Below are 57,671 nucleotides of genomic sequence, written 5' to 3'. Positions count from 1 at the left end.
AAAACCTTCGAAGAGCGAAGGAAACACGAATACGTCGTGCTCCCGCATGATGGCCAGCACCTGGTCGTGGGGCAAGCTCGGAATCCAGCGGTGCTTGGCTAGCGCATCATCCAGGGGCTTGCAGTTGTCGCTGCCTTTTCGGCCAACCACGGTTAGCTCCACATGACGACCAAGAATATCGACAGCGGCAAAAAGATTAGCAATGCCTTTGCGCTGCGAGAGTCCGCCCACAAAAAGCACCTTCAAGGGCCGGCCACTGCCTAGGCCGCTGTAGTCGCGAGGGCTGCCTACGGGCGGATAGCCATACGGAATAACCTCGATGGGCGCGAGCGAACCGGGGTAATCCTGCAGCGTTTTGGCCGTGAACTGGCTGGCTACGAAAATCCGGTCGGCCAACTGCAGTTCTTCGTCCTTACGGGCTAGTTTAGCTGGCGAATCTTCGAAACCCGTCAGGGTAGGCGCCCAGGCCGGCCACTTCTGGCGCTCGGGCTCTAGCAGCCGCAACGAGGCGCGCCAATAGCCAATCGGCAGATCATATAAGCACTGTAGCCCAAGCTTTTTGGCGGCCCTAAACGATTCTACTGCGCCGTCCTCGTAGGCATACACGCCTTTCACGCCGCGCTTCATGCCCGCCTGCAACCGGTTCGCAATGCGTCGGTCGAGGCTTTGATAAATGGCATCGACGCTGAAATACCCGGTTTCGTGCCGGTTCAAGCCCGATAGTCCTGCTTTGCCGGCGAGTATCCGGCCGGCTTGCCGCCAAGGCCACATGTGCGCAAACGGCTTAAGCGCCGGGTCATAGCGGCGGCGCCTGATTTCGGCAAGCGGACCGATTCCTCCTAGCCCATCGAGCATAGTGCCCGGAAACGACGCTATAGTGGTGTGAAATTCCGCCAGCAGATCTGCCTCTGCTAGTCCACTAGCCGCAGCACGCACGTTGGCATTACCGGTGGGGTGAGAGTAGATCAATTTCATGAACAAACAGAATTAGAGGCCACTAGGCTTGGGATTAGCAGTCGGGCGCAAGTAAGGCATAAGAAGGAGCATAACTCGTGTGGTGGCGGCTCGACGTAGATTGGAAGTACCTCGACCGACGTACCAGCGCAAGCTATTTCAAAAATCAACTATATCGAGCCAAGAACAGCCAAAAGACGCGCAACAAGGAATTCTGCGCAGTTCTACCATTATTTAGTGGCAGTAGCAAGAGCCTGTGCCATCACCCGCGCTATTTCCGGAACCGTGCTGGTGAACTGGGGGGTCTCAATGTTCGACAAGTACGTATCCAGAGTACCGGGGTGATACTCGGCTATTCCGACTGGCTGCTCTAGGCTTGGCACGCCCCGGGGCCACCAAGCCCTGGCAATGCACAGCACCGGCAAACCGTGTTCAACCATGGCGGCTACCGTCCCACTTTTCTCAGTTACCACCAACGACGTGGTGGATAGCCCGATGGTGCCGTTGCGCAGTACTTCTGATATTTTCTCGGCTGGTTGCTCTCCCAGTATGTTGACGGTTAGTCCTTCATCTTGCCAAGTCTTAACAAATGGCTCCAGATTAGCTCCGCATCGGCCAATAGTGGTCAGGGAGAACTGCGTGCCTTTGGTTTTGGCTATTTGGGAGGCTTCTTGGGCGAATTGCGCAATGGCAGTACCTGGGTGAATGGTGCCGAATATGATAACGGATACGGTGTTGTCTGATCCATCAGCACCCAACTGCGCTGGTTTTTTTTGCGTGCTGGTTACAGGGATATTGGCAAATAAGGGCAGATAGTCGGCTTTGAATCCGAGGCGCCCCAGCAGAAGCTGGTAAAGGCGAGTCTGGGTGTGCATAACGGCGGGGCGCAGCGTTTTCACCATAGACTTAATTAGCTGCTTCTGGACCCATCCCCACACGATGTGCTTTAGTGGAGCATCAATAAATACCCCAACCCACAACTCGTGGAACATGATGTGCCAACGTCGTCCTCGGCCCAAGCGCGCTAATGACTCACCGAGCCCCCATGGCAGCCCTTTAGGCTGAAACGCAAATGCAACGTACTGTAAGCTTAGCCAATCAGGATTTATTGCGTCCACCCACTGCTGAGCAGCTGCAAAACGGGCGGTTTCTTTATAGGAAGCTGGAATCCGCAAAACCGATAACTGCACTTGCTCGGCCTGTTGCGTCCCTGATAGCTCCGCCTCAACATAGGTGTCGTGCAACGCGAGAGCCGCAACTTGATGGCCCTGACGGATAAGTTCTGCGGCCAAACGCCTAGCATAATCTCCAACCCCATCACGACCAGGCTCCAACGAACCACAAACGAAGACTATTTTCATATTTTCTTTACGCCTTACGCAAGGGACTTCTAGAGAATTACGTGAGAAACAACTTTATAAAACTACTATAAAATCGAAATTCTTGACCGGATACGAAGGCAATAGCTAAACAGTTGTTTATTTAAAATTATAGTTAAGTGAAACTTATAAATAGTAGAGCGCAATTTCGAGTTTAGAGAACTATTAGATACAAAAGCGCATCAAGGAATAAAAATTACCACGTGAAAAAGATATGCCAGACTCTACATGTATTTCAGAACTACCCCGTATACCCAAGCAGCAGTCCAAAATCAACTATAAAGTATTTTGCGATTTACAGCACTGCCAAAACAGAGCCTAGTTAGCTACTTCCACTTCTTCAGACTTTGTTATTTTAAGCGTACCGTAAATAATATACAGCAACGCCTGCATTATAGAAACAAAGATGTTAAGAATAAGAGCGCCCTTCAACGTTGACACATCAATCAACATAATACCAATAATTACAGCCGCAATTTCTAGCGAAATAGTTATGGCAGGGTTGGTTGCCCATCCTCTACTAGAAACCAGAGAAAAAGATATGCCGGTAATTAAGTTAAGGCAACTACCTATTATGCTTAAAACCAATTCAATATTCAGACCGGAATAATTTTTACCTAATATCCACAACACTTGGTTTGGAAACATCCACACCGTTCCTACAATGCAAATACTTAAAATCAATAGTCCTCCTTGAATTTGAAAATAGCGCGTGAGGAGTACCGCTTTACCAGCCGATAACCGGGCGAAACGAGGTATCACCAAGGTCATTAAGAGCATGGTGAACAGACTAAGCATGGTGGACAGCCGAGACAATGCCCCTATTTGCGCAATAGCTGCAGTGGTGCCAAAAATAGACATCAGCCACACGGTAATCTGACCGGAGGCACTATAGTAGACTGCTCCTGGCAGAACCCGCTTTACCACCTTCAAAATGGCCGCCCTGATTTCGGGGTCTGGTTGCTGCGTCAGGTCGGCGTATCCCGCTGATATTTTCTTAAGTCTGAAGTTACCCCAGATCTGAGGCAAACCTGCCGCCAATATGGCCACAAAGGCCCAGGGAAAAATGAAGATGGTAAGTACCAGCAGCGCCAAACGACCAATGTTTACCCCCACCTGATTTTTTTGCAGGGGAGCAATGTCCTGCCGCAGTTTAGGAGCAGTTTCAAGCAGCGTATTTGACAAGCCCGTGAGAAACGTCGGGATTGTAGCCAGCAACAGCAAGACCGACATCAGCCAGCTGGCGCCGTGATGCCGCAACAGCCACAGCAAGATTGGTGAGGCTATAAGCAAACTGCCAATCGCAAATTTCTTCCGAAGGTCGAGGCCGGTGACAAGCACAGTGCCGAGTTTTTCTCGGTCTTGCCACACTTTTCCGCCTTGGGCTAGTACCCCGGTTGATATACCTCCATCGGCTAGCAGCACCATGGTGCCGAGCATTGTGTTGGCCAGGGTGTAGAGAGCGTACTCTTGCGTAGGGAGCAAACGAATAACTAAAATTCCGCAAAGGAAACTTATAGCCTGTACTACTATTTGCGCCGATCCAGTGATTGTAATCAGCTTACCCCACTCCAATGCTCGCGCATAGTTGGGATGTTTCACTATGCGTTGAACCGATGCCCTCATAAAAACTACTTGTGACTGAAAGACTTGCTAGTACGTGATGAATTACAGAGCGAAGGCTCGTTTACTAGATGCTTTCATGTGTTTGCTCGCGTTACTTTTTTGCACTTAAAAACGTTACTATATAACTATTCATAAACATATATACCAATTTCTTCCGATCATCTAAGTTGTCTACAGATTTATCATATTTTATTGCTACAAATATCCCCCATTATTTCGGATTGTTCTTTGTTAAGGGCGTTATAAATATTTATATACGATAGTAAGCCACCCAGCTGATACCTAGAAAAACAGCCTTTCAGGCCGCCTAACGCTGAAATGAAGCTCCTTTTACTTTGCCCGTTAGCTTGTAGCTAATCAGTTCTTGGCTAGGTAAGTAGCACGCGCTACTACTGAACTACTGATTCGCATATCCTATAGCAATCAAAAACCAGAAGGGCACCTTGCTGACTTGCTGCCTTAACGGGATGTCCCTGTCTGCCCATGCGCTGAAGACCACGCCAGTATTAGGAGGCATTTTCTCTCTTTGCCTTCATTCTTGCTTTGCAACATATTGCCTCACATGGGGCTACCCAAGGTGTTGATAGCAACCCTATGACGAATGTGCAAAACAGCTACACGCTGTAATTTATTTGCTTAGTCTTTATAAGCGGCAAAAGATAAAATCACCTTTTATAATTTAATAAACACTTAATAATTAATTAAATAATCTGTCATATGAAGCATTATAATCTAAATCATGAATTCGCTGGCTTTTGAGCACAGCAGGCATACCAAGATAAATCCCAAAAGGCTCTGTTGATTTCGTTAAAAGTGATTTTGCGCCCAAAACAGAGCCTTTTCTCATTCGGACGCCACCAAGCAACATAGCATCGGCTCCGATGAATACGTAGTCTTCAAGCGCTATTTCACTTTGCCTCCCTACGCATTGCGGATGGTTCATGTCATGATCTGCTGTCATCAGCTTCACATAGGGGGATATCGAAACGTTGTTGCCGATAATAATACCGCCTCTGTTATCAATTCGGCAAAATTGGTTGATCGTGCTGTTTTCGCCCATCCAGAAGGTATCTGGCGTATTGAACTTACAGCCCATATGAACACTACTGCCTTTGCCAATAGTGAAGCCCATAATCTTTCTATAATAGAACAGTCTTATAGAATGACTTGGTACATACGAAATAATAAAATTACACAGGTATATTTTAAACTCGAACCTAAATCCTTTTAACCTCATGATTACAATACGCTTTGAGCAATCCGTTTTACATATAAATAGAATACGTCTTTCTCAAAGCTTTTTCTATTGTTACAAAAGGTTAAAAATCTTCTAGCTAATACTCTAGTGTAATTGAGCCCGCTTTTCTTCTTAAAGCTATTTTGATGATAATTAAGAAAATCTTTCAGAAAGCTTCTTAGCTCACCGTTTGGCTTTGAAGAAGAATTGGACTCATGCTTTCTGTAGTGGCCCCAAATTTTGGTATCATCGAAGTATACTTTAGCACCAGCTAAGTAGCATCTGTACCATAATTCGTAATCACAAACCTGAGTATTCAAAAACAAGTCGCCATTTTCAAACTCCACCTTCTTCAGCAATGACTTCTTCACTAAACTGAAGTTCCAATGGAAAGCAGACTTGAAAAATAATTGCGAATACAAATCACCAACCAAGCCGCCGAGCATATCAACGTGGTCTGGATACGTGAATGTTTTATTTGTCTCGGTTACAAGAATTTCAAATTTCCCTGTAACTATATCAAGCGTAGGGTCTGAATTAAACCTGGCTAGAAACCCCGCAACCAAAGTAGGATGCATGAGGTCGTCGGCATTGAAAATTACGAAATACTCTCCACTCGCTTTTGTATAGGCTGCGTTCCAATTATCACCAATACCTAAGTTTTTGATATTTCTGAACAGCTTTACTTTCGGCTCTTGCGCATAGAGTTTGGTTAGCAATTCCCATGTTCCGTCGCTAGAACAATCATCCTGAATAATTATTTCAATTAAATCATGGGTTTGAGCTAAGCAACTCTCAACGGTTTGCTCGACATACTTAACGGCGTTGTATGTAGGAATGATTATTGAAACCAGGGGAGAGGCTGACATTTACAAACGCTGTTTGAAAGGCGAATAATTGAAAATATTTAAAGGATACGTTGCGTTAAAATAATTATTTAGTCACCATTATATTATGTATTGAATTACCACTTTGCTTTATTATTAAGCTTAAGGTTGCAAATATACTAATAAAGCATAAACCCTAGAAAGCTTATAGCAAGACCCTGAATTCTCGCTTTAGCAGCAAGGCCAGGGTATCCAAACTCTGCCTATAGCGTAAGTACGGGGTGCTTAGTTCAATTCATAAAGTTCTTTCCAACAGAAATACTAGGCCAAATCAGGCTCTAAAAGGAAAGCGCTTTCTCATCGAGAAGCACAAATTTATCTTTGATAAAACCATCATTACCAGCTAAGTAAGCCTTAAGCAACTACCCGTAGCTGTTGAACTTATCAAGTCCATTAGTTGGCCGATCCAACAAGTTAGACCTATGCTATTAGCCGTACTTCTTTTTCAGGCGTACAACCTTTTGCAAGAATCACTGTTAACCAGCCTTGCACCTACTTCGATACTACGTCTGCGCGCCTCTGCCAATCCCACCTGCTTCTCGCCCTGAGCAGACGTTGCTACTCGAAAGTTTAATCACGTATGCAGCCTGACCAATGTAGGCAGTGTCCATCACCCCCGGCCTTTCGTTTGCCTGCGGCTTGCTAGTCGCTTACCGTTCAGTTACGTAAAGCAGTAGCTGCTTTCACTAGTATATGAAACAAATGACACGGATGCACCGGCTTTTGCTTGGTCTCCTCCTGTTTGCCCCAATGTGGCTACAGGCCCAGTCCCCCACTTCTCCTTCTCCCAACGGCCAACTTACGCTCGAGCAATGCTTGCAGTACGCGCTGCAGAACCAGCCCGTACTGCGCCAAGCCCGCATCGACGAAGAAACCAACGAGGCCACTATTCGCATCGGCCTCTCGAGCTGGCTGCCGCAGATAGGGCTCAACGCCACCGGCCAGCATTACTTTCAGCTGCCTTATACGGTTTTCCCCAACGCCGACGGTATTAGCGTTCCTCGCCAGATTGGGTTGAAGAACACCTCAACCGTAGCCCTGTCGGCTACTCAGGCGCTTTACAACAACGACGTGCGGCTAGCCCTACGTACGGCTCGACCGTCCCGCCAGTTTTACCAGCAGAATACGGTGGGCGTCCGCATTGATGTGGTGACGGATGTAAGCAAGGCCTTCTATGATGTGCTGCTTTCCCAACGCCAACTCGATGTACTTAAGGAAGACATCGTTCGGTTGCAACGCAGCTTGCAGGATGCTCGGGCCCGTTACGAGGCCGGCATCGTCGACAAGACTGACTTCAAGCAGGCCGAGATTCTGCTCAACAATTCCATTGTGGATCGGAAACGGGCCGTGGAGGCCATCAATGCCAAGTCGGCTTACCTGAAGGAACTGATGGGCTTGACGGGTACGCAACCCCTCGTGCTCCAGTACGACACGATACGCCTAATGCGCGATGCCGCCGTCGATACGACTGTGAGGCTGGAGCCGGGAAACCGCATTGAAGTGCAGCGCCTGCAAACGCAGAAGGCCTTGCAGGAAGCGCAGATCAGCTACTACCGTTTGGGCTTCCTGCCCTCGCTCTCGGCGTTTGGCAACTACAACGCGGTGTTTCAGAACAACAATTTCAGCGACTTATACAGTCGGCGTTTTCCTAACTCCTACGCCGGCTTGCAGTTGTCGCTGCCGATTTTCCAGGGCACGCGGCGCTTGCAAAACCTGCGCCGTGAGCGGCTCGTGGACCAGCGCCTCGACCAGGATATTATTGCTACTCGTAACCGCATCAACACCGAATTCGAGCAGGCTATGTCGGCGTACAAGAGCAACTACGCCGACTACCTCGTGGGCCAGCGCAACCTCGAACTCTCGCGGGAGGTGTACTCGGTGGTGAACTTGCAGTACCGGGAAGGCATCAAAACCTACCTCGACGTGATTATCGCCCAAACTACGCTGCGCACTTCGCAGCTCAACTACTACAGCGCCTTGTTTCAGGTGCTAAGCAGCAAAGTTGATTTGCTGCGTGCTCAGGGCAGTCTGCCCACTTCCTACTAAGCTCCTGCTGCTCCTAGTTTTTATATGAAGAAGACCATCCTTGCCCTGTCTTACGCCACAGGCCTGTTTGTGTGGACAAGCTGCGGCAACAAAGAAGCCGATAAGCCCGCTGGCCCGCCGCCTGCCACCCCCGTAACGTTGGTTGACGCCCGCACCACCGACGCCGTGTATTACGACGAGTACCCGGCCACCGTCGTGGCCATCAACAATGTGGAGCTGCGCAGCCAAGTGGCCGGCTTCATTACCAACATTTCCTTTAAAGAGGGTGAAGTAGTGCCGAAGGGCAAAACCCTCTACGAAATCGACCGTCGCCGCTATCAAGCGGCTTACCAGCAGGCGCAGGCCGCTTTGCGCAGCACGCAAGCCACCGTGCAGAATGCTCAAGTGAACCTGGAGCGCTACGAGCGACTGGCTAAGCAAGACGCTATTGCCCGCCAGATTGTGGACAACGCCCAAACAGCATATGCTACCGCTCAAAGCCAAGTGGCCGAAGCGCAAGCCGGCGTGGCCCTGGCCCGCACCGACCTCGACTATTCGCTGGTAAAAGCTCCTTTCACGGGCCGCATTGGTATTTCGCAGGTGCGCTTGGGTTCTCAGGTTAGTCCGGGTACTACCTTGCTCAACACCATGAGTGCCGAAGACCCTATGGGGGTAGACTTTGTGGTGACCGAAGCGGATCTGAGCCGTTTCGCCGAATTACAGCGCCAGGCTTCGGGCCGCAACGATTCCACGTTTCGCCTGATCCTGCCCGATGGTACGGCTTATCAGCAGCCCGGCAAAATCTTGGCCATCGACCGGGGGGTAAACCAGGAAACGGGTACTGTGCAGATTCGGGTGCAGTTCACGAACCCCAAGCGCCAGCTCAAAGACGGCATGAGCACCGTGTTGCGCGTGCTCAACCGCCAGTCGGGCCGCCGCATTGTTATTCCCTATAAAGCCATTGTCGAGCAGATGGGTGAGAATTTCGTGTTCATAGCCGGCGACAGCAGCAAGGCTTATCAGCGCAAGGTGCAGCTCGGCCCACGCCTACGCGACCAGATAGTGGTGATGGAAGGCATTAAGGAAGGCGACAAAGTAGTGACCGAGGGCTTGCAGCGTCTGCGCGACGGTGGCCAGATTCAGGTGGGTACGCCTCCGCAAGCAGGAACCCAGGGCCAAGCTGGTACCGGTGCACCAGCCGCCGGCGGTGGTGCCAAATAGCGAAGAACGCCATGCTTGCTCCAGCACCCACTGGTCTAGCATGGCAGTGTAAATTTTTCAAATACGCAGTAAGTACACTTTGGCAGTGCGCCAACAGAGATACTCCTCATGATTGCAGAAACCTTTATTAGGCGCCCCGTCACGGCCATTGTCAGTTCGCTGGTAATCGTGCTGGTAGGGGCGCTGGCTATTCTGAATTTGCCTATTGGGCAATATCCAGAAATCACGCCCCCTACCGTTTCGGTAAGCGGTACCTATACCGGTGCCGATGCCCAGACCGTAGAGCAAACCGTAGCTACGCCCGTGGAAGTGCAAGTCAACGGCACACCCGGCATGACCTACTTGCAAAGCAACAGCACCAGCAACGGTCAGATGAGCATGACCGTCAACTTCGAGGTGGGCACCGACATCAACATTGCCGCCCTCGACGTGCAGAACCGCGTAGGCATTGCCCAGCCCACGCTGCCGCAGGAAGTACAGCGCTTGGGCCTAGTAGTGCGCAAGCGTAACCCCAGTATTCTGATGCTGGTGGCCATGTACGCCCCCAAAGGCACTCACAATACCACCTTCCTCGACAACTACGCTAACGTGTTCGTGAAGGACGCTCTGCTGCGTACCAAAGGCGTGGGGGATATTGTGTCGCGCGCCGACGACTTCTCGATGCGCGTGTGGCTGAACCCCGATAAACTCTCGCAGCTCGGCGTTACGGCCCAAGAAGTAACAGCCGCCATTCAGGAGCAGAACGCGCAGATTGCTGCTGGTTCCATTGGTGCCCCGCCCCAGCAAACCGGCCAGACCTTCGAATACATTGTGTTTGTGAAAGGCCGCTTGACCACCACCGAGGAATTCGGCAACATCGTGGTGAAAACGCAGCCCGAGGACAACTCGGTGGTGTATCTGAAAGATGTGGCCCGCCTGGAACTTGGCAAGTTCAACTACGGCAACAACTCGTTTGTGGACGGTAAGCGCGCGGCCTACCTGCTGGTATACCAGGCCCCCGGTGCCAACGCCCTCGAAACGTTCGAGAACGTGAATGCCACCATGGCGGACCTGAAAAAGCAATTCCCCGCCGACCTTGACTATGTGGTGCCCTTCGAGGCCGCTTCGGTGGTGCAGGTATCCATCGAGGAAGTGCTGCACACGCTGGTAGAAGCCCTGCTGCTGGTTGTGGTGGTGGTGTTCATCTTCCTGCAAAGCTGGCGCTCAACGCTTATTCCGGTACTGGCAATTCCGGTGTCCATCGTGGGCACATTCATCTTCTTTATCCCGCTGGGCTTCACCATCAATACGCTCACGATGTTCGGCTTTGTGCTGGCCATTGGTATTGTGGTCGACGACGCCATTGTGGTGGTGGAAGCGGTGGAACACAACATGAACGAGCGGGGCCTGAGTGCAATGGACGCTACGTTGGAGGCCATGCGCGAAATTTCGGCGCCAGTTATTGCCATTGCCTTGATCTTGGCGGCGGTATTTGTGCCGGTAGGTTTCATCCCCGGTATCACGGGCCGCCTGTACCAGCAGTTCGCCATTACCATTGCTATTTCGGTACTGATTTCGGCCTTTGTGGCCTTGTCGCTCACACCGGCTTTGTGCGTGCTGCTGCTTAAGCCCCACAAGCGTAACGAAAAATCGGGCGGTATCGACAAGCTGTTCTTCAAGTTCAACACCTGGTTCGACAAGGTGACGGGCAAATATGGCAATGGAGTACACCGGGGCATCAAGCACTCCCGCTCGGTGGTGATTATTCTGGTGCTCATTGTAGCGGCCACTGTATTCATGTTTGTCAAGAAGCCGGGCGGCTTTATTCCAACCGAGGACGAAGGCCGGATTATTGTGACGTTCAACTTGCCGGAAGCTTCCTCAACGGGCCGGACGGTAAGCACCCTGAACGAGATTATGAAGGAGCTTAGCCAAGTGAAAGGCATCCGTCACTATGCGGGCTTGGGTGGTTTGAACGCCGTAAACTTCTCCTCGAAATCGAACAGCGGCACCGTGTTTTGCCAGTTGGAGCCATGGGAAGAGCGCAAAGACAAGGAACTGCAATTGCAGGGGCTGATTGCCACCGTGCAAAAACGCCTGAGCCGCCTCAAGGAAGCCAACATCGTGGTGATTTCGCCGCCCGCTATTCCGGGTCTCGGCAACACCGGTGGTTTCTCGTTTGTGCTTCAGGAGCGCGAAGCGGGCGGCGACATCAAGAACTTCGATGCCACCTTGCAGAACTTCCTCGGCGCCTTGCGTAAGCGGCCCGAAATTGCCGGTCCGTTCTCGTTCTTCACCGCCAACACGCCCGGCTATCAGCTCACCATCGACCGGGAGAAAACCAAGAAACTGGGCGTTTCGATTTCCGATGTGGGCACGGCCCTGCGTACCTACCTCGGTAGCGCCTACGTCAACGACTTTACAGTATACGGCCGCAACTTCCGCGTCGTGACGCAGGCCGACTCCATGTACCGCGGCGACATCAGCAACCTCGGGCAGTACTACGTGCGCAACAACAGAGGGGGCATGGTGCCGCTAAGCACGCTTACATCCTACAAACGGTCGGAAAGCGCGCCGCTTATCTCGCACTACAACCTGTTTCGCTCGGCCGAAATCAACGGTAACCCCGCCCCCGGTTATAGCTCCGGCGACGCCATTAAGGCCTTGCAGGAAACGGCCGCCCAGGCGCTGCCCCAAGGGTATGGCTTCGAATTTTCAGGATTGAGCCGCGAGGAACTGTTGGCCGGTGGGCAGACGGTGTACATCTTCGCCTTGTCCATTGCCTTCGTATTCTTGTTCCTGGCAGCACTCTACGAAAGTTGGTCGGTGCCATTTTCGGTACTGCTAGCCGTGCCGGTAGGAGCGTTTGGTGCTATCCTGGCGCTTACACTTATTCCGCGGCTGACCAACAACGTGTACGCGCAAATCGGTTTGATTACGCTGATTGGTTTGTCGGCCAAGAACGCCATTCTGATTATCGAATTTGCCAAGGAACGGGTGGATAAGGGCATGCCGCTGGTAGACGCTACCCTGGAAGCGGTGCGGCTGCGTTTACGCCCTATCGTCATGACCTCGCTGGCCTTCATCTTGGGGGTACTGCCGCTGGTGTTTGCATCCGGAGCTGGTGCCCAAAGCCGCCAGACTATCGGTTGGACTGTGCTTGGCGGTATGCTCTCGGCTACCCTGCTGGCTATTTTCATCGTGCCGGTGCTGTATGTTATCATTACGCGCTTCGCCTACGGCAAAGAGAAATTGGCTGAGTTGGAAGCTAATTACAAGCCTGATGAGGAGCACGGTGGTCCGGCACCTGATAAGCCAGCCGGCGAAGGGCAATACCCAACTCCAGCGTAGCTATTCTATTCTCTCTGCGCCTTTAAAAGAACGTCAGACCTTATCCGGGTCTGACGTTCTTTTTTTGCCCCTGGCTCGAACTAACACACTCCTGCCTTTGCACACTGGTGAAGCGCACTTAGGTACTACAAGAGTTAGCCTACTCATGCAGCAAAGCCTCCATTACTTCTCCTAATTTCTTTAGCCTAACAGGCTACAGTTTATGTAACCCTAATGATACTGTGCTTTCAACTTTAGCTGAACGCACTACGCCGTGGGAGTTGCAGCCTATCTATTCTACTTATCATCGCTTGAATGGCAAGTCTGAGCATTTCAATAAGAAAACTGGCTTTTGTAAGTAGTTGCAATAGAAACAAGGCAAGCAATCAGCCTAATGCATACAACTAACATTATTAGCACAAGGGCTTTATTAGAGCCAATATTTTCTACTAAATAAATTAGTATTACTAATAATATTGCCCTTACTTAGGGCCCGAAACCTAAGCTATATAGTTATGTCTGATTTCGCCTACGCGTATGCGCGGCCTTCCGCGCTAGAAGCTCGCCCTGAGGGCAACGCCCTGCTTCTTTCGGCCTTCGCCGAAGAGCAAGCCTCCACCGGTACGTCCTGCTTTTTTTGGGGCCGTTTGCGGGACTCTTGGTTGGCTGCCCGGAGCCTAAGCACCCTGGCCAAAGTGGTAGCTTCTCGGTTCGTGCCGCAAAGCGCAGCCCTCCGCGACCCTATCGTGACGGCCGGCGCGGGGCAGCTACGCTTCGAGTCATTTTCGTCGTGCAACGGTGTCTATGCCCGCCTCGACCTAAACTCGGAGGCGCTAGATGGCGAGTTTCTGAGCAGTGGCACCACCAACGTCGATTTCAACGAGCCGATGGTTAATGCCCTAGCCCGCATTGCGCGCACCGAGCCCGTACTGTTGTCGGTGGGCGAAAAGGAGGTAACGTTGGAGCGGGCTGCTGGCAAGGTGGTGGAACGCAAAGTGGCCCTGCCGGAACGCTGGATCAAGGGCCTAACGAGTGTGCAAGCTTACTTGGCCCTTATGGAAGAAAAGCTGCGCCTCACCCGCGTGCAAGCCATGCAGCTGATGCAAAGCCTGCCCGCTGGCGCCGCCAAAACCGACTATTTCTTGGTGCTGCGCGGTCCTCGCCCGAGCTTCTCGCCCGTACCTAGTGCAGGTGCCGTGCGCATAGGCGGTGGGCATCGGTTGCGGCTGCTCGAAGGGTTGCTGCCACTTTGTGAGGCAGTGCGTGTGTTCGCCACACCCGACGAGCAGTCCTCAGCCTTTGTGCTGGAGCTAGGTGGTGGGCAGCGGTTTTTGCTGGCGTTGTCGGCGGATGTATGGCGCGGATTTTCCGGCGAAGGCAACCAGCTCGACACGTTGATGGAGGAACTACCCGCGGAATGGGTGGTGGGTGCCAACCGCCTGTTTCGGGGAAACGAAGTGTTTAACCCAAGTGTGTTTGCTCTTGAAAACGACTTGGCTCCTAACACCGTGGATCGGCTCTGCGCCAGCCTCTCAGCCATGGGCCTGCTTGGCTTCGACCTCGCCGACAACCAACACTTCTACCGCCGCCTGCCTTTCAAGATGGGCCGCATTGTGAGCCTAAATCCGCGCCTGAAAAACGCCCGGGCCCTGCTCGAAGCTACTGATGATGTGCAGCTCGTGGGCATAGGTGCGGGTGGCCGCACCGAAGTACTGGTGCGCGGCACGGGCGTGTGGCACACGGTGGTAGTAGGCGGCAGCGAGAATACGCGCTGCACCTGCTCGTGGTTCAGCGGTCAGCAAGGCCAGCGTGGCCCTTGCAAGCACATCTTGGCAGCGCAAATGCGCTTTGCGCGCTAGTAGCTGGGCGCTTCGCCTACTGATTTCTCTATTCCTCGTTATTCAACCGTCAATTCCATGGCTAATACCGCCGTCGACACATTCGAGCACATTATCCGTCACAAAAGCGCTGCTGAGCTAGTTAATTTTTTACTGGAGCTACCTAAAACCGAGATAGTAGCCGTCCGAAAAAAAGCTAAAAGCTTGAAAAGAGAGTTAGACCAATTTCAACAGCTCACATCGGGCAGCTGGGGCACCGTTGGCACGCCTGAACAACAAATGATGCTGCAGCTAACGGGCTTGAAAACGTATTCTCGCAAGGAAGCCTTCAGCCCAAGTTTTCAGATAAGCCAGCTAAGCAGCAAGCACATGCCGTTCTTCTGGACGGTGCTTGAGCACGCGCGGCCCGATTGGTTAGGCGACTTTTTAGTGCAAGCGTCGGAGCGTAACCCCTGGAGCCGACCAGACTACGCGTTTCTGCGCGAATTGGAGAATCGGCAACTGCTTGCTTACAATCCCCGGCTGTTTGCTACTGCTTTGCCAGGTTTGCTGCATGTGCTAGCCACCGAGCTGAGCGATATGAACCCGGTTCCGGCAGATGCCTTGGAGGTTATAGCGCAAAAGCTACAAGCCGATACCATGTTAGCCGACCGGGACTTGCCGTTGATCTTCGACTTCGACACCACTATTGATGGGGTATATGCCCATGTGCAGCCGAGAATGACCATTGGAAAGTGGAAACTGGCAGCGCCGATGAACTGGCAAACCTGGAATAAAGCGTACCCACCGCAAGTGGTGCATTGGCTAGATCTTTTGCTGAAGTTAGTTGCTTCCAACCACCTCGACCGCGCCGACTTGCTCACGCGCAGCCTGCTGGCACTACGCCGCGACTTCCGGCGCCCACTCCTGACCTGGTTCAAGAACTTGTTTGTGACCTTGAAACCGACAAAAGCTGAACGGCTGTCGCGGCAAAGCGAGCTAGTGGAGTTACTGGCGCATCCGCTGCCGCAAGTGGTCAACTTCGCCCTCGACCAACTCAAGGACCTTTGGACAGAATCTGACTTCGAGCCGGCGCCGCTCTTGCTCTACGCCGAGGGACTCATGTTGCGCCAAGATCTGAAAACTGGCCTCCGCACGCTCCTTAGCACTTTTGAAAAACAGTTAAAACACGAGCCAACCCTTGCTCCCAACCTTGGGCAACTAGCTGCTTCTGCTCTGGCCAATGCCGATGCTGCCGTGCAAGAGCGGGCCGCTAAGTTGCTGACCAAGATTCTAGGAGCCAAAAAGCCTCTGCTAACTACCACCGAAGCAGTTGAAATCACCGACACCATTGGCCTCTACGCTGATTTGTTGGCCGCGGCACCTCGCACTTTACTTGTTCCCTTTTTGCCAACCCATGCCTCGGGAACTAGCACCGATGGTGCCGGCACCAGCTATATGCCACAAACCTATTTCGTCCCGGACATTTCCGCTGCAACAGCTATAGCACCGGTGCGTGATTGGCATGAATTGCTGTTTCTGACTGCCCAAGTGCTGCAATATGACAACCCTGCGGCCTGGGAACGGTGGCTGGATGGGCTCCTGCAACTCCGGCACCAGTTTCCGGACAACTACATGCAGCAACTTCGTCCTTACTTGCAACAGGCGCTGCCTTGGGTTCTCAAAGACAGAACCGAGGAAGAAGCTACTGCCACCCTGCTCCGCTATGACTTTCGCACCAATGGCAACGGACAGCGCGAGCTAACGCAAGCACTGCTAATTAGCTGGGCGACCGGCTTTGCGCGCCAAGCAATACCGCAAGTATCACTTACCGACCACCAATACAACAGTCCCGATCCGCTGCTACGGGTGGAGCAGCAGCGGCTATCAGCAGTGGAAAATCAGCTGCGGACCGTTGCTAAACCCTTGCTTCAACTTAGTACGCCTAGCCACGCCCCCTTTTGGGTAGCGCCTTCGGTGCTGGTGCAGAAGCTACTCAGCTACCAAGCAGCAGACCAGACGCCTGATTCCGCCGACTTAACCTTGGCGCTGGCTCGCACTGCCTTCCGCGCAGAAGCCGATGCTGCCGTGGCCCGGCAGCAGCTACCGCAGCTCCAGCACGCAGGGCTGCGCGAATTGCTGCAATGGTTTCTGGCGCCGGCCTCGGAACTTGCCCCCCTTCCAGCCTTCTCTACCAACAGATCGTTAGTGAAGGTTTTCACGGAACGGCTCAGCAGGCTTATACCTTTTCGGCCGAGCAGCGCGCCCATTCCCTTGCTTGAGGCACTGCCTTGGCTGTGGGCAGTGGCCGCGCGCACCCGCCACCCCTACGCGCCACTGGAAGAGCTACGCCCGCTGGCCGATTATCCGGGGCTGGCGGCACCTTGGCAGCCAGGTTGGGGGTTCAAGCAGAAGTCGCACACGTTTTGGCAAACTTGGAATACGGAGCAACCCAAGGTGACGCAACTGTGGCAGGAGTTATGTGTGCCCACTCTTCACGAAGGCGAGATGCCCCCTTCGCCTTTGCTCTTGTATTCTTTGCACGCACAGCTTAAGCAAAAAGAACACTACAATATCTGGGCGCTAGAGCCTGATTTGCCGTTTTTGCTTTCGATGCTGCCCAACAACCCCGATCCGCTGTACTGGCACGTACTGCGCACCGCCTGCCGCACCGATGGTCAGGAGGGGCGGGGCATTATGCAACAAGTGTTGAACTCGCTGCTCGGTGCCGGCCCGTGCTTCAACGAAATTACTTCCGCGCTGCTTGCCATTGGCCTCACGCACCAAGCGCCCCTATGCAGGGCGCTTGCGCTGGAAGTGTTGCTGTCGGCGGTGCCGACGGGCCGCTTGGTGCCTACGGTTCTGGGAGCGGCACTAGGCAAACTGCTCGCCGCCGAGTTTGTGCCCATACAGCGCCTAACCGACACGCTAGCGCAGGCCCGTGCGGTTAGTTCCGCCACCGATGATGCCCTGCGTCAGATACTGGACACTGTGCTACCGTACTTGCCCACCACGCCGCTTCGCAACACTCGCAAGCTCATCGAAGCTTACGCTGATGTGCAAGGCCGCACCCGGCGGACAGTGCCGGATGAAGTGCAAGCCCAGATGCAGGAGTGGAGTCGGTCTTCCACGCTGAAAAAAGCAGCTGGCAGCTTGGTGCACCACCAAGTACAGGAAGGTATTGTGTTAGCTGATCACTAAAATTGCCACCTTACGTAGGCAAGCACGGTATTTCACATTTTCACCGCCGCCTCTTACGGCTAGCTCTTCCTCTCTGCACCCTGGTTTCACTCTATGAAAAAGCTTCTGCTAACCCTTGCCTTTGGCGCTTGTTCGCACCTGTTACTAGCGCAGCAGGTTATTTCGGTGTACTCCGTTACTATTCCCAACTCCAAGCCGAGCGACGTGAAGGAAACAACGGTGACGGAGGCAAACGGTGGCATCCGGGTTTCCAACGTCATCCAGCCTACGCTAACCGTCTACAAGCCGGCCAAGGAGAAAGCCAATGGCACCGCCGTTATTATTTGTCCGGGGGGTGGCTACGCCCGACTAGCAATTGACCACGAAGGATTCGACGTGGCCAAACGCCTGAACGAAATGGGCGTTACGGCCTTCGTGCTCAAGTATCGTTTGCCCAACGACCAAAGCCAGCCCGACAAAAGCATTGCTCCGCTACTCGATGCGCAACAATCCATCAGGCTGGTACGGCAGCGGGCGGCGGAATTTGGGGTGAATCCGGCGCGCATTGGCATCATGGGTTTTTCTGCGGGAGGGCACTTAGCTTCTACGGCGGGCACGCACTTCGCCAAGCCCGTCGGCCAAGACCCAACCAACACCTCCGTCCGACCTGATTTTTTGATGCTGATCTACCCTGTTATCAGCTTCTCTGACAGCCTGATGCATGGTGGCTCTCGCACCAATTTGATAGGCAAAACTCCGACGCCCGACCAAATTAAACTGTATTCCAACGACCAGCAGGTAACCGCTCAAACTCCTCCTACCTTTCTCGTGCACGCCGCTGATGACAAGACGGTTAAAGTGCAGAACAGCTTACGTTTTTATGAAGCATGCCTGCACCACGGCGTACCGGTTGAGATGCACCTCTACCCCAAAGGTGGCCACGGCTTCGGGATGAACAACAAAACCACCAACGACAAATGGGTGGAGCGCTTGCAAAACTGGTTTGACGCCAACGGTTGGCTGGTAAAGTAGACTTAGCAGCAATATTTTTTTCTTGCAGACAGAGCCCCTGAGACGAACTCTCAGGGGCTCTGTTGTTTACGAATTTTACCACCTATTCATGCTATAGTTATTATATCTCGAAATCGTATAGTTTATCTCAACAATACAAGCTCGTCCGGCGTAATGGCACGGTGCTTGTAAACTTCCCTCTCAAGTGAGTGAAAGTTTCTTACCCATTCTAAATCAATTCGCCATGAAAAAGGTCAGTTTGCTTCTCGCCTTAGTTCTGATTTTCGCTTCTGTTTTCAGCTTCAATACGCAAGCTCAAAACCGCATAAGCTCGCACGCTAAAGGTGCTGTTATTGGGGGCTTGGGTGGCGCCGCTGCTGGCGCCATCATCAACAAGCGCAACCGCGTAGTGGGCGGTGTAGTAGGTGGCGCTGCTGGTGCCGGCCTCGGGTACGCCATCGGTAAAAACGCCGACAACAAGCGCAAGGCCGAAGCGGCCCGCGTGGCCGCTGCCAACCGCGCCGAAGCCAACCGAGTAGCCGCCGCTCGTCGGGCCGAAGCACAGCGCGTTGCTGCTTACAATTCCGGCCTAGAGAAAGGCGCTGCTTTGGCTGCCAATAAGCCTTCGGCAACTCCCGCTGGCGCTGCGGCCCTTGCTGCCGGTACTAGCGCTGGCGTGATGTACACGCTGAATTCTAGCGCCAACCAGGCTGCCTTTGCTCCCGCTGCTTCGGGCTCGTCTTACTTGCCCAACGCGTCGTACGGCGACCGTACGTCGGCTTATCCTAGCTCGGAAGTTCGTAGAAAGAGCTGGTAGTTTCTTATTGCACTTGCACTCGAAAACCCGAGCCTTTGGGCTTGGGTTTTTTCATCCTCCTTCCCTACCAAACCCTCAACCACATGAAACTCTATTTCGGCTGGCTGCTCGCAGCGGCTTCTCTCGCGTCTTGCTCAACTGATAAAAAGCCAGCAGAAGCGGTAAACGTCCAGACACTCAACCAACAATTTATCGGCGCCTGGAACAGCAGAAATACCGCTCAGCTAGACACCTTACTGGCCGACGACATTCAGTACTCACAAGGCGAAACACACTTCAAAGGCAAATCGGAAGTATCCGACAAGTGGGTACGTGCCACGCTCGGCACCATCACCGACCTGAAAACCTACGCCACCAGTTCCGGCGCCGACACTCAAATAGCCTACGAAGCAGGTACCTTTTCTACGGAAGTAGTGCCCGAAGGCCCCAACTCGCCCCGCGGCGAGGGCGAAGGCAACTACATCCTGCTTTGGAAGAAAAACGCCAAGAACGCCTGGAAGCTTAGCTACGTGCAGCTCGAAGGCTTGCCGGTACGCGTGAAGTAGCAGCTTATTCGGTCTGTTGCAGTAAGTAAACTAGCGTCCCAGATGGCACTGCTTCTATTCCTTCTTCCACTAGTAGCAAAGCCGGTACTTCCACAGCCGTAGCGCCGAGCTCCTCAACGGGGCGGGATATGGCTTCGACACTAGCAATGGCTTGCATTTCGGCGCCGTCTGGAAGCACTAGCTGTATAAGACAAGGCATGTATAACTCGAAGCTTTGAAGAAGCGGGGTAGTATGCTGCGCTATCAGCAATACACCCAAGCCTGTTAGGTTTACGCTCTTCTCCACTTGCATCAATAGCTCCTTACTCATACGTCCTATACGTTGAAAAGCCCCCGGCAACTAGTTGCCGGGGGCTTTTGCATTTATTAAACAGCTTTTTAGGACAGGTTCAAAGACTTTAAGAGCATAGGATGCAGGCAAAGTATACCGCTCCGAGTAGCTAGGATGCTTCAGTAGGTCGGGTCAGGTATTCTTCGCCGTCGTAGATAGTAGCTAAATTGCTGGCCTCCTCTTCCGTAAATAGCCGGGAGCGAATCAGGAACCGGATGCCGAGCGGAATTTCCAGGGAAAAGCTGGCGCCGCGGCCTTTTGTAACATCGACGGTTAGTTGGGTGTGTTTCCAGTATTCGAACTGGTTGGCACTCATGAAGAAATCGCAGCCATGAATCTGGCCGAGCCAAATGTCGTTGGTGCCCACCCGAAACTCGCCGGCGGCGAAGCACATGGGCGAAGAACCGTCGCAACAACCGCCGCTTTGGTGAAACATGAGAGGGCCGTGCTCGTCGCGCAATAGGTCGATGGTGGCTTCGGCGGCGGGGGTGACCAGCACGCGGGGAGTAGGTTCGGGGAGCATAGGGGTGGAACTAATTGGGAATTGGGAACTTGCAGAACAGTCAGCGCTGGCCAGAGCAATGACCAACGAGTTTACTTTTGATTGTATGGGGCAACTACTCCTTTGCGGACGTAGGTGTATACAGTGCCGGATTGCAAATTCTGCACGCGCACAAAACCCTGTTTGTACGCCTTCATGTTGTAGCGAACTTGATGCTTGGAATCGTAGAGAATTTGCCATTCTCCCTCTTTCGTCATCATACCACCGTAGCCGTCTCTAGGAACAGTTGGCATTGGAACAGGAACAGTCTGGTTTCCCTCTAATCTTGAAGGATTCATCTCCTCCGTTTTTTGGAGCGACCAATCTGGATTCTTTTGGCCAGGCACGGGCAGTTTCTGAGCATGGGCCGAAGTAGCAGCAAACCACACTATCCCAACAACAAGCATTACTTTACATGAACCAGGCATGATCATCAGCTAGTTAAGTACATGAGTTGATAAGGACGAGTGTTCGTCGTTGAGCGTTGCGCAAGTCTCAATAAGGGAAAAATAGCTAGCAACAAAACGCAGAAAGCCGTCATGTTGGGCTTGCCGAAGCCTCCTGCTAGCGTAGTACATCCACACTAGCAAAATGCTTCGGCAAGCTCAGCATGACGGCTTTCTGCGTTTTACTGGCTTAGAAGAAACCGAGCTTCTGCTGGCTGTAAGAAATCAGCATGTTCTTGTTCTGGCGGTAGTGGCTGAGCATCATCTTGTGGTTCTCACGCCCAAAGCCCGATGATTTGTAGCCGCCAAATGGAGCGCCGGCCGGATAATCGTGGTAGCAATTCACCCACACACGGCCGGCCTGAATGGCGCGGGGCACTTCATACAATTCGTGCGCGTCGCGGGTCCAGACGCCGGCACCGAGGCCGTAGAGGGTGTCGTTGGCTATTTCGAGGGCTTCTTCTACCGTTTTGAAGGTGGTTACGGACACTACCGGGCCGAAAATTTCTTCCTGGAAGATGCGCATCTTGTTGTGGCCGCGGAACACCGTGGGCTGGATATAGTAGCCTTCGGCCAGCGCGCCGTCTTCCTGCTGGTACGCGTCGCCACCGGTCAGCACTTCGGCTCCTTCGGCCTTGCCGATTTCCAGATAGCTCAGGATCTTCTCGAACTGGTCGTTGCTGGCTTGGGCGCCCATCATGGTTTCCATGTCGAGCGGGTTGCCCAGCTTGATGGCCTTCACGCGCTCAATCACGCGGGCAATAAACTCGTCGTAAATGTCCTCCTGGATCAGCATTCGCGACGGGCAGGTGCAGATTTCGCCTTGGTTGAGGGCAAACATCACGGCCCCTTCAATGGCTTTGTCGAGGAAGTCGTCGTCGGCATCCATCACGCTCTTGAAGAAGATGTTCGGCGACTTACCGCCCAACTCCATCGTTACGGGAATGATGTTTTCGGAGGCGTACTGCATGATAAGGCGGCCCGTAGTGGTTTCGCCCGTGAACGAGACCTTCTGAATGCGCGGCGACGAAGCCAGCGGCTTACCGGCTTCCAGCCCGAAACCGTTTACTACGTTGACCACGCCCGCGGGCAGAATGTCTTGCAACAGCTCCATGAGCACCATGATAGAGGCAGGGGTTTGCTCGGCGGGCTTCATCACCACGCAGCAGCCCGCGGCCAGCGCGGGTGCCAGCTTCCAGGTGGCCATCAGCAACGGGAAGTTCCAGGGGATAATCTGGCCCACCACGCCCAGCGGCTCGTTGATGTTCATTGAAACAGTGGCCGAATTCAATTCGGTCACGTTGCCTTCCTCGGCCCGTATTACGCTGGCGAAGTAGCGGAAGTGGTCGACTACCAGCGGCAGGTCGGCGAGGGTAGTTTCACGGATGGGCTTGCCGTTTTCTACGCACTCCACGGCGGCTAAGTGCGGCAAGTTTTCCTCGATGATATTGGCTATCTTATTGAGCATGTTGCTTCGCTCGGTGGCCGAGGTTTTGCCCCAGGTTTTGAAGGCCTCATGCGCCGCGTCGAGAGCCAGCTCAATGTCTTCTTTGGTGCTACGGGCTACCTTGCAAAACGCCTTGCCATCAATAGGCGACGGGTTTTCAAAGTACTGCCCTTTCACTGGAGCTACCCATTTGCCGCCAATGAAGTTGTCGTAGTGCGATTTGAATTGGGGCCGGGCAACGAGGGTGGTGGGTTTTTCTAAGGTTTCCATCAGCGCTAAATTGAGGTGAGATTTAGATACCCCAAGCTAGGTTTACCTCCGCTGAAACAGTTGTAGTATTCTCTCAGAAAAGAAACCTATCATCTCATAATGTAAGCACTCACTCACCCACTTGAACTTCTTTTTATTAGCAGTAACTTACTTAGTGTTGTGTAGTCTACTATGGTTTCCTATCATCGTACTTGTTGCTAGTTTTTGCTGCTAGATTACAACTTGCCCCACCCCTTTTGCCTGTTCGCTTATGCCTCACCTACCCGCTCCTATTGCCCTCCGTCAGGCTGACCAGCTTACCACGCTCGTTGAAAACCGGACGGTATACGCCCTAGACGCTTTCGAGCTGAACGTATTTGAGACGCACCGCACCGCCCACCAGATACCGCTCAGCATGGGCAACCTGGTGCTGACAACCATGCTGCGGGGCAAGAAGGTGATGCACTTGGCTGGCCGCCCGGCCTTCGAGTACCTGCCCGGCGAATCGGTTATCGTGGACCAAAACGCAACCATGCTCATCGACTTCCCGGAAGCTGACCAAGCAAACCCGACGCAGTGCCTGGCCGTGGCCATCCCCACCGATACCATCCGCCAGACCGTTGATTTGCTCAACGAGCAGCATCCCCGAGCCGAAGAACATTTGCCCTGGCAGCTCGACACCCACGACTTCGCCCATTTTCAGAACACGCCCGAGCTGACCTCTACGCTCGAGCGCCTTGTGCAGCTCTCCCGCGACACCGGCCGCATCAAGGATGTGCTGGCCACCTTTACCATTCAGGAAATGCTGGTGCGCTTGATGCAGACGCAAGCTCGCCAGCTTATTTTCAACAACTACACGCAGCACCTTACTTCCCACCGCTTCGCGCACGTGGTGCAATACATCAAGCAGCATCTCACCGAGCAGATTACGGTGGAAAAGCTGAGCGCCCTGGCGTGCATGAGCAAAGCCACATTTTTCCGGGTGTTCAAGCGGGAACTAGGCCTCACCCCTATCGAATACATCATTCAGGAGCGCCTTACCGAAGCCAAACGGCTGCTGCGCAATCCGCTTACTTCCGTAAGCGACGTGTGCTTTCGGGCCGGTTTCAACAACACGGCGTATTTCCAAAAGCTGTTCAAGCAATATGAAGGCATAACCCCCGGCCTCTACAAAAAGCAGCACGCGGTGTAGGCAGTCTTTTGCACAGCAATTAATTTTCGGGATTAATTGGTGTATTTGCAGACTTGCTAGACCTTTCGCCCCCGTCACAGTTATCAGCTCGCCATAGAACCATCATGGCGGCGCTTACCTGCGAGAAGATGCAGGTGCTATACGAGGCTTTCTGCGAGCTGGAAGAATGGGGCGACCCTGCTTTGTATCAGCAAGGTATCGATGCCTTGTACAGCTTCGGACTAGATGATTCCACTGCGGCAGCGGTCCACTACCTAGCTAACACGCAGCACCTATCCCCCGACCTCGACGATTTCACAACTCCTCTGGCCTCCTACGCCCTCGACGCGAGTAGTGCCCTGACGGAAGCGCTGCATTTTGTTGTGAAGCAAGAGGAAAAGTACTTCCACAATCATCTGGCAGCCGTTACGGACTGTATTGATATGTTCGTGCAGATGTACCTGGACTTAAATCCGAACCGGCCGGATCTAGATGAAATCATCAGGGCCGATGAGTATATGCAGCAAGAGCACGAGCGGCGCAAAAGGCTGTATACCGCCTTGCAAAACATCACCCATATAACGCCTACCGTGCTTGTCACGCTGCGGAATCTCAACGGTACCGAGCCGATTGTAGGCCTAGACCGGCTGGCCGGGCTGTAACTCTTGCGCCTAGGTTTACTAAGCTGTCGACTTAGAAATCAGTCTAAGGAGCCATCCAGAGGGTGTAGCGCGAAGCCTGAGCTTCGCGCACCGCGTAAGCAAGAACGACACCGAAACAACGACATCAACCATAGATACGCGAAGCTCAGGCTTCGCGCTACATCCTGCGTTCTTTAGGCATGAATATGAAAAGGACTGTAAGTCGTCCGCAACCTTAAGGCCGACTTTGCTGTTAGGTGAGGCCGTATACTGTCCTGCCACGATACAGGATACAAGGGCGGCAACTTACCTCATGAAAGAACAAGTAGTGGCTGATCGTCAGCCCGTAGCACAGGATGCTCGTCCTGTTTCAGCTACTCCACACGCTCCGCTGGCTCCCGCTTTGGTATGGCTTATGGCCATTACCTGCGGTTTGGTGGTAGCTAATATTTATTACAACCAACCCCTGCTGGCTGAAATCGGCCGCACCTTTCAACTTTCCGAGAGTGAGGTGAGCTTGGTAGCCACTATTACGCAGGTCGGCTACACGCTTGGGCTGCTGTTTGTGGTGCCGCTCGGAGACAAACGGGAGCGGAAAAGTTTGATTTTGGCCCTGATACTAGCAGCAGCGCTGTGCATGGCCGGAGCCGCCTCGGCTCCATCGTTCGTGGTACTGGCAGCGGCAAGTTTGTGTATCGGTATTTTCTCGGCGGTACCGCAGCTGTTGATGCCCATGGCCGCCTCGCTGGCTTCCGATGAAGAACGCGGCCGCGTAGTGGGCAAGGTTATGAGTGGCTTGCTGATTGGCGTGTTGCTTTCGCGCACCATCAGTGGCTACGTGGGGGCGCACTTCGGCTGGCGCACGATGTTTTGGGCCGGAGCCGCTGTGATGGTGCTGCTCACCGGCATTCTGGCCCGGATGCTGCCGCGCAACCAGCCGAATTTCCAGGGCAGCTATGGGGGCTTGCTGAAGTCCTTGGTCACCCTCACCCGCGACTTGCCCGTACTGCGCCGCTCGGCACTGGTGGGCGCTTGCATGTTTGCCGGCTTCAGCGCTTTCTGGACCACGCTCGTGTTCTTCCTAGAAAGCGACACCTACCGTTATGGCAGCGACGTGGCCGGCTTGTTCGGCTTGATTGGGGCCAGCGGGGCGTTTGCAGCTTCGTTTGCTGGCAAGTCAGCGGACCGTAAAGGCCCTGACTTCGGCATCAACCTCGGCATTCTCATGTTTGTAGGAGCTTATGTGCTGTTGGCATTCGGCGGGCACTACTTGGTGGGGCTAGTGCTAGCCGTAATCATCCTGGATGTGGGGCAGCAGATGACGCACATTTCCAACCAAGCTCGCATTTTCAGCCTGCTTCCCGAAGCCCGAAGCCGCTTGAATACGGTGTACATGACGGCTGCCTTCTTAGGAGCTTCCTTAGGGTCGTTGTCGGGGGCGTGGGCCTGGACCCATTTCCACTGGCCCGGCGTGTGCGGCGTAGGACTGGCTTTCGGAGGAATGGCTTACCTGCTCAACCGGTTTTATGCCAGAGCTGCTCTAACTCAGGCACCTGCACTTTAGCCCATAGAAAAGTCCTTGTTCTAGTTGGAACAAGGCCTTTTTTATGCTAGTAGAGTTGCTTAGGCACTTAGTTTATAGTCGGCTCAAGCATTCTTTCAGGCTGTCGCGCCAGTGCGGAATGGCTAGGTTAAGCGTGGTTTTCACTTTCGTTTTGTCCATCACCGAGTAAGCCGGCCGCGTGGCTTTGGTGGGATACTCTTCCGTACGGATGGGCACGGTACGCACCGGCGTATTGCTTAGCTCGAAAATGGCTTGGGCGAAATCGTACCAGGAGGTCATGCCCTCGTTGCTGTAGTGGTAGATACCGTACGCCTGGCTCTGGCTCTCGATGATGGTCAGGATGCAGCCGGCCAAGTCGATGGCGTAGGTGGGAGTGCCGGCCTGGTCCCAGATAACGCGCATTTCCTCCCGCTCCCGGCCGTACTTCAGCATCGTTTTCACGAAGTTGTTGGCATATTCCGAATACAGCCAACTGGTGCGCAAGATGAAATACTGGCTGGTGTGCGCGGGTATGGCTTGCTCCCCTTCCAGCTTGGTGAGGCCGTACACGCTGATAGGGGCCGCTTCGTCGGTTTCCACTAGCGGCTTGTTGCCCGTACCCGCAAACACGAAATCGGTGGAAATGTGCACGAGTGTGGTGCCGTGCTGACCGCACAGCTGCGCCAAGTTCGCCGCACCGTCCTTGTTGACTTTGCGGGCTATTTCTAGTTCGTCTTCGGCCTTGTCCACCGCCGTATACGCAGCACAGTTGATGCAATACGCGGGCTTGTACTCAGCAAAAACAGTTTGCAGCTTGCCGGTATCTAAGATGTCGGCCTGCTCTTCGGGCAGAAAAACTATATCCGTTATGCTTCTCTCTTTTGCCACGTGCTGCAAGCACTGCCCCAGCTGACCAGACGCACCAAAAACGATTATTTTACTCATAAAAAGAAGAATGATATAGTAGACTGAGCGAGCTTTCAACATCCCTAAGGCAGGCACCCCGGATCTTTTGCGCCGCAATTTAGTCCTTTCATTCCGTCGGCAACTACCACTTGTCGAATGCGGCTTGTTTAAGAAAATTCAGATTTCTCGCCTTACTCGGAATGACAACTATGCCTTAGATAGCTGGATTGACACAGCAATAGCCTTTCCTACTTCTACTCCCAACTACCGCCTAAGGCTTTTATCAGTTGAATGGCCGATTGAAACTGAAAGCTTTGGGTCTGCACCGCCTGTCGAGCTGCCTCCAGCGTTTGGCGGTCGGCATCTACTACTTCAAAGTAGGTGGTAAGGCCACGATTGTACCGCTCCCTAGTTAGCAGACCAGCTTGGCGGGCGGAGCGCAAGGCCCGCTGCTGGGCCTCCAGCTGAGCAGCGCTTTGCTGCACATCGGCTAAGGCCGTTTCAACTTCCTGAAAGGCCACAAGAGCGGTTTGCTGATACTGAGCCGAGACCGTATAGGTGCGCGCCTTTGCCAGTTCCTCGTTCGACCGGAGCCGGCCGCCGTTGAAAATCGGAATGGCTACGCCCGCCCCGACATAGTACGTGTAGCTTTCACTGAGCCGCGTCAGCTCCCCTAACTGCGCACTCTGCGGGCCAATGTAGCCGTTGAGCTGCACCGTCGGGAGCCGGGCGAGGCGGGCCGATTCGGCACGCGAATCAGCGGCGGCCAGGAGGCGCTCGGCTTGTTGCAGATCGGGGCGGCGGGCCAGTAAAGCCGCGGGCACCCCGGCCGGAACGCTAGGCACGGTAAGGTCGGTAGGACGAGGTGCCAGGGCGAAACTGCTGGCTGGTTGGCCACACACCGTAGCCAGGGCCGCCACGTAGCGGGCCCGTTGGCGCTGCACTTCTATCCGGCTGGCGTCCACGTTGGCTAATTCGGTTTCGGCGCGGCGCACGCCTATTTCGTTGTCCACGCCCGCTTTGTAGCGGGCTTGCACCAGTTTCAGGTTCTGCACGCGGGCTTCGCGAGTGCTATCCAGCACGCCCAGGTCGGCATCGAGGCCGCGGACACTGTAGTAATAGCTGGCGGCGTCGGTGGTAAGGGTGAGCTGCACGGTGCGCAAATCCGCTTCCGAGGCCTGCTGCTCGGCTTGGCTAGCTTGGATGTCGCGCCGGATTCTTCCCCATACGTCCACTTCGTAGCTGACGTTGATGGGGATGTAGAACTGCTTTTGACTTACGCCTACCACTTGCGCATTGGGGAACTGCACCGGCCGCAACGCCGATAAGCGGCTACGGTACACTTGCGGCGTTACGGTCACGTCGGGCTTCAGATAGGAATTGGCTATGCGCACGGTGGCGCGGGCTTCTTCCACACGCGAAGCGGCGGCACGCACGTTGAAGTTGCCGGTTAGGGCCTGCTGCTCCAACGCGTTCAGTACGGGGTCGTTGAAGAGGGTCCACCAGCTGGAAACTGCTGGGGCTACTTGCGGGGAGGCGGGAGTGGTGGGGGCTGCAGGTTGGGCCACCGGAGCGCCAACAGGGTTCTGGTTGTTTTGCCACGCTGCTGGGGCCGCTACCGAGGGCGGCTGATACTGCGGCCCGCGGACGCACCCAACCAAGACAACAGAAGTTAGCCCTAACGCCCAACTCCAGCGAACAAGAGAATACCAAGCAGTGAAAAAACTCATGCGCAATCCGTCAGCAGCAAACAATACATAGCACCCCAACTTACTTGCCCGTCCCCTCTCCTACCGGCGACGAGATATGCGGACGGTCCGGGTCGTACAGACGTTCGGGACCTTTGGGCGCAGCGGGCGTGTCCGGCTTCTTGGCGGCGGGCGCTTTCCGAACTTCTACTGTTTCGTTTTCCTGCAAGGTTTCAGCGGGGTTGATAACGAGCATTTCTCCGCCCTTCAACCCCTCCAGCACTTCCACCTGCGCCCCAAAGTCGCGGCCCGCCACAACTGGTTGATAATGCACTTTCTTGTCTTTAATCACCACCACGCGGGTGTCGGTGCCGCCCGGCACCAGCGAATTGGCTGGAATGATAACGCTAGGCGACGTGCGCGGCAACTCGAACCGAATCTGGCCGAACACGCCCGGCCGCAATTCCTGCCGCCGGTTCGGAATCTTGACCACCGTTAGCAAGGTGCGGGTGTCGGAACTGAGCGCGCCAGCTTCCCTCGACACGCGCCCTCGGAAGGTGCGGTTTGTGAATTCGGGCACAATCAACTCGGCCACTAGCCCGGCTTTGATGCCCGTAGCATAGTTCTGCGGCACATTCACGAAGGCCCGTAGCGTATCGGTCTGCTCTACTTTAAACAGTTGCGTGCCCTCGGCATTGCTGGTCGAAACTAAGGCACCCACTTCCACATTGCGTTGCGTTACGATGCCACTGAACGGGGCGCGTACCTCGCGGAAGTTGCGCAACGCCAAGAGTTGCTGCACGGCGGCCTGCTGCCCATTGTAGCGGGCCTGCGCCTCGTCGAGTTCCTGCTTGGAAATGGCGCCGGGCATATCTACGCTCCGCAAACGGTCGTAGCTGGTGCGGGTCAGGGCGAGGCTGGTGCGGGCTTCAACCACTTGCTGGTCGAGTTCCGGCGTGGCAATACGGGCCAAGAGTTGGCCACGCTTTACACGGGTGCCAATATCCACGTACCACGCCTGCACAAACCCATTGGTACGGGCAAAGAGGTAGGTTTCATGGTTGGAAACGGTGTTGGCCGGCAGTTCCACCCGCACCGTATCGGGCGCGGCTTGCGCAGCCTGCATACTTACTACAGGCGTTGCATTGGCAGCAGCGGTGGTTTCCTGTTCGCGCGCTTTGTTGGCCTTTAACCGGGGCAGCAGCCCAAGTAAAAACAACCCGCCGAATACCAGCGCAATCAGCAAAATCACCACCCAAAACCGGCGTTTCCCACTCGATTTGTTGGCGGCAGCGTCGTCCGCGGCGGGGTGGCCTGACGCCGCGGGCGGGGCCGAATGGTTGTTGGCAGGCTGAGAGGTTATAATGTCGTCCGGTTGTAAGGCCATCGAGAAGGTAATCTTAAAGTCACGGCTACATTTCAGCGCCGCTCCGCTGAAGAAGCTTGTTGTCGCTTCAGAGTAGGTATTACGCAGCTACTCGCGCTGGTTGCTTTTCCTGTTTGTGGGCGGAATCTAATTCGCGTTGCTTGAGGTAGCTGAACATAATCGGGACGAAAAACAAGGTGGTAACGGTGGCTAGTAGCAGACCGCCAATTACGGCCCGGCCCAACGGCGCATTTTGCTCGCCACCTTCCCCAAGGCCCAAGGCCATGGGCAGCAAGCCGATGGTCATAGCCAGGGCCGTCATCAATACGGGGCGCAGGCGGGTAAAGCCGGCATCGAGGGCGGCGTCGCGCGGCGAGAGGTCCGGCTCTTCCTCGCGTCGTTCGTTGGCGAAAGTGACCAGCAGAATACTGTTGGCGGTGGCAACCCCTATGCACATAATGGCCCCCATCAAAGACGGCACTGAGAAGGTAGTTTGCGTCACGAATAGCATCCACAGAATGCCCGACATAGCCCCCGGCAAGGCCATGATGATGATGAATGGGTCCAGCCACGACTGGAAGTTCACAACCATCAGCAAATACACCAGCGCAATAGCCCCCACCAGCCCGATACCCAAGCCGATAAATGAGGTGTGCATGCTGTCAACCTGCCCGCGGACGGTGATGGTAGTGCCTTTGGGCAAATCCTTGCGGGCTTCCTCCAGAATCTTGTTCATGTCGGTGGCTACGCCGCCCAGGTCACGGCCTTCCACGCTGGCATACACGTCAATCACGCGCTGAATGTTATAGTCGCTGGCGAGGGCGGACGTGGTGGTGCGGCGAGTGGTGGCAAAACTGCTGAGCAGCTGGGGCGCTAGTTGCGAAGGACCGGTGATGCCGATGGTTTTCAACTCATCTAGGTTAGAGAGCTGGCTTGGCGGCGTTTGTACTGCCACAATGTAGTTAACGCCGGTTTTCGGGTTGAGCCACTGGTTGGGCGTCGTCTGGGTGCTGGAAGACAGATTGACCAGCACGTTGTTGGCAATATCGCGCTGCGAAAGGCCGGCTTGCTGGGCGCGCACCCGGTCCACGTCGAGGCGCATTTGGGGCTGGTCGAAAGCTTGGTACACGAAAGCATCAACCACGCCCGGCACCTTGGTCATTTGCGCCTTGATTTTAGCGGCAATCTTGTAGTTGGCCTCTACATTCTTGCCGGTCACCTGAATGTCGATGGGGGCCGGTAAGCCGAAGTTCAGCGTCTGGTTGACGATATCGGCGGGTTGGAAGAACACCATCAAATCGGGGTACTGCTTGTTGATGCGCCGCCGAATTTCGGTGATGTAGCCGGCAGTGGATCCGTGCTCCTCCTTCATCGACACCAGAATTTCGCCGTCGCCGGCCCCAATCACGGGGTTGTCGCCCATTAGCAAGTTCAGCGCTATTACGGGCAGGCCGATATTATCTAGCACCAAGTCCAGCTCATCGGCCGGAATGACTTCGCGGATAATCTTTTCCACCTGCGCAAAGCGGACCTCAGTTTCTTCTAAACGAGTGCCGGTGGGGGCGCGAATGTGCATCCGCAGCTGGCCGGCATCCACTTTCGGGAAGAAGTTTTGTCCAATAAACGGGTACAAACAGCCCGATCCAATAAACAGCACTGCAAAGCACATAACCACCAACCGGCGGTGGTTCAGCACCCAATCCAGGGCCTCGCGGTAGCCTTCCCGGAACTTCTCGAACTGATGATCAAAGGCCTTGTGGATGCGCCACACCCAACTTTTCTCGATGCCTTGGGCGGCTTCGCGGTCGGCGTCGGTGATGGGGTGCTCGTCTTCTTCCTCGGCGCTTACGGTGGGGTGCTCCCGCTCTAGCTGTTCGCGGCGAAGCTGGCTGAGGCGGGCTTCCGCTTCGCTCACGGTATGGCCGTCGCGCACTTGCTCGGTGGGCAGATGCGCTGCTCCTTCGGCGTGGTAAATCGGCAGCTCTTTGCGCAGCAGAAACTGCACCATGGTGGGCACCAGCGTCCGGGAAAGCAGGTAGGAAGCCAACATGGCAAAAATCACGGCCATAGCCAGCGGCGTGAAAATGTACGACGCCACTCCCGACAAGAAAAACACCGGCACGAATACTATGCAAATGGCCAGCGTGGCCACCAAGGCGGGCGTGGCAATCTGCTGCGCCCCGTCCAGAATCGAGCGTTTCAGGCCCTTCTTCATGGCCATGTTGCGGTGGATATTCTCAATTTCCACCGTGGCATCATCCACCAGTATCCCCACCGCTAGCGACAGGCCGCTTAGCGTCATGATGTTGAGCGTCTGGCCGAGCAGCTTCATCACCACAATACTGACCAGGATGGACAGCGGAATACTCAGGGCAATGATGAGCGTGGAGCGCCACGACCCGAGGAACAGCAGTATCATCAGGCCGGTAAGGGCCGCCGCAATGCAAGCCTCGATGATAACGCCTTTGATGCTGGCTCGCACGAAAAACGACTGGTCGAACAGCAGCTTCAAGTCAAGACCTTGTGGGGCGTTGGCTAGCACGTTGGGCAAGGCTTTTTTGATGCCCTCAATTACGTCGAGCGTGCTGGCTCCGCCGCTCTTGAGGATAGGCACGAAGGCCGTGCGCCGGCCGTTTTGCCGCACAATGTTTTGCTGCACGGCCGCGCCTTCGTGCACAAAAGCTACGTCGCGCACATACACCGTGGCGCCATTCGCTTCTTTGATAGGCAAGTCGTTGAGGGTAGCAATGGCCTCGGGGCTGCTGTTGAGGCGCACATCGTATTCGCGGTTGCCGATTTTGGCAGAGCCGGCGGGCAGAATGATATTCTGGCTGGTAATGGCCGCTACCACGTCGTTGGCCGACAAGCCTTTACCAGCCAATGCACCAGGATCCAGGTCCACCATAATCTGCTTGGGCTTGCCGCCGTTGGGCAGCAGCAACGAAGCGCCTTTCACAATGGCTAATCCCGGCCGGATGAAGGCGTTGTTGGCATCGTATAGGTCGGACTCACCAAGGGTTTCCGACGAAAGGCTGGCCTGAGCAATGGGTACGTTGGAGGCCGAATACCGGATAATATTAGGCGGCGTAATACCAGGCGGCATGGTCCGCAAGATGGTTTGCGAAATGGCCGTAAGCTGGGCCACCCCCGCCGCTGGGTCGGAGCCTGGTTGGAAGAACACTTTGATGATGCCTACACCTTTTAGGGCCTGAGACTCCATGTGCTCGATGTTGCTGACGGTGGTGGTGTAGGCGCGCTGATTTACCATCAGAATGCGCTTGTTCATTTCCTCGGGGCTCATGCCCGAGTACGTCCAGACCACCCCTACCACGGGAATATTCACTTCCGGGAAAATATCCACCGCCATCGTGCGAATGGTCATGATGCCGCTCAGCAAAATCAGCAGGGCCATGACCACGAACGTGTAAGGACGCGACAGCGCCAACCGTACAATCCACATCAGTAAACGAGCTTAATAGGCTATCAAATCTTCTCGAATCAGACCAGCGAAAAACTATTTCCAACCAGAAAATAAATCCGCATTAAAGTAATTCTTCCACAAAAGCGAATTGACTGAACAGGTGCCGCAAAGCAACAGTGTCGTTCAACCGGCGCCTTGAACACCGCAGTACCTACATGCAATGACAAGGCGAGCCTAGCCACGTTGCACCTCTGCGCCCGGAATAATACGGGCTAAGTGCCGTAACCGCTGGCTATAATGGGGCAGGCGACGAAATAAAAAAGCCGTTCTGCTAGCAGAACGGCTTACCCTTGACCCGGTGGCCTTTTGTTTTTGATGGGCTGGAAACGCTGCTCCCGCGGTTGCTTTTCGCTGAGGTAGCGCCAGTAGCGCAACGGAATGTGGCGGCGGTGCAACTTCATGTTCTTGCGCTCCGGAATGTTGACGTGGTCGAAATACGATTGCCAGAGCAGCTTGAACAACGGCTCACGCTCGTCGAGCACGGTAGCCGATATATCGGTGTTGCGCTGCGGGGCAGTGGTTTCAAACTGCACGACATCGGTACGCTGAAGGTCGTAGTAGAGACCATAGCGACGACGCTTATCGAAGATCAGCCAGCGCTGGTCGGCGTAGCGCTTGGTGAAGTGCGGCGCAATAAGCGGCAACACGTCAAAATCCGGGTCGATGGTGGCGTGGAAGAGATTATCACTGGTTTTCTCGAAGCGCACGAATGCTTCCATGCGGTGCTTCTCCCGATACATTTGCTGCGCGATATGCGCCACCCGCCGAACATTGTCATCGGCGTAGTTTTCCGAAATGTCGCGAGCCGAGCGTATGGCCAGATCGGCATAGCGGAAGATGAGTAGCTCCCGGTCCGGCTGCTCACTCAGAAAGACGTGGTAGAGTCGGGTGCGCGCCTCTTTGTCGATGTGGCGCAGGAGGCCTTCCCACACCCGGGTGGCCGTGGCTTCGTCGGTATCAATCTGAACGGGTTGCGCGAACAATCCACCTTGTACCTCGCCTAGTGGCTGAATGCTATTCGGGGCCGCTTTCCGGTCATAAATAGCAAACAGCACCGTTAACAATCCCTCAAACGAACCGTCATACGCATAGTCTAGCGGCGCATTGGTCAAGGCAGGCACCGCAGGACGCGGTGCCGCTGCCTCAGCGGCAACCTTCACTTTGGGGCGGTTGTACGGCGTAAGAGAACGGCTCATTAAAGGGAAATAGGTTCGGAATACTGTACGCTTGCTAACAAGAAAAGGCCAATTGCCAAGCCCCTCTACTCTTTTTCCTTTGAGGAAAAGGGCACTATACTTTCTGTACCTGCGGCTGTCCTTTTCCTTGTAAGAATTCCAGCAGCAACTTGTTTACGGCTTTCGGCTCTTCCTGATGAAGCCAATGCGTTGCTTCCTTGAAATACGTTAGCTCGCCCTTGTCGCACATTTTCAGGCTCAAACGCGCCAATACGGGTTCCAGAAAAGCGTCCTGCTGCCCCCATAGCAACCGTACGGGCACCGTGATACGCCCCACCCTGCCTCGGCGAGACGTACGAAACGATGCCCGGTACCAGTTGATCATGGCCGTGAGGGCCCCGGGCTGAGCCCAGGCCCGCACGTACTGCTGTAGGTCGTAGGAAGAAAACGTATCGGGGCGACTAGTGCCCCGCAACGAGTCGCGCCCAAACCGGTACTCCTTGCGCCGAAACAGCTTTTCGGGCAGCAGCGGCAACTGGAAAAAGAAGATGTACCAGCTTTTCACCAATTGAAGTGGCGCTTTGCTTAAGGCGCGAAACAGCACCGCCGGATGCGGCACGTTCAGGATAGCAACCTGCGCCACCCGAGCTGGGTAACGACCCGCTAACCACCACGCCACTGCTGCCCCCCAGTCATGGCCGATGATAATGGCTTTGGCTTGCCCCGCTGCATCCAGCAAGCCAATAATATCGGCGCCGAGCTTGTCTATCTGATAGTTAGACACACCCTTGGGCTTGTCGCTGAGGTTGTAGCCGCGCTGATCGGGTGCCCATACGCGGTAGCCAGCTTCCGCCAGCACCGGAATCTGCTTGCGCCAGCTGTACCAGAATTCCGGAAAGCCATGCAGCAAAACAACCAAGGGCCCTTCGACGGGGCCGCACTGCGCTACGTGCAGCGTGATGCCGTTGGTACGGACGTAGTGATGCTCGATTTCGAAAGCCATGCTACGACGTACCTCACAACCAGACACAGGGTTATGGTCGAGCTAGACTGCTCAGGCCGCCTCCGACTGTTGTCTGGTTTGAGTGGCGTTGGCATGGGCCGCTTCGCGGTGAAGCTGCTGCACTATCGGCAACAAGTCCGAAAGCTTGCAGCAACAGGCCATACGGGCCACTTTGGTAGGTTTTGGAGCTTCGAGGGAGGCAGCCGACGCGTCGGCAGCGCGATGAGAAATGGTCATGGTAGAAGTTGGTTAATAGTGGTTTGCTTTCAAGTAGTTAGGGTAAGAACAATGTATTTTTTATTCCTGCCACCGCCCCAAAAACCAACCTCTACCACCTTAGCCTCTAAGAGGCCTGAGCGAAAAGGTCGAGTTGCTGGGTAACGAGGGCCGAGCGTACCGAGCCCGCACCAAATAGAATCTGGCGGCGAATGGTTTGTTCGTCATAATCACGCTTCTCGAGCGCTTGCCCACGGCACGTGAGGAAAAACTTAGCGCGCTTAAGTACCACCCCAAACTTGTGCAGGTGGTCGAGGGTAATGGGCGCAAACCGGCGAGCCGCCACAATGCGCTTCGCCGAGCGAGCCCCTACGCCCGGAATGCGCAGAATCATCTCGTAATCAGCGGTATTCACATCCACCGGAAACACATGGCGGTTGCGCAAGGCCCACGCCAGCTTGGGGTCCACTTCCAAGTCGAGGAAAGGATGCGCGGGGTCCAAGATTTCATCGGCCTGGAAACCGTAGAAGCGCATCAGCCAATCGGTTTGGTAGAGGCGGTGCTCCCGAATCAGGGGCGGCTGCGTCACCTGGGGCAGGCGGGCGTCGTCGGTGACGGGGATATAACCCGAGTAGTACACGCGCTTGAGGCCGTAGCCTTTGTAGAGCGAGTCGGTCAGATTGATGATTTCGAGGTCATTCTCGGCCGAGGCGCCCACGATAAGCTGGGTGCTTTGGCCGGCCGTGGCAAACTGTGGCACTTTCTTGAAAAGGGCCTTTTCCTCTTTATTCTTGGTGATGCCGTCCCGGATTTGGGCCATCGGGGTCAGAATCTCCTCGTAGTTTTTTTCCGGCGCCAAGTTCTGCAAGCTCATGTCCGAGGGCAGCTCGATGTTGACGCTCAGACGGTCGGCATACAGACCAGCTTCCTGGATCAGCTCCTCCGAAGCACCCGGAATAGCTTTCACGTGGATATAGCCGTTGAAATTGTGCTCGGTACGCAGCTTCTTGATGATGCGCACGAGGCGCTCCATCGTGTAGTCGGGCGACGAGAAAATACCGGAACTTAAGAACAGACCCTCGATGTAGTTACGACGGTAGAAGTTCATGGTCAGGTCCACCACTTCGTCTACGGTGAAGGCAGCCCGCTTCACATCATTGCTTTTCCGCGACACGCAATAAGCGCAGTCGAAGATGCAGTGGTTGGTAAGCAGAATCTTAAGCAGACTCACGCAACGCCCATCTTCGGTGTAGCTGTGGCAGATGCCCATTCCTTCCGCATTGCCGAGGCCCTTGGATTCGTTTTTGCGCTTGCCACCGCTGCTGGAGCACGATACGTCGTACTTCGCGGCGTCTGCCAAAATGCTTAGCTTTTCCTGAATGCGCTGGTCGTTCATTGGGCTGTATCTGGGCTTAAAAATAGGGGCTTGTGCTGAGATATGCACTATACCTCAAGACTAATTTCATTAGAAATGTTCCGTAGCAGCGGAGTATTTATCCACAACTATCAGTGAATAATGTTGCCTTTCCGACGCAGGGTGGATTTGAATCAGAGAGGTTTTACTGTCCTGCTCAGATTCTTCTTGTAGAAGGATAATAAGCGCGTTTTTAGCACTGTCTTAAAGGCTTTTTGCAACGATTCGCCTGTGGCAAACCTCTTAGGAACACCGTAACTTGCAAGGGCTGGGGTCTCGCTTATGAAGTATGTGGTTTTTGTGTGGGCGTTTTTGTGGCTTGGGGCGCTTTCGGCACTGGCCCAAACCGGCGTGCCCCGCGACACCACCCGCATAATCGAGCCCACCGATACCACCAGCCGCCCCGCTGTCCGTACCGACTCTCTTCGCCGCCGCTTCGACCAAGAGCGTTTGCTTAACGGCCTGAAGGCGTATACCAAGCGCAAAACCATTGCCGGCAAGGCCGCGGCGGTGCTCTTCAACTTCACGCCCCGCCGCGAAGACCAGGCGGGCCTCGACGCGGCCCTGCTCGACCGCCAGTACGACCGGCACAACTATAAAATCGTCCGGCGCATCAACATCCAAACCCTTACGGCGTTCGGCTACAGCATTTCCGATACTACTCGCGTACCGCGCAACTTTCTAGAGAAAACCGGCAACGCGTTTCACATGAAAACCTCCCGGGCCCGGGTGCGGCAGCTGCTGCTGTTCAAGGTGGGCAAGGAACTGGAACCGCAAGCCCTGTCCGAATCGGAACGTCTGCTGCGCCAAACCGACGAGCTAGTGGATGCGCGTGTATTCGTGAACGAGCGCACCAGCACCGCCGACAGCGTTGATGTGGAAATCATTACCAAGGACGTGTTCAGCTTGAGCGGCTCGCTGGAAGTGCGCGGAGTTGGCGCGGCGTCTATTGGGCTGCGCGACCAGAATTTTCTGGGGCAGGGCCACCAGTTCCGCAACGAATACGAGTTTGGGCGTAATCAGCCCCAATCGTGGCGGTACATAGGCAGCTACCGCATCCCGTTCCGCAATTTTATCTACGGCGAGGCCCGCTACCGCAACGAGTACAAGAACCATTCGAGCGGTATTACGGTCAGCCGAGACTTTTACTCTATTAATACGAAGTACGCCGGGGCATTGTCGCTGAATACCTACCGGTACCGCCTCGTGCTTGTTCCGCCACCCAACGGGCAGGAGCCAAATTATTCTCCTGTCAGCTACAGCACCCAAGACCTGTGGGTCGGCCGCTCCCTTCCGCTGCGCAGCTACGACTTGGGCTACGAAAACCCCGGCCGCATGATCTTGTCGGCTCGTTTGCTACGCACCGATTATACGGTTAGTCCTACCAAGGATTTTTTTGATGCCAGTGCCTTTCTGGGCACCGTTGGGTACAGTGTGCGGCGCTATTATAAAGACAAGTATTTGTTTGGCTTTGGGCGCACCGAGGACATTCCGACGGGTACGCTGCTCAGTGCCACGCTAGGGTATGAGCTCAACGACCAAGACCACCGCAACTACTACGGGGCCCGAATTTCTACGGCCAATTACAGTCCGCGCAAAGGGTACTTGTACTTAAGTGGCGAGTTCGGTTCCTACATGCGGCCGTCGACGGGCGCTTGGCAACAAGGGCTGGTGAGCACCGAAGTGCTGTATTTTACGCGCCTTTACCACACCGGCAACTACCAGTGGCGCCACTTTTTCTGGAACCGCTCCGCCATTGGCATCAACCGCCTTTCCAGCGACCTTCCACTTTCCATTGAAGGGGAACGAGGGCTACGGGGCTTTAAATCGGCCAGCGACCTGCGTGGCACCAGCCGGCTGGTATTCAACTACGAAACCACCGTTTACACGCCGCTTTCGTTTCTTGGCTTTCGTTTGGCCGGCGTGATATTCGCCGATGCGGCCTGGCTGAATACCCGCTCCAAGCGCACATTGCCCATCTACGAGAAGCCCTACACTGGCTTCGGGTTGGGCGTCCGTTTTCGCAACGAGTACACGCCTATTCGCGCCTTCCAGATTCTATTTGGCTACTACCCGCGCGGCCTTACCACGAACAGCGGTTACCGCATCTACGAAAGCTCCCGCCCCTACTACGACTTCAGCGACTTCAGCTTCGGCCAGCCGAGCGTAGCACGGTACGAGTAAACAGCTCAACTATACCGTCAAAACAATACCCATATAACGTCATGCTAAGCATATGGCGCATCAAGCCAGGGACCGAAGCGTCTCGCGTACTATCATAACCCACACCCCGTCATGCTGAGCGCAGTGCAACGAAGCCGAAGCATCTCGCGTGCTGACATTACCATGCTACCTGATTTTACCACACTAGCGAGATGCTTCGACTGCGCCTCCGGCTTCGCTCAGCATGACACGGGTTGTGGAAATAGAAAACGATTCTAGCGAACCTCGCGTGACACTGACGCAAGCACAAACAAAGAGGCTCCGGAAACTTGCGTTTTCGGAGCCTCTTTGTTTGTGCTTGAACGCCGAAGTTCTAGCGGCGGTTGATGGCGTTTAGATCTTCGAAGGCCTGCTTTAGGCGAGCCACGAAGGTTTCTTCGCCTTTACGGAGCCATACGCGTGGGTCGTAGTACTTCTTGTTAGGCGAATCGGCACCGGTGGGGTTGCCGATCTGGCCTTGCAGGAAGCCTTCATTTTTCACGTAGTAGTCCTTGATGCCTTGCCACAGCGCCCACTGCAAGTCGGTATCGAGGTTCATTTTGATGGCGCCATAGCTGATGGCTTCCCGGATTTCCTCTTGGCTGGAGCCTGAGCCACCGTGGAACACAAAGTTGATGGGCAGCGCTTCGGCGATGTTGTGTTTCTGGCGCAGGAATTCCTGCGAGTTATGCAGGATTACGGGTTGCAGCTTCACGTTTCCGGGCTTGTATACACCGTGCACGTTGCCAAATGCCGCCGCGATGGTGAAGCGGGGGCTGATTTCGCTTAGTTGCTCGTAGGCATAGGCTACCTCTTCGGGTTGGGTGTAGAGCTTGGAGCTATCCACATCGGAGTTGTCCACGCCATCTTCCTCGCCGCCCGTTACGCCAAGCTCGATTTCCAGGGTCATGCCAATCTTGCTCATGCGCTCCAAGTAGCGCTTGCAGATTTCGATGTTCTCTTCAATAGGCTCCTCCGACAAGTCCAGCATGTGCGAGCTGTAGAGGGGCTGACCGTACTGCGCGAAGTGCTTTTCGCCGGCGGAGAGCAAGCCATCAATCCAAGGCAGCAGCTTTTTGGCGGCGTGGTCGGTGTGCAGAATCACGGGCACGTCGTAGAGCTCGGCCATGAGGTGCACGTGCTGAGCGCCCGAAATAGCTCCGGCAATGCTGGCCCGCTGGTCACCATTAGGAATCGTTTTGCCAGCGAAGAACTGCGCGCCACCGTTGGAAAACTGAATGATAACTGGTGAATTGACGGCGGCGGCTGTTTCCAGCACGGCGTTTACCGTGTTGGTGCCCGTCACGTTGACGGCAGGCAGGGCAAAGCCATTGGCCTTGGCTACTTGAAACAGGGCTTGCACTTCGTCGCCGTGCAGGACGCCAGCCCGCAGGCCAGTGAGAGTTTGTTCAGCCATTGATTTGAAAGGAATATAAACAGGAAACAGGGGATCTACGTCAGCAGGTTGACTTTGCCGGAGCGGAGCTAATGCCACCGTTCTCTTTTCAGCTGCGGGCCCCAAGTTAGGCTCTACCAGCGTACAAAAGAAAGAAAGTCGAAAACTACCCTCATATAATCCACTTGCTTAATACAAACAACCTGCTTGCACCATCGGTTCTATATTTGATAGGCAGGCAGGTCGCAGGTTATCTCGTCGGCGGGCAAACTCACCGTGAATTCGGTGTACTGCCCTTCCTGCGTATCCACTATCAGGTTGCCTTTGTGCATCTTCGTGATGATGTCGTAGCTCAGCGAGAGGCCGAGGCCGGTGCCTTGGCCCGCAGGCTTGGTCGTGAAAAAGGGCTGGTAGATTTTCGATACAATATCGGCGGGGATGCCCGTACCATTGTCGCGCACCACTATCTGCACGGCGTTGCTACACCGGATGGTGCGCACCAGCACTTCGGGCTTGTAGTCTTTTGATTCCTGGGCCTGCCGCTTGCACACGGCGTAAAACGCGTTGTTGAACAGGTTGAGCAGTACGCGCCCCATGTCCTGCGGCACCACTTCTAGCAGGCCTAGGTCCGGGTCGAAGTCGGTTGTTAGCTTGGCACTGAAATCAGGATTCTTGGCCCGCAACCCCTGGTAGCTGAGGCGCATAAACTCGTCGGCCAGGGCATTCAGATCCGTTAGAGCCCGTTCGCCGGTGCCAATGCGTGCGTGTTCCAGCATGCCCTGCACAATAGAGCCAGCCCGGTAGCCATGGTGGTGTATTTTCTCTAAAACTTCGGTCAATTCGCCCACTAAGTCGCAGGTGAAGGTTTTTTGGGACACCGTTTGTTCCGTCAGCATTTCGTCTTTCAACTCGGAGAGCAGTTCGGTAGCCACTTCCGAGAAGTTCTTAACGAAGTTGAGCGGGTTCTGAATTTCGTGGGCAATACCGGCCGTTAGCTCGCCTAGGCTGGCCATCTTTTCGCGTTGAATGAGCTGATTCTGGGTGGCTTGCAGGTTGTGCAGGGTTTTCTGCAGAGCGGCGGTACGCTGCTGCACCTTGCGTTCCAGCGTCTCGTTTTGTTGGGCCAGCAACAGTTGTTTTTCCTGTTGCTGCTCCAGCATTTGCTGGGAAAGATTCCGCACTTGGTTGAGCTTGATTTCCAGCAGGCGGCTCGCCCAGGCAAACTGGCGCGTCAGGTACAGCGAAATAGCCAGCACTGGGCTCAGAAACACCGGGAAAGTAAGGATGGTCCGCAGCGGCAACGACATCACCTTCAGTTGGAGCAACTCTTCATTGTAGCGGCCAATAAACCCGTACAGCAGCAGCAAAACCAAGGAAATAGCAAAGCCGGTGGCAATGATACCGGCGGCCTGCTTGGTTTGCTGCAGAGCGCCCAGCGTTAAGCGCAGCTGTTCGGCCGTAACGAGCAGCATGAAACCTACGGTAGGGTACCAACTGAACTGATTAACAAAAGTGAGCAGCCACAAGCTCAAGAAGTTGGCTACCCACAAGCCTCGGTACACATACCCTAGCGGCACGTTAAACAGGCTGTACAGCGCCCGCACCACCAGTATGCCTCCGGTTTGCAGACACACGTAAGAAAGAATATCCACCCCGATTCGCGTATCCATGTTGCGCACCTCATCCAGAAAGCCCGTGCACGCAAAGCTGATGGCCCCGGCCAGGGTGTAGAGGGTGAAAAAGTAGTTGGCACGCTGCGAGGGATTGTAGAGGTAAAAAGCCAAATGCAAAACGCTCAGCAGCAAAAAGGCGCCAAACAGCAGCATGTCCGACGTTTTGTAGGTGGCTTCCATCTGGTTGCTTTGCACAACCTGCGTAAGCCCTTCCAGCCGGGCCTGAAAAAACAGCGGCACAAAAAAGTCGCTGAACAGCGCGAAGCGGGGCCAAGTAGCAAAACGCACGGCCAGCACTTGGTCGGCCTGCTCGCTTAGTTGCAGTTCAATCGGTTCGTCGTCGGGCCAGTAGGGCTGTACCCGCGTAGGGTCGGTGCTCAGTGTGCCGTATTGCCGCAGCAGGCGCCCGTTGAAGTAGATTTCCGAGGCCGCGTACTGACTTATGCGCAACACCAGGGCTTGCTGCCGCAGGTCGGGGCTGACGCGAAACCGGAGCCGCAGCCACCCAGTACCCGCTTGCTGCACTTGGGGTAGTTGGTGCAAACTAAGTGTCGGGTCGATAGGCTGCCACTGCTGCTCGTTGGTGTTTGGCAAGGCCCAGCGCGGGTCGTCGCCGACCTGAAAACGCCACCCTTGGTCGAGCAGAATACCCTCGGCGGGCATGTGCTTGAGGGTTACAATCGAGTTGGCACTGGTTTGCGCCGACGCTATCTGGGTTATTGTCAGAAAAGCTCCAAGCAGTAGAAATAAAGCTTTCATAGGCGCACAGATATACACTGTCAGTCCACTCACAAGCCGTTCACAAGACCTCCGCCGCTGAGCTTGTTGACTGCCATTGGCTAGCAGCAGGCGCATGTCGGGCGACAAAAAGGGATAGAAATGCGCAGCCGTTTTCTCAGTATAAATATATCATTCTACGATATAATTTATTCCCCTCTTGGCAAACAATCTGCTGAAGGGCAACCAACGAAGGATTGCGCTTGGCTTCTGCTGGTTCAGGTGTCAAAAAAAACCTGTTTCTGATAGAGCCCATTCCGGTCTTTCTAGGAAAGAAGTGCCACTCTACTTCTGATACTTTCTTGCAGGCACCTTTTCTTGGATGGGCCAGGGTGAGACACCGCCTCACAAAGGAAGTCGTGTAAATTGGGGCGTCTTGTTTGCCACTGCCTGTTGGCCGTTTGCACCAAGTATCTCAGCTGCTTTCCTGTGTTTGCCTTATGAACCTGAAACTATACCGCTTACTCGCTTCTCTACCATTGCTAGCTGCAGTTCCGGCCCTGGCGCAAAACGCTGCCCTCGATGCGCGCATAGCCAAGCTGGCTAGCCAACAGGAAAAGAACGTGGTGGCCTGGCGCCGCGACATTCACCAGAATCCGGAGCTTAGCAACGAAGAAAAACGCACTGCCGCGCTGGTAGCCGACCATCTGCGCAAGCTCGGGATGGAGGTACAAACCGGCGTGGCCCGCACCGGGGTGGTTGGCATCTTGAAAGGGGGAAAACCTGGCCCCGTAGTGGCCCTGCGGGCCGATATGGACGGTTTGCCCGTGACCGAGCCGGCCGGACTTGCCTTTGCTTCCACCGTGAAAACGCAGTACAACGGCCAGCAGGTGGGTGTGATGCACGCCTGCGGCCACGACTCGCACACGGCCATGCTGATGGGGGCCGCCACGGTGCTTAGCGAAGTGCGGAAAGACCTGCCCGGTACGGTGAAGTTCATTTTCCAGCCGGCCGAAGAAGGCTCCTTGCCCGGCATGGTGGGCGGCGCCCGCCTGATGGTGCAGGAAGGCGTACTCGACAACCCGAAAGTAGAGGCCATCTTCGGTTTGCACGTAAGTGCGCAGCGTGAAGTAGGCACCCTAGAATACCGCTCGGGACCGGAAATGGCTAGCTCCGACGTATTTACCATCAAAGTAAAAGGCAAGTCGGCGCACGGCGCTACCCCGTGGCTGGGCGTGGACCCGGTGGTGGTTTCTGCCCAAATCGTGATGGGCTTGCAGACCATTGTAAGCCGCCAAACCGAACTCACTGAGGACGCCGCGGTGCTGACGGTGGGCATGCTGCAAGCCGGGGTGCGCAACAACATCATCCCGGACCAAGCCGAAATGGCGGGCACCATCCGCACCCTGAACCCCGAAATGCAGCAGAAGATATGGGCGGCCATCCGGCGGACGGCCACCAATATTGCGGAAAGCGCGGGTGCCACGGCCGAGGTGGATATTGTGAATTATGCGCCCGTCACCATCAACAATCCTCGCCTGACCGAGCAGATGCTGCCTTCGTTGCGTACCGCAGCCGGCGCCAACAAGGTGCACGAAACCAAAGCCTCGATGATAGCCGAAGACTTTGCCTGCTATCAACAGAAAGTACCCGGCTTGTTTGTGTGGCTCGGGGGGATGCCCATCGGCGGCGACCCGGCCACGGCAGCGCCGCACCATACGCCCGGCTTTCACATCGAAGAAAGTGGCTTTACGCTCGGCGTTACGACGCTGGCCACGCTGGCCGCCGACTATTTAACCAAGAAGAAGTAGCGCCGGGCAGCGCGCCACGGCCAGTGCCGTATAAAGTGGCAGCTATCTTTGTTGCTTTCCCCTCTTACCCCAATACCCTATGCAGCTCGGCGACTACAACGAACTGGAAGTGGCCCGCGAGGTCGATTTCGGCATGTACCTGACTTCCGACGACGGCGACATGCTGATTCCGCGCAAATACATCCCCGAAGGCACCCGCGTGGGCGACATGCTGCGCGTATTCGTGTACCGCGACTCGGAAGACCGCCTGATTGCCACCACACTAGATCCACTGGCCAAAGTCGGCGACTTTGCCGCGCTGACCGTGCGCGACGTCACGCCGCTAGGTGCGTTTCTGGATTGGGGCCTCGAAAAAGACCTGTTCCTCCCCTACCGCAACCAGCGCCGCAGCTTGCGCGTGGGCCAGCGCGAAACCGTGTATGTGTACCTCGATGACACCTCGGACCGCATTGTGGCTACGGCCAAATGGGAACGGGCGCTACCTACTGATGAGCCGTTTCCGGGCCGCGTGGGCGACGAAGTGCGCCTGTTTGTAGCCGACGAAACGGAGTTGGGCTACAAGGTTATTGTTAATGGTACGCACCAGGGCCTGCTCTACCACAACGAGGTGTTCCGGCCGCTCCGCCTCGGCGACACGCCCACGGGCTACGTGCGCGTTATCCGGGAAGACGGCAAGCTCGATATCAGCTTGCAGCGGGTGGGCTACGACGAAGCCCTAGCCGCCGCCGATACCCTGCTGGAAGCCTTGCGCAAAGCGCCCGACGGCAAGCTTCCCCTCGGCGACAAGAGCGAGCCTGACGACATCTACCGCCGCCTGGGCATGAGCAAGAAAGTGTTTAAGAAGGCCCTGGGCACCCTTTACAAGCGCGGCGAAGTGCAGCTGTACCCCGAATACACGCAGCTAACAACGAAAAGGTAACGAGAAAACAGACCCTTTTATGTCTGAGTAGCGAGGCTTGCTGAGCGGCAGGGTAGTTATTGGTTTGCGAAGCCATTAACTTGCCGCTACGATTTTCCAACCGTAGGCTACCTGATGCTTTCTACCACCTGGCACCGCTTTCTTGGTATCCGTCCTGAGGAGGGGAAGACAGTGTGGCTGTTCTTCCTGCACAACTTCCTGCTCGGCATCGGCACTATTCTGGTCTACGTGTCGGCCAATGTCATTCTGCTTGAAAACAACCCGGAGCGCAACTTGCCGCTGGCCTACGGCGTGGCCGCGCTGGCGCTGATGGCCGTAGGCCGGGTGTATACCCACTTCGAGCACCAGCTACAGTTGCAGCGCCTAGCCGTGCGGGTACTGCTAGCCGTAGTCGTCTTGACGGGGGTACTCGGGGTGCTGGTGGCAGTGGGGCATTCGGTGGCGGCGGCCGTGGCCATCATGGCTGGCTACCGCATCATCTACCTGCTTACCAACCTCGAATTCTGGGGTGTGTCGGCGGTGGTGTTTGATGTGCGGCAAAGCAAGCGGCTCTTCAGCTTAATCAGTTCCGGCGATATGCCGGCCAAGGCCCTGGGGGCCGTGCTGGCCGTTTTGGTACACGGCCACACCGATTTGTTGTTTTTGCTGCTGCTGGCCTTTGGGGCGTACGGCGGTGCCTTGTTGACGCTGCGCACCACGCTGGCCTCGCACGTAGTGGAAGCCAAATCGGTGGCGCGGCGGCAGCGACAGCAGGCCCCAGCGGCGGCGCTGCAACGCTGGTTTGGCAACAGTGAGCTGGTTCTCTCCATGTGTTTGAGCTTGCTGGCAGTGGCGGCCATCACAACGGGTGTAGAGTACTCGTTCTTTGTCAACGTCAAGCACAAATTCCACGACCAAGCCACCCTAATGCGGTATTTGGGCACTTTTCTGGCCCTTACTTATCTACTGGCCATGGTGTTCAAGGTGCTGCTTTCGCAGTTCACGCTCGAACGGATGGGTATCCGCCGGATGCTGCTGGCCTTGCCGGTTTTGGTGCTGCTCGGCGTGTTGGCCTTCGGCGGGCTGCGCTACACAGCCGCTTCCAGCTCCGTGATGCTGCTCTACTTCTGCGGTTTGTTTCTGGGGCTAGAAGTGCTGCGCCGGGCAGTGTTCGACCCGGTCTTTCTGGTGTTGTTTCAGGCGCTTTCGGCCGAGGAGCGGCTACAAGCGCACACCACGGCCAAGGGCTTGTATGAGCCACTGGGCATGGGCTTGGCGGGCCTATTGTTGTTTGCGCTGCACCACCTGCCGGGGCTGAGCGAGTGGCTGCCGTTTGTGTGGATGGGCTTGTTTGCCGCTGGTGCACTATTGTTTCTGCGCCGTACCTATGGTCATTACCTCGCCGAGCTGCAACACGCCGTCAGCCGCCGCTTCACCGACGATACCGAAATTTTCTCATCCGGGGTGGCTTGGCACAAACCCACTGTTGCCGCTACCAATGAAGCTCCCGAAGTCGTAACCCCCGAGCACATCAACCAGCTGATTGCGGCCTTAACCGACCGTACGCAGCGCCGCCACGCCATGACGCGCTTGGTGCAGCTAGGCGAAACAGCCGTCCCCCTACTGGCCGACGCTTTGCGCGTTGCCACGCAGGAAGTGCAGGTGCAGCGGCTTGCGCAGGTATGCGGCCATATCCGTACGCCAGCCAGCCGGCAGGCATTGGTGCACTTAGTACAGCAGCCGCGGCTGTTTGGGCGCGAGGCTGCGTTACGGGCCTTGCGCACCTTCGATCAAGATCCGACTGATGCGCCTGCGTTTCAGGTGTTGGTGCGCGAAGAATTGCAGTTGGCGCAGCAGTTGCTTCATGGCCTCTCCACCGCCCCCAACGACCTCCGCCGCGCCCTCGACTACGAGCTAACCAGAGTGCAGCAGCGGATTTTTGGGTTGTTGCTCCAACTCTATTCGCCGCAGTTCATTGCCGATGCACAGCGCGGCGTAGCCCACGCCGCTCGCGAGCGGCAGGCTAACGCCCTCGAAATCCTCGACAATATCATTCCCCGCTCGCTCTACCAGGGCCTGCAAGCTTTACTAGACGTGTTACCGGTGTCCGACAAAATCCGCACCTTCAACCAGCTGTTGGGCGCCCCCGCGGTACCCGTTGCGGTGGTGCCGCTGGTGGTGTGGGAAGGTGAAGCCTGCTTTTCCGACTGGACCGTGAGCGTGGCGTTGCCATATTGGCACCCCGAGCCAGGTACCGTTGCGCAGCTGCTGCCTCACCTAGAAAGCCACAGCCTACTGGTGCGTGAAAGCGCCTTTGCTGTGCTCGACCAACTGGCAAAACACCAGCCTGATTTGCACCAGCAACTTGTAAGTGAATACCCTCTCGTAGTTTTCCAACGTATGGACCATCACGCTGCCGCCGGCAATATTTCCGCGCAAGAGCGGGTGCAGGTGCTGCACCGCACGGCCTTGTTTGCCGAAACTCCCGAAAACGTTTTGAGCAGCATCGTCCCCATCATGAAGGAAGTCACCTTCCACGAGGGCCAGGAAATCTTTGCCAAAGGCGACCTGGGCACTTCCCTTTTCATCGTGTATGAGGGCGAAGTCAACATATTCAACGGCACCCAACAGCTGGCCACGTTCAAGAAAGGCGACTTTTTTGGCGAACTGGCCTTGCTGGATGCCGAGCCCCGCTCCGCCACGGCCGTAGCGCACGGCTCGGTAGTAGCCTTCCGCCTCGACCAGGAAGATTTCTATGATGTGATGGAGGAGCGCGGCGAAGTTCTGCGCAATGTGCTGCGGGTACTGTGCCAGCGCCTGCGCCGCCAAAACGAGAAAATGCAGGTGCCAGGATAGGCAAAGCAAGCAACCGACCTGTTTATTGGCTGCCGGCTGAGCTGTAGAATGAAGAGCTTTACTCGGACGCTATGTGCCAATGCAGTTGGCCTTGCAAGACAGTGGCGTGCACGTTGAATGCTGCGTCAAACAAACACAAATCGGCTTGGTAACCGGGTGCAATGCAACCTAGCTGATGATGCAGCCCTAAAACCCGTGCCGGATAAAGCGTAGCCATACGTAGGCTTTCGGCCAGGGGCAATCCTACGTGGTGCACACAGTTGCGCACGGCTTGCAACAGCGTCAGCCCCGAGCCAGCTAGCTTGCCCTCCGCATCCACGAAATAGTCTTCTTGCGGTTGAAAATAATAGGCACCCTCGGCCGACGCAGCCGTGGCGTCACTGATCAGGAAAAGCCGCTCCCCGAGTACACGCTTGCTGATGCGCACGCTGGCATAGGCACAATGACGCCCATCGGCCACAATACTGGCGCAAACCGACGCATCATCGTAGATAGCGCCAACCAGCCCGGGCGCTCGGCTGGTAAGTGGCGACATAGCATTGAAGAGGTGGGTAGCCGCCGTAAAACCCTGCGCAAACGCTTCCATTCCCTGTTCATAGCTCGCATTAGAATGTCCTGCCGAGAGTACTATAGGAGATGCCCGCAGAACAGATAATTCATCGGGCCCAAGCACTTCGGGCGCAACAGTGAGGAGGCGCAATACTCCCTTGCTACGCTCAAGCAGATCGTGCAGCCCGGACGGAGTAGGTGCTTCAATAAACTCGGTTGGATGAACTCCTCGTTTTTCGGCGCTTATGTAGGGGCCTTCCAGGTGCAGCCCTAACAGCCCCGGCATGCTGGGCAGTACCTGCCGAATGGCACTAATGGCTCGGTCCACGACGGCGGGCGCATTGGTAGGTACGGTAGGCAGAAAACTAGTGGTACCGTGGCGCAAGGTGTGGCTACGCAGCTGCGCTAAAGCCGCTGGCGAGGGCGCGAGGCCAAAGGCACTCCCCCCGCCTCCATACAATTGCAAATCAATCAACCCTGGACATAGGCAGAGCCCTCGGCCATCAATTTGGCGTACCCCTGCCGGGAGTTGCACCTGCGGAACGAGAGCGGTAATCTGCTGATCCTCAACAAGCACGGCGTGGTCGTCCAGCACTTCCGCGCTTGTATATACCTGGCAATTAGTAAGCAGATAGTGCATAATGACGCAAGGGCATTAAAGGAAAATAGATCTGCACGACCATCTTCTACTAGAAAATGGTCGTGCAGATCTACTACAAAGGTTTCAACCTGACCGTCTTACGCTACCACCTCGTAGGTCATTACGGGCTTGGCCTTGTTCTTTAGCTTGAGCTCGCCCACCGCTTGGCACTGAAACGATTCCTTCACTTTCTGATAGATAGCCTCCGTAATGATAATCTGGTTGGGTTGAGCGGCGCCTTGCAGGCGTTGGCTCACGTTGACGGTGTCGCCGATAACGGTGTAGTCGAGGCGGCGCAGAGACGCCGAGCCGATGTTGCCGCACACCATTTCGCCGGTGTTGATGCCGATAGACACCTGGGGCTGATAGCTGGTGCCGTCGGGCAGGGTGTTTTGCTGGTTCTGGATGAGCGTGCGCACCGATAAAGCGGCATCAATGGCTTTGTCGAGGTGAAATTCGCCCCGAAACACGGCCATTACGGCGTCGCCCATAAACTTGTCGATGTAGCCGCCCTGCGCAATAATCTCCTTCACCATCTGGTCGAAGTAGGTGTTGAGCAGCGTAACTACCGTAGGAGCCGGCAGCACCTCCGAAAGAGCCGTGAAACCGCAAATATCGATGAATGCCACGGTGGCTTCCACGGTTTCGCTGGCCATTAGCCTATCCTCGAAGCCAGGACGCGCCATAAAGTTGATAACCGTCTCGTCGACGTACATCCTCAGAATGTTGTTTTCCTGAATGGCGCGCAACGTTTCGCGCAGTTGCTGCACGTGGCTAGCGGTTTTCTGCATCGTCACCTCCAAGTCGGTGAAGTCCACGGGCTTGCACACGAAGTCGAAGGCCCCCCGGTTCATGGCGGTCCGGATGTTCTCCATGTCGCCGTAGGCCGATACCATCACCGTTTTCAGCACCGAATTTAGCTCGTGGAGCTTGGTGAGCAGCGTCAGCCCGTCCATCACGGGCATGTTGATGTCCGAAAGGATAATATCCAGATCTGGATTATCACGGATGCAGTCCAGCGCTTCCTGCCCATTGGCGGCAAACTTGAACTCGTATACACCTTCCCGAATCTGCCGCCTGAACTTCTGCTTGATGAGCAGTTCCAAGTCGGGCTCGTCGTCTACTACTAGAATTCTTGTTTTCATAGCTTATCCTCCAGCGAGAACAGTTTTTCTTTGAGAGCGGCAAAATCTACGGGTTTGGTCAGGAAGTCGTTGGCTCCGAGCTGCATAGCTTGGTTGTAGCTTTCTGAATCACCGTAGGCGGTTATCATCATAACCAAAGGTGGGTTGGGTGGTGGCGCGGCATACTCTTGCTTCACGCGCCGGAGTAGCTCCAGCCCGCTCATGCCGGGCATGTTGATATCGGACAAGATGAGCACGACTTCCGAAAGGTGGCTGTGCAGGTAGTCCAAGGCTTCCTCGCCCGAGTAGGCGAAGGAAAAGGCAAAGGCCCCGCTGCGAATTTCTCGCCGAAAGCGCTGCTCAAACAAGGTGCGCACATCCGCTTCGTCGTCGACAACCAGTATTTTCATTCTATTAGAATTTTGAGTGCTCGGTGTGTAATGCGTAGGATTTTTACTTCTCCACTCTGTTGTCAGAGTACGTTCTATACCCGCACCAATGCATCAGGCAGCAAGGGGTAGCGTGATAATGAACTCGGTGCACTGGCCCTCCACGCTTTCCACACTGAGTGTGCCGTTATGCCCCTTCGTGATGATGTCGTAAGAAAGTGAGAGGCCAAGGCCCGTGCCCTCGCCGGTGGGCTTGGTGGTGAAGAACGGCTGAAAGATTTTCTGCTTTACCTCTTCGGGAATGCCCATACCGTTGTCGCGCACCCTGATTTCGATGTAGTCCTCTCCTTGCTTGGTGCTGACCGTGACGGTAGGCTGATAGCCGGCTTCCTGCTGCTTCTGCCGCTGCTGCACCGCATAAAACGCATTGGTAAGCAGATTGAGCAGCACCCGCCCTACGTCCTGCGTGACAATATCAACCATACCCAAATTGGGGTCGAAGTGGGTGGTGAGCGTGGCGTTAAAGGTTTTGTCTTTGGCCCGCAAACCGTGATAGGCTAGGCGCAGGTATTCGTCGCAGAGGGAGTTGAGGTCCGTGGGGTGCCGCTCGCCGTTGCTGGCGCGGCTATGTTCGAGCATGCCCCGCACAATGCTGCTGGCCCGCTGCCCGTGGTGGGTAATTTTCTGCAGGTTTTGCTTCAGGTCGGCTAGCAGCTCGCTTTCCAGCTCCGGGTCGCGGGTAGGTTTCTGCTGTTCTTCTTCCAACTCCTGCAGCAGCTCGCTCGACACTTCCGAGAAGTTGTTAACGAAGTTGAGCGGGTTTTGAATCTCGTGGGCAATACCGGCCGTCAGTTCGCCTAGGCTAGCCATCTTTTCGGCCTGAATCAGTTGAGCCTGCGTCGTTTTTAGCTCGGTGAGCGTGTAGCGCAGCTCCTCGGCTTGCTGCGTGAGGGCCGCCGTGCGCTCGGTCACCAGTCGTTCCAGCTCAGCGTTTTGGGCCTCTATTCGCTGCTTGTTTCTTTCTTCTTCTTCGCGCACCAGCCGCTCGGCTTCCAAATGCTTTTTCTGGCTGCGGGCAATCAACCCGAAGGTTATCATCCAGATGATCGAGAAGCCCTGCGTGGTTTCGAAAACATCGTCGAAATCCTTAACTATATCGGTGCCCAAGAGGCTAAATAGAAACTGGATTGCGAAGTATATAGCGAATGGCACAATAGCCAACAGCAGCGTGCGTGCCGGTCGGTAATTGCCCAGCCGAATTAGCATCGCGGCTACTGCCGCAAACACCAGCAGCCAGTAGCCATCATTGAGCAGTTCGCTTTTAACCCCAAGAATTGCGGCCAACACGAACAGCACTATACCCGGCACCCAAATCCTCCTCAGTAGAGCATCCCAAGGAGCTGAGCGAGTAGGCAAATTCAGGAACTTGCTCAACGCCCGCGTTATCCCGTAGGCAACTCCAGCAGTGAATAAAATCTCGGTGTTTATATCCATAAAGATTCGATGTCCGGAAGATAAATCTTGCTACTCTGAGGGTCAGGGAAAAAGCTGTCCACGTACCATCCAGTAACTCAGGGTGTGGGCGCTGATTTTCTGAATGCTGCTGATGGGCTGCTGAAGGTAAAGAAAGAGTATAAAAATCAGGCTTCCATATTTTCAAGTTGAGCCCATTAGTATAGCATATTTGTTTGTATGAATATCTTGCTGTGCTTTCCGACTGTTAGCAGGGACTTATGAACGTTGAGCTTGCCGAAGAATATGTTCTCTCGCAGCTGCGCACGCAACTGCCATCCATTCTGTACTACCACGGCGTGCATCACACGCTCGACGTGACGCAGGCGGCTATGCAGTTGGCTACGGCCGAGGGCATTACCAACAATACCGAATTACAGCTACTGCGCACGGCCGCCCTCTACCACGATACCGGCTTTTTGCGCACCTACACCGGGCATGAGGCCGAAGGCTGCGCTCTGGTACGCGAGGTACTTCCTGGCTTCGATTATACCCCCAATGAAATCGGGGCTATCTGCGACATGATCATGGCTACCCGGCTCCCCCAGGACCCGCATTCGCACCTAGCCGAAATTCTCTGCGATGCCGACCTCGACTATTTGGGCCGCTCCGATTTCGAGTCGATAGCGGAATCATTGTTTCTGGAATTTCAGGCGCGGCAACTCGTCACGGCCGACGAAGACGCCTGGAACCGCTCACAAGAACAATTCTTGGCCCAGCATCATTACTGGACGGCCACGGCCGTTGCCTGGCGCGAAGCCCCTAAGCAAGCCCGGCTAGCGGAAATTCGAGACAAGATTTCTGCAAAACCATAGTGCCCTCCTTGCGCAGCAGCTCGCAGTGCTGCCGTAGCTAGCAGCACTGCACTGTTTCTTGAAAGGTAGGGTGCGCCTAAAGCAATTGCTTATAGAAAAAGCAAGGCTCTTGCGATGTGTAGACGCGGTACTTCGCGTCTTGTTACCGATATACGAAACCAGGAGTTTCTGCAAATGGTGGTCATACCCGCCGCAAGCAACGCTTGAGCTGAGAGTAGCATCTTTCCGCCACTGCCCTACCCTACGAATAGGTTTTACGTACCACGTCAGGCCCAAACAAGTAACGTATTGTTTGGGTGCTAGGCTTTCGGATACCCGTTGCTACCGCTCTACTCTTATGCAGAAAACCGCTCTTATTGCTGGGGCCAGCGGCCTAATTGGCGCACAGCTCCTGCCCCTGCTACTGGCCTCCGACCGCTACGCCAAAGTTATAGTGGTAGGACGCCGACCCTTACCGCAGGTACATGCCAAGCTGGAACAGCGCGTCTTGGACTTCGATCATCTGGAAGAGCACAGTATGAGCTTGATAGCCGACGACGTGTACTGCTGCCTAGGCACTACGATGCGCCAAGCCGGCTCCAAAGAAGCCTTCTACCGCGTCGATTATCTGTACGTGGTAACCCTAGCGGCTCTTACGGCCCGCAACTTCGCTTCGCAGCTACTGCTAGTGTCCGCCATGGGTGCCGATGCCGAATCGCGGATTTATTACAACCGTGTGAAAGGAGAAATGGAAGCGGCAGTACGCCAGACGCCGTTTCGGGCCATTCACATTTTCCGGCCTTCGCTGCTACTCGGCGAGCGAAGTGAAAAGCGAGCAGGCGAACAAATCGGGGCTGTTTTACTCCGAATACTTCATCCGCTGTTGCTTGGCCCATTGCGCAAGTACCGAGCCGTGCCCGCAGCTGCCGTTGCGCAAGCCATGTTAAGCGCGGCCGAAGACGACGGCGGTGGTACCAAAGTTCACCTTTCCGACGAAATAGCCCGTAGTAATCCTTTATAATAATTCCGCTCCTATTCGCCCTTTAGCTTTATATTTACGAGAATAATTTTTCACTTTTATAATTTTATTATGAAGAAATTTACCCTTGCTGTGTTGGGTATTGCTCTTGCTTTCGGCACGCAATCGGCAGTAGCCCAAAGTAAAAAGAAGAGTAGTGGTGGTGGGAGTAGCAACGGCTACAGCACTGGTATTGGTTTGCGTGGTGGCGGCTATTCTTCTGGGCTTACTATTAAACACTTTCTAAGCGGCAAAAACGGCGTGGCCCTCGAAGCCCTAGTCACGACGGAGTACAAAGCGCGCGGGGCTCGGCTCACGCTGCTCGGCGAGAAACACAAAACCATTGCCGATGTAAAAGGCTTGCAGTTCTACTACGGCGCTGGTTTCCACGCCGGGGCGTACCAAGGCCGCTACTATTTCACTGACGCACGCTACTATCGGTATCATAAGAAAGACGTGTATGTCTACCGCGATTATGTCTACGATGATGCCACCTACGTAGCCGTTGGCGCCGACCTGATCCTAGGCCTAGAATACAAGCTGGAGGACCTACCGTTCGTAGTAGGCATCGACTACAAGCCTTACTTTGAAGTTTTCCACGGCTACACCGGCTTCTACAATGATGCTGCAGTAAGCTTACGCTTCACGTTCTAACATACAGCAACGGCACAGTTTGCTAAAAGCAGCACTGCTCTATTAGGCTTGCAGCAAAACGCCATATTTTGAAAGGCCATACGCTTGCCTTATAGCACCTTAGCTGAATACATGCTAGACAAATAGCCTCTAGCCGCTGTCATATTTCTAGCACCCCGTCGAGATGTTCGGCGGGGTGCTTCTGTATTTAGGGCTACTGAGGCAGAGCTTGTTGCAAGTCCTTAATAGGTAGTACTCGAACATACAAAATACCTAGAAGTACGTGGGTACCGGCGAAGTGCAGCTGCAGCTACTCAATACCCTCGGGCAGGTAGTACTCAAGCGCACGTTGCAGCCCCGCGCCGGCACCGTTCGGGAGCAGCTCGACCTCACGCACTTGCCAACGGGTGTGTACTCGGTGCGTGTTTTCACCAAGCAAGGCACCGTAGTGAAACGCTTGGTGCGCGAATAACCTAGTTGTTTTGTTACGGTGGCCCTTTCTAAATAAGAGATGCAAAATCAACTAGGCAAAAGCCAGTGACTACTAGTCGCTGGCTTTTTCGTTTTCGGCAGCTACCAAAAAGCATGGGCTGTTGAGCCTACCTCTACTCAAAGCCCTGGATATGCCTCTTAAACCTCATCAGTGGCCTTCGCAACGCGGAAAACAATGTTTTAAGCTTAAACGCTACCTAGTTTCTACCGTAAACCTTTGAGGCGTCGTTGCCAGCGGAAAACTTACAGAAAGTGGCTAGATTAGGTGGGCGGCATACTAGCTTTCTTAGATTTAATTTACTGCCTCCGCCTACTTTGTTTACCTGTTGAAGCGACTTAGCTGCCGCCGCAGTGTCTTTTGCCACTCTGACGCTCGAAAGCAGCACATCACTGTCTTGATTTTACCACCGGCTTTTGCGCAAGCAGAGCCTTCTTTACCACATATTTTATGGCTGACTCAACTCCTGATTCTAAGCCGGAAAACCCCGAATGCGGCCACAACGCAACGCGCCGGCAATTCCTAAAGCAATCCTCGGTGCTCACGGCACTAGCTTTCACACCCGGACCGGTAGTGCAAGCGGCTGCCGCCGAATGGGACGAGAAAATTGCGGCTCCTTTTGAAAAAGTGGGGCTGAAGCTGGCCGTAAATGGCAAGAACTACAAGCTCTCGGTGGAGCCGCGCGTGACGCTGCTCGACCTACTGCGCGAGCAACTGCACCTCACGGGCACCAAAAAAGGCTGCGACTATGGCCAGTGCGGTGCTTGCACCGTGCACGTCGATGGCAAGCGCGTCAATTCCTGCTTGGCCCTAGCAGTCATGCAGGACGGTCGCGAAATCACCACCATCGAAGGTTTGGCCAAAGGCGACGACCTGCACCCCATGCAGGAAGCCTTTATCAAGCACGACGGCTTTCAGTGCGGCTACTGCACTCCCGGCCAGATTATGTCGGCGGTGGCCTGTATCCGGGAAGGCAAGGCTGACTCCGAAGGAGAAATCCGGGAGTTTATGAGCGGTAATATTTGCCGCTGCGGCGCATACCCCAACATTGTGGCCGCCATTCAGGAAGTTAAAACCGGAGGACAAAAAGTATGAATCAGTTTCAATACGTCCGCCCGAGCAAGCCGAAAGCTGCCATTGACGCCCGCGCCAAAGACCAGAACTCGCAGTTCATTGCGGGCGGCACCAACCTGCTCGATTTAATGAAGCGCGGGGTAATGAACCCCGAGCGCCTCATCGACATCAGCCGCCTGCCCCTCGACAAGTTGGAGCGTGAAAACAACACGTTCCGCATCGGGTCCATGGCCCTCAACGCCACGGTCGCCGACGACAAGCAGGTGCTG

44 protein-coding genes (2 of these 44 only partly in view) are annotated in these 57,671 nt (G+C 55.0%); 21 read left to right on the top strand and 23 right to left on the bottom strand.

Going from position 1 to position 57,671, the window contains the following annotated elements; genetic code table 11:
• From P1X16_RS01555 to P1X16_RS01535, 5 genes are all read right to left on the bottom strand, one after another.
• Positions 1-975, bottom strand: partial view of a glycosyltransferase family 4 protein gene (locus P1X16_RS01555; protein WP_277225753.1) — the 5' portion only. It extends 279 nt beyond the left edge of the window; 975 of the gene's 1,254 nt are visible here — the first part of the coding sequence; the start codon lies at positions 973-975; its stop codon lies off the left edge, out of view.
• A gap of 209 nt (positions 976-1,184) precedes the next feature.
• On the bottom strand, positions 1,185-2,315 hold the full coding sequence (locus tag P1X16_RS01550; protein ID WP_277225751.1) for a glycosyltransferase: 1,131 nt from the start codon (positions 2,313-2,315) through the stop codon (positions 1,185-1,187).
• 336 nt (positions 2,316-2,651) lie between these two features.
• On the bottom strand, positions 2,652-3,935 hold the full coding sequence (locus P1X16_RS01545; protein ID WP_277225750.1) for a polysaccharide biosynthesis protein: 1,284 nt from the start codon (positions 3,933-3,935) through the stop codon (positions 2,652-2,654).
• Between the two features lie 721 nt (positions 3,936-4,656).
• The gene (locus P1X16_RS01540) at positions 4,657-5,091 is read right to left on the bottom strand and encodes an acyltransferase (protein ID WP_277225749.1); all 435 of its coding nucleotides are present in this window, start codon (positions 5,089-5,091) and stop codon (positions 4,657-4,659) included.
• 107 nt (positions 5,092-5,198) lie between these two features.
• Positions 5,199-6,065, bottom strand: coding sequence for a glycosyltransferase family 2 protein (locus P1X16_RS01535; RefSeq protein ID WP_277225748.1), 867 nt, complete (start codon positions 6,063-6,065; stop codon positions 5,199-5,201).
• A 711-nt stretch (positions 6,066-6,776) separates the two neighbouring features.
• Between P1X16_RS01535 and P1X16_RS01530 the strand changes: the two genes are divergently transcribed.
• The 8 genes from P1X16_RS01530 (at position 6,777) to P1X16_RS01495 (ending at position 20,008) form a co-directional block, all read left to right on the top strand.
• Positions 6,777-8,129, top strand: coding sequence for a TolC family protein (locus tag P1X16_RS01530; protein ID WP_277225746.1), 1,353 nt, complete (start codon positions 6,777-6,779; stop codon positions 8,127-8,129).
• Between the two features lie 24 nt (positions 8,130-8,153).
• Complete coding sequence (locus tag P1X16_RS01525; RefSeq protein ID WP_277225744.1) at positions 8,154-9,329, top strand: efflux RND transporter periplasmic adaptor subunit; 1,176 nt, start codon at positions 8,154-8,156, stop codon at positions 9,327-9,329.
• A 108-nt stretch (positions 9,330-9,437) separates the two neighbouring features.
• Positions 9,438-12,659: a multidrug efflux RND transporter permease subunit gene (locus P1X16_RS01520; RefSeq protein WP_277225743.1), complete on the top strand. Its 3,222-nt coding sequence runs from the start codon at positions 9,438-9,440 to the stop codon at positions 12,657-12,659.
• 494 nt (positions 12,660-13,153) lie between these two features.
• A complete protein-coding gene (locus P1X16_RS01515; RefSeq protein ID WP_277225742.1) occupies positions 13,154-14,497 on the top strand; it encodes an SWIM zinc finger family protein in 1,344 nt (447 codons plus the stop codon).
• Positions 14,498-14,554: 57 nt separating this feature from the next.
• Complete coding sequence (locus P1X16_RS01510) at positions 14,555-17,656, top strand: DUF6493 family protein (RefSeq protein WP_277225740.1); 3,102 nt, start codon at positions 14,555-14,557, stop codon at positions 17,654-17,656.
• A gap of 93 nt (positions 17,657-17,749) precedes the next feature.
• Complete coding sequence (locus P1X16_RS01505; RefSeq protein ID WP_277225739.1) at positions 17,750-18,667, top strand: alpha/beta hydrolase; 918 nt, start codon at positions 17,750-17,752, stop codon at positions 18,665-18,667.
• A 223-nt stretch (positions 18,668-18,890) separates the two neighbouring features.
• The gene (locus tag P1X16_RS01500) at positions 18,891-19,463 is read left to right on the top strand and encodes a glycine zipper domain-containing protein (RefSeq protein ID WP_277225738.1); all 573 of its coding nucleotides are present in this window, start codon (positions 18,891-18,893) and stop codon (positions 19,461-19,463) included.
• An 83-nt stretch (positions 19,464-19,546) separates the two neighbouring features.
• Complete coding sequence (locus P1X16_RS01495; RefSeq protein ID WP_277225737.1) at positions 19,547-20,008, top strand: DUF4440 domain-containing protein; 462 nt, start codon at positions 19,547-19,549, stop codon at positions 20,006-20,008.
• A 4-nt stretch (positions 20,009-20,012) separates the two neighbouring features.
• Here the strand turns inward: P1X16_RS01495 and P1X16_RS01490 are convergent, their stop codons facing one another.
• From P1X16_RS01490 to P1X16_RS01475, 4 genes are all read right to left on the bottom strand, one after another.
• Entirely contained in the window at positions 20,013-20,207 is a 195-nt protein-coding gene (locus P1X16_RS01490) for a hypothetical protein (RefSeq protein WP_277225736.1), read from the bottom strand.
• Between the two features lie 241 nt (positions 20,208-20,448).
• Positions 20,449-20,862: a DUF779 domain-containing protein gene (locus P1X16_RS01485; RefSeq protein ID WP_277225735.1), complete on the bottom strand. Its 414-nt coding sequence runs from the start codon at positions 20,860-20,862 to the stop codon at positions 20,449-20,451.
• Between the two features lie 71 nt (positions 20,863-20,933).
• A complete protein-coding gene (locus P1X16_RS01480) occupies positions 20,934-21,308 on the bottom strand; it encodes a hypothetical protein (RefSeq protein WP_277225733.1) in 375 nt (124 codons plus the stop codon).
• A gap of 208 nt (positions 21,309-21,516) precedes the next feature.
• Positions 21,517-23,043: an aldehyde dehydrogenase family protein gene (locus tag P1X16_RS01475; RefSeq protein ID WP_277225732.1), complete on the bottom strand. Its 1,527-nt coding sequence runs from the start codon at positions 23,041-23,043 to the stop codon at positions 21,517-21,519.
• A gap of 250 nt (positions 23,044-23,293) precedes the next feature.
• Here P1X16_RS01475 and P1X16_RS01470 point away from each other — a divergent pair, with 250 nt between their 5' ends.
• The 3 genes from P1X16_RS01470 to P1X16_RS01460 all read left to right on the top strand — a co-directional run bounded on the left by P1X16_RS01470 (position 23,294) and on the right by P1X16_RS01460 (position 26,398).
• Positions 23,294-24,214: an AraC family transcriptional regulator gene (locus tag P1X16_RS01470; protein WP_277225730.1), complete on the top strand. Its 921-nt coding sequence runs from the start codon at positions 23,294-23,296 to the stop codon at positions 24,212-24,214.
• A gap of 53 nt (positions 24,215-24,267) precedes the next feature.
• A complete protein-coding gene (locus tag P1X16_RS01465) occupies positions 24,268-24,855 on the top strand; it encodes a DUF416 family protein (protein ID WP_277225728.1) in 588 nt (195 codons plus the stop codon).
• 292 nt (positions 24,856-25,147) lie between these two features.
• Positions 25,148-26,398, top strand: coding sequence for an MFS transporter (locus P1X16_RS01460; protein ID WP_277225727.1), 1,251 nt, complete (start codon positions 25,148-25,150; stop codon positions 26,396-26,398).
• A 72-nt stretch (positions 26,399-26,470) separates the two neighbouring features.
• On the opposite strand, the gene rfbD is transcribed toward P1X16_RS01460, so the two are convergent.
• The 8 genes from rfbD to P1X16_RS01420 all read right to left on the bottom strand — a co-directional run bounded on the left by rfbD (position 26,471) and on the right by P1X16_RS01420 (position 37,608).
• Complete coding sequence (gene rfbD / locus P1X16_RS01455; RefSeq protein WP_277225725.1) at positions 26,471-27,322, bottom strand: dTDP-4-dehydrorhamnose reductase; 852 nt, start codon at positions 27,320-27,322, stop codon at positions 26,471-26,473.
• Positions 27,323-27,537: 215 nt separating this feature from the next.
• Positions 27,538-29,013, bottom strand: coding sequence for an efflux transporter outer membrane subunit (locus P1X16_RS01450; RefSeq protein ID WP_277225723.1), 1,476 nt, complete (start codon positions 29,011-29,013; stop codon positions 27,538-27,540).
• Between the two features lie 40 nt (positions 29,014-29,053).
• Complete coding sequence (locus P1X16_RS01445; protein ID WP_277225722.1) at positions 29,054-30,358, bottom strand: efflux RND transporter periplasmic adaptor subunit; 1,305 nt, start codon at positions 30,356-30,358, stop codon at positions 29,054-29,056.
• Between the two features lie 79 nt (positions 30,359-30,437).
• On the bottom strand, positions 30,438-33,797 hold the full coding sequence (locus P1X16_RS01440) for an efflux RND transporter permease subunit (RefSeq protein WP_277225720.1): 3,360 nt from the start codon (positions 33,795-33,797) through the stop codon (positions 30,438-30,440).
• A 305-nt stretch (positions 33,798-34,102) separates the two neighbouring features.
• Complete coding sequence (locus P1X16_RS01435) at positions 34,103-35,014, bottom strand: TIGR03915 family putative DNA repair protein (RefSeq protein ID WP_277225717.1); 912 nt, start codon at positions 35,012-35,014, stop codon at positions 34,103-34,105.
• Between the two features lie 94 nt (positions 35,015-35,108).
• A complete protein-coding gene (locus P1X16_RS01430; protein WP_277225716.1) occupies positions 35,109-35,996 on the bottom strand; it encodes an alpha/beta hydrolase in 888 nt (295 codons plus the stop codon).
• A gap of 51 nt (positions 35,997-36,047) precedes the next feature.
• Positions 36,048-36,233: a hypothetical protein gene (locus P1X16_RS01425; RefSeq protein ID WP_277225714.1), complete on the bottom strand. Its 186-nt coding sequence runs from the start codon at positions 36,231-36,233 to the stop codon at positions 36,048-36,050.
• Positions 36,234-36,339: 106 nt separating this feature from the next.
• Positions 36,340-37,608, bottom strand: a complete 1,269-nt coding sequence (locus P1X16_RS01420; RefSeq protein WP_277225713.1) for a putative DNA modification/repair radical SAM protein — start codon at positions 37,606-37,608, stop codon at positions 36,340-36,342.
• A gap of 300 nt (positions 37,609-37,908) precedes the next feature.
• Between P1X16_RS01420 and P1X16_RS01415 the strand changes: the two genes are divergently transcribed.
• Complete coding sequence (locus P1X16_RS01415; RefSeq protein WP_277225711.1) at positions 37,909-39,810, top strand: hypothetical protein; 1,902 nt, start codon at positions 37,909-37,911, stop codon at positions 39,808-39,810.
• Between the two features lie 352 nt (positions 39,811-40,162).
• On the opposite strand, the gene fbaA is transcribed toward P1X16_RS01415, so the two are convergent.
• Together fbaA and P1X16_RS01405 are read right to left on the bottom strand one after the other, a co-directional pair.
• Positions 40,163-41,245, bottom strand: a complete 1,083-nt coding sequence (gene fbaA, locus P1X16_RS01410) for a class II fructose-bisphosphate aldolase (protein WP_277225710.1) — start codon at positions 41,243-41,245, stop codon at positions 40,163-40,165.
• A gap of 200 nt (positions 41,246-41,445) precedes the next feature.
• A complete protein-coding gene (locus P1X16_RS01405; protein WP_277225709.1) occupies positions 41,446-43,656 on the bottom strand; it encodes an ATP-binding protein in 2,211 nt (736 codons plus the stop codon).
• A gap of 458 nt (positions 43,657-44,114) precedes the next feature.
• On the opposite strand from P1X16_RS01405, the gene P1X16_RS01400 reads away from it, so the two are divergent.
• From P1X16_RS01400 to P1X16_RS01390, 3 genes are all read left to right on the top strand, one after another.
• Complete coding sequence (locus P1X16_RS01400; RefSeq protein ID WP_277225708.1) at positions 44,115-45,425, top strand: amidohydrolase; 1,311 nt, start codon at positions 44,115-44,117, stop codon at positions 45,423-45,425.
• Positions 45,426-45,504: 79 nt separating this feature from the next.
• Entirely contained in the window at positions 45,505-46,344 is an 840-nt protein-coding gene (locus tag P1X16_RS01395) for a S1-like domain-containing RNA-binding protein (protein WP_277225706.1), read from the top strand.
• 114 nt (positions 46,345-46,458) lie between these two features.
• Positions 46,459-49,179, top strand: coding sequence for a cyclic nucleotide-binding domain-containing protein (locus P1X16_RS01390; RefSeq protein ID WP_277225705.1), 2,721 nt, complete (start codon positions 46,459-46,461; stop codon positions 49,177-49,179).
• A 58-nt stretch (positions 49,180-49,237) separates the two neighbouring features.
• Here P1X16_RS01390 and nagA read toward each other — a convergent pair whose 3' ends face one another.
• From nagA to P1X16_RS01370, 4 genes are all read right to left on the bottom strand, one after another.
• Positions 49,238-50,368 (bottom strand): N-acetylglucosamine-6-phosphate deacetylase, encoded by a 1,131-nt coding sequence (nagA, locus tag P1X16_RS01385; RefSeq protein WP_277225704.1) that lies wholly within the window; start codon positions 50,366-50,368, stop codon positions 49,238-49,240.
• Positions 50,369-50,466: 98 nt separating this feature from the next.
• Positions 50,467-51,513, bottom strand: a complete 1,047-nt coding sequence (locus P1X16_RS01380) for an adenylate/guanylate cyclase domain-containing protein (RefSeq protein ID WP_277225703.1) — start codon at positions 51,511-51,513, stop codon at positions 50,467-50,469.
• On the bottom strand, positions 51,510-51,902 hold the full coding sequence (locus tag P1X16_RS01375; protein ID WP_277225701.1) for a response regulator: 393 nt from the start codon (positions 51,900-51,902) through the stop codon (positions 51,510-51,512). Before P1X16_RS01375 ends, P1X16_RS01380 begins: the two co-directional genes overlap by 4 nt.
• Before the next feature lie 93 nt (positions 51,903-51,995).
• Positions 51,996-53,375, bottom strand: coding sequence for an ATP-binding protein (locus tag P1X16_RS01370; protein WP_277225699.1), 1,380 nt, complete (start codon positions 53,373-53,375; stop codon positions 51,996-51,998).
• A gap of 239 nt (positions 53,376-53,614) precedes the next feature.
• Here P1X16_RS01370 and P1X16_RS01365 point away from each other — a divergent pair, with 239 nt between their 5' ends.
• From P1X16_RS01365 to P1X16_RS01340, 6 genes are all read left to right on the top strand, one after another.
• Positions 53,615-54,208, top strand: coding sequence for an HD domain-containing protein (locus tag P1X16_RS01365; RefSeq protein ID WP_277225697.1), 594 nt, complete (start codon positions 53,615-53,617; stop codon positions 54,206-54,208).
• A 337-nt stretch (positions 54,209-54,545) separates the two neighbouring features.
• Positions 54,546-55,208 carry an NAD-dependent epimerase/dehydratase family protein gene (locus P1X16_RS01360; RefSeq protein ID WP_277225696.1) on the top strand — a complete coding sequence of 221 codons (663 nt, stop codon included), beginning with the start codon at positions 54,546-54,548 and terminating at the stop codon, positions 55,206-55,208.
• A 69-nt stretch (positions 55,209-55,277) separates the two neighbouring features.
• A complete protein-coding gene (locus P1X16_RS01355) occupies positions 55,278-55,859 on the top strand; it encodes a hypothetical protein (RefSeq protein WP_277225694.1) in 582 nt (193 codons plus the stop codon).
• A gap of 262 nt (positions 55,860-56,121) precedes the next feature.
• A complete protein-coding gene (locus tag P1X16_RS01350) occupies positions 56,122-56,310 on the top strand; it encodes a T9SS type A sorting domain-containing protein (RefSeq protein WP_277225693.1) in 189 nt (62 codons plus the stop codon).
• A gap of 468 nt (positions 56,311-56,778) precedes the next feature.
• A complete protein-coding gene (locus P1X16_RS01345) occupies positions 56,779-57,423 on the top strand; it encodes a 2Fe-2S iron-sulfur cluster-binding protein (protein ID WP_277225691.1) in 645 nt (214 codons plus the stop codon).
• Positions 57,420-57,671, top strand: the 5' portion of a protein-coding gene (locus P1X16_RS01340; RefSeq protein WP_277225689.1) for a xanthine dehydrogenase family protein subunit M. It continues 732 nt past the right edge of the window; only the first 252 of its 984 coding nucleotides appear in the window; the start codon lies at positions 57,420-57,422; the stop codon falls past the right edge of the window. The genes P1X16_RS01345 and P1X16_RS01340 overlap by 4 nt, the downstream gene beginning before the upstream one ends.

The organism is Hymenobacter sp. YC55 (assembly GCF_029433095.1).
GTDB lineage: Bacteria > Bacteroidota > Bacteroidia > Cytophagales > Hymenobacteraceae > Hymenobacter.
The sequence above is the reverse complement of the archived record's forward strand: the minus strand, read 5'-3'. Positions and strand labels throughout refer to the sequence as shown.

Bases quoted from the DNA above. Each gene is read 5' to 3' on its own strand.
- P1X16_RS01550 (WP_277225751.1), bottom strand. From the start codon at position 2,315: ATGAAAATAGTCTTCGTTTGTGGTTCGTTGGAGCCTGGTCGTGATGGG.
- P1X16_RS01540 (WP_277225749.1), bottom strand. From the start codon at position 5,091: ATGGGCTTCACTATTGGCAAAGGCAGTAGTGTTCATATGGGCTGTAAG.
- P1X16_RS01535 (WP_277225748.1), bottom strand. From the start codon at position 6,065: ATGTCAGCCTCTCCCCTGGTTTCAATAATCATTCCTACATACAACGCC.
- P1X16_RS01530 (WP_277225746.1), top strand. From the start codon at position 6,777: ATGAAACAAATGACACGGATGCACCGGCTTTTGCTTGGTCTCCTCCTG.
- P1X16_RS01525 (WP_277225744.1), top strand. From the start codon at position 8,154: ATGAAGAAGACCATCCTTGCCCTGTCTTACGCCACAGGCCTGTTTGTG.
- P1X16_RS01520 (WP_277225743.1), top strand. From the start codon at position 9,438: ATGATTGCAGAAACCTTTATTAGGCGCCCCGTCACGGCCATTGTCAGT.
- P1X16_RS01515 (WP_277225742.1), top strand. From the start codon at position 13,154: ATGTCTGATTTCGCCTACGCGTATGCGCGGCCTTCCGCGCTAGAAGCT.
- P1X16_RS01510 (WP_277225740.1), top strand. From the start codon at position 14,555: ATGGCTAATACCGCCGTCGACACATTCGAGCACATTATCCGTCACAAA.
- P1X16_RS01505 (WP_277225739.1), top strand. From the start codon at position 17,750: ATGAAAAAGCTTCTGCTAACCCTTGCCTTTGGCGCTTGTTCGCACCTG.
- P1X16_RS01500 (WP_277225738.1), top strand. From the start codon at position 18,891: ATGAAAAAGGTCAGTTTGCTTCTCGCCTTAGTTCTGATTTTCGCTTCT.
- P1X16_RS01495 (WP_277225737.1), top strand. From the start codon at position 19,547: ATGAAACTCTATTTCGGCTGGCTGCTCGCAGCGGCTTCTCTCGCGTCT.
- P1X16_RS01490 (WP_277225736.1), bottom strand. From the start codon at position 20,207: ATGCCTTGTCTTATACAGCTAGTGCTTCCAGACGGCGCCGAAATGCAA.
- P1X16_RS01485 (WP_277225735.1), bottom strand. From the start codon at position 20,862: ATGCTCCCCGAACCTACTCCCCGCGTGCTGGTCACCCCCGCCGCCGAA.
- P1X16_RS01480 (WP_277225733.1), bottom strand. From the start codon at position 21,308: ATGCCTGGTTCATGTAAAGTAATGCTTGTTGTTGGGATAGTGTGGTTT.
- P1X16_RS01475 (WP_277225732.1), bottom strand. From the start codon at position 23,043: ATGGAAACCTTAGAAAAACCCACCACCCTCGTTGCCCGGCCCCAATTC.
- P1X16_RS01470 (WP_277225730.1), top strand. From the start codon at position 23,294: ATGCCTCACCTACCCGCTCCTATTGCCCTCCGTCAGGCTGACCAGCTT.
- P1X16_RS01460 (WP_277225727.1), top strand. From the start codon at position 25,148: ATGAAAGAACAAGTAGTGGCTGATCGTCAGCCCGTAGCACAGGATGCT.
- rfbD (WP_277225725.1), bottom strand. From the start codon at position 27,322: ATGAGTAAAATAATCGTTTTTGGTGCGTCTGGTCAGCTGGGGCAGTGC.
- P1X16_RS01450 (WP_277225723.1), bottom strand. From the start codon at position 29,013: ATGAGTTTTTTCACTGCTTGGTATTCTCTTGTTCGCTGGAGTTGGGCG.
- P1X16_RS01445 (WP_277225722.1), bottom strand. From the start codon at position 30,358: ATGGCCTTACAACCGGACGACATTATAACCTCTCAGCCTGCCAACAAC.
- P1X16_RS01440 (WP_277225720.1), bottom strand. From the start codon at position 33,797: ATGTGGATTGTACGGTTGGCGCTGTCGCGTCCTTACACGTTCGTGGTC.
- P1X16_RS01435 (WP_277225717.1), bottom strand. From the start codon at position 35,014: ATGAGCCGTTCTCTTACGCCGTACAACCGCCCCAAAGTGAAGGTTGCC.
- P1X16_RS01430 (WP_277225716.1), bottom strand. From the start codon at position 35,996: ATGGCTTTCGAAATCGAGCATCACTACGTCCGTACCAACGGCATCACG.
- P1X16_RS01425 (WP_277225714.1), bottom strand. From the start codon at position 36,233: ATGACCATTTCTCATCGCGCTGCCGACGCGTCGGCTGCCTCCCTCGAA.
- P1X16_RS01420 (WP_277225713.1), bottom strand. From the start codon at position 37,608: ATGAACGACCAGCGCATTCAGGAAAAGCTAAGCATTTTGGCAGACGCC.
- P1X16_RS01415 (WP_277225711.1), top strand. From the start codon at position 37,909: ATGAAGTATGTGGTTTTTGTGTGGGCGTTTTTGTGGCTTGGGGCGCTT.
- fbaA (WP_277225710.1), bottom strand. From the start codon at position 41,245: ATGGCTGAACAAACTCTCACTGGCCTGCGGGCTGGCGTCCTGCACGGC.
- P1X16_RS01405 (WP_277225709.1), bottom strand. From the start codon at position 43,656: ATGAAAGCTTTATTTCTACTGCTTGGAGCTTTTCTGACAATAACCCAG.
- P1X16_RS01400 (WP_277225708.1), top strand. From the start codon at position 44,115: ATGAACCTGAAACTATACCGCTTACTCGCTTCTCTACCATTGCTAGCT.
- P1X16_RS01395 (WP_277225706.1), top strand. From the start codon at position 45,505: ATGCAGCTCGGCGACTACAACGAACTGGAAGTGGCCCGCGAGGTCGAT.
- P1X16_RS01390 (WP_277225705.1), top strand. From the start codon at position 46,459: ATGCTTTCTACCACCTGGCACCGCTTTCTTGGTATCCGTCCTGAGGAG.
- nagA (WP_277225704.1), bottom strand. From the start codon at position 50,368: ATGCACTATCTGCTTACTAATTGCCAGGTATATACAAGCGCGGAAGTG.
- P1X16_RS01380 (WP_277225703.1), bottom strand. From the start codon at position 51,513: ATGAAAACAAGAATTCTAGTAGTAGACGACGAGCCCGACTTGGAACTG.
- P1X16_RS01375 (WP_277225701.1), bottom strand. From the start codon at position 51,902: ATGAAAATACTGGTTGTCGACGACGAAGCGGATGTGCGCACCTTGTTT.
- P1X16_RS01370 (WP_277225699.1), bottom strand. From the start codon at position 53,375: ATGGATATAAACACCGAGATTTTATTCACTGCTGGAGTTGCCTACGGG.
- P1X16_RS01365 (WP_277225697.1), top strand. From the start codon at position 53,615: ATGAACGTTGAGCTTGCCGAAGAATATGTTCTCTCGCAGCTGCGCACG.
- P1X16_RS01360 (WP_277225696.1), top strand. From the start codon at position 54,546: ATGCAGAAAACCGCTCTTATTGCTGGGGCCAGCGGCCTAATTGGCGCA.
- P1X16_RS01355 (WP_277225694.1), top strand. From the start codon at position 55,278: ATGAAGAAATTTACCCTTGCTGTGTTGGGTATTGCTCTTGCTTTCGGC.
- P1X16_RS01345 (WP_277225691.1), top strand. From the start codon at position 56,779: ATGGCTGACTCAACTCCTGATTCTAAGCCGGAAAACCCCGAATGCGGC.